The organism is Geodermatophilus sp. CPCC 205506 (assembly GCF_051383635.1).
Classification (GTDB): Bacteria; Actinomycetota; Actinomycetes; order Mycobacteriales; family Geodermatophilaceae; genus Geodermatophilus.
The window spans coordinates 1-57,671 of record NZ_JALPKP010000011.1 but is presented as its reverse complement, the minus strand read 5'-3'; the positions used below and the strand labels follow the sequence as shown (position 1 = coordinate 57,671).

The window sequence follows — 57,671 nt, the reverse complement described above, 5'->3', positions numbered from 1 at the left end:
GGGTTGATCTCCTCGTACAGCGAGGACGAGTCGTCCAGGTAGATGGCCGCCTCGCTGTCGGAGGAGAACTCCTGACCCTGCGCGTTGAACAGCGTGGCGTTGCCGCCGAGGAAGCTCTGCGCCTCGTCGCCGATGTTGGTGATGGTCAGATCCACGATGCAGAACTGGCCCTGAGCCGTCGTGTTGAGGAACTCGTTGCCGATCTCGGTGCTGCTGCAGTCGACGCCGTTGACGACGAAGTTGAAGTCACCGTCGGCAGCCGGCTGGCCGATGCCGGGCGCGGCCGGCTCGGCAGGCGCGGCGGGCGCCGCGGGAGCCTCCGCGGGGGCCTCGGCAGCAGCTCCGGTGTCGGCACCGGCAGCGGCGTCAGTGGAGGCGGATTCATCGGTCGCCGAGTCGCCGCCGCCCGACTGGGTGGCGATGACGATGACGACGATGACGGCGAGGACGAGGAACCAGGCCTTCTTGTAGAAGGGCTTCTTGGCCGGAGCCGGCGGCTGAGGGGCGTAGCCCTCGGGCATCTGCGGCGGGCCGGCGGGCGCGTGGGTCTGGGACATGGATTCCCCCGGGTGGGCGGTGGTGACCGAGGCACCGGTACCGCGGCTGCGGTCCGGCATCCGTGGTGCTCCTCGGATTGGCGTCAGGACGGTGACACGGCGACGTAGCGAAACTCGGGAGGCCGAATCCGACGACACCTCGCCACACGCCTCTCGCCACAGGGGTTGCCCCCGGCCCCACCAGGCCTCGCACCCACTCAGTCAAACCACGAGACCCATGGGTTCCGTCTTCGGCGCGAAGGTCCTCCCGCACGTCGTCAACGAGTTCCGGAGTCCTCGAGAGCGACCCAGCGCTGAGCCCTTCCGGGTGATCGGTCTGCCGTCGGGGCTCGGTGATGTCCTCGTGACGCGCCGGTGACGCGGACGCCCGATCCTGCGACCACGCCAGCTGACCAGTCATGTGTGAGGCCGCGCGACGTCTCCACGATGGTCACGATTCGGCAGCTGGTACCGACCTGCGCCTCAGGGACGTGTGCATGGACCCCCGCTTGCTGGCCGCGATCATCGCCGGCGTCACCAGCGTCCTGGTCACGGTGATCACCGTGTTCGTGACCTTGCGGCAGGGCACTCAGGGCCGCCGGATCCAGAAGCAGATCGCCGACCGGCAGGTCCACGCCCAGGAGAGCATCGCCGAACAGCAGGTCCAGGTGCAGAAGGGCATCGCGGAAGCGGAGACGCGGGCACAGCGCGACCTCGAGCAGTTCAAACAAGACCTCAAGGCCGCTGCCGAGACGAGCGAGCGGCTCCGCACGGTCGAGGAGGAGCGCGACCGGTACTGGGCCTCCCTGCTGGACGCGGCAGACGACCTGTATGACCGCATCCGGAACATCCGCCAACGCGGGTTCCTCTTCTACTTCTCCGGCTCCGAGCCGCGACGGAAGGTCGCCCAGCAGAGCACCTTCTACCGCTTCGCGCGCTATTGGGGCGCCGTGGAGAACGTCAACGAGGCCCAGGCGCGACTTGGCCTGGAGCGCGACAATCCTCGAGCCCTGGCCGTCGCGGCGGAGATCGGGCAGACGTTCACCACCGACAGCCTCGGCCACCAGTTCATGGTCTGGCGCGAGGAGCAACGAGCGATCGGCGAACTGATGCGCCGCGGCGTGGGCGAGGCGTCTCTCGACCCGCTTCTCGGCTTTGCCTCGTTCGTCCGGCGGTACGACGAGGACTTCGAGGTCTGGTTCGCGTCGATGAGCGCCGACCTCGATGCCCCACAGGCGGCGGGGAATCAGCGTCTCGCAGCCCTCCAGACGCTCCTGGCCGAACTCGTGCGGGAACTGCGCCGGGATCTCGACGCCGCTGACGAAGCGCAGCAGCCCGTCGCCTCCGCGGCTGACATGCCGTGATCGCCGATGCGCGCGACGGTCGACGCCACAGTCCGGCTTCCGCTACAGCCGACTCGTGCACCGTTCCCCTGTCGTCCGCGGAGAGCCACGAGCGCTTCAGGAGGCCGAAGTGATCGTCCAGTGGTGCATCAAAGGCCTGTCCCTGCCGGACGATGCCAGCGCCAAGCGCATCCTGGATGACCAGAACGGGATCGTCTGCAACTGGTGGCGCAACTCCCTCGAGATCGACCCCCAGGAAACCCAGCAGAGGCTGTCAGAGGCGACGCTCGATGCCCACGTCAATCACTTCACGACCATCGATCCCAGCACGGGAAAGCCCTACTCCTTCGGGACCCCGTTCATCTCGTTGTCGGCCGGCACCGTCGAGCGCGACACGGCCGCGCGCACCAACTGGGTACACCGGGCATGGCGGACGGGACTCTGGTTCGGCACGATGTTCGGCGCCCGCGACACGGCCTACCTGTACACCTGCTGGTGCGTGGTCGCACCGCGGCCCTCGGTTCCGCTCGAGGGGGTGGCGGAAGAGATCAGGGACCTGAACGTCTACCGCCACTACTCGCCGTTCCAGACCGAGGGTGAGATCACGGCGAAGATCGTCGTCCCCGACAACCAGATCGCCGGGTGCGAGAAGTGGCAGTGGAACCAGGCCGCCCGTCGAATGGACCGCTGCTGGAGCCAGCCCAATCCACGCTTCGTCCCGCCGGAGCGACTCACCAACGTCCGGGAGCTGCTCTGATGTCCCGCGCCCATCTGCAGATGCTGGAGCTGGACCCCCAGCAGGTCAACGTGACGGTGGCCTTCCTCGAGGCCTGTGCGAACACCAGCCTCGCGGAAGCGTCCGGGCACGACGACCGGCGCGGCCTGCCGACCTCCCGGGAGGGGACCGACCGGGAGTGGGTGCTGAGGATGGACGCCGCCTCCGCGTTGCGCGACGCGGCGCAATGGGCCGCGTTCCTGGACCCGCAGACGGCCCGCCGGCTGCTCATCGCGTCCGCGCGGCAGTTCCAGGAGCTGGACCACGGCTTCGGCATGTTCCTCATGGCGGTCGCCGGTGCATGGCGCATCGATCCCCCGCTGGGTGACATCAGCAGCACGCTCGCCCAGGTCGAGGCGGCGCAGGGTCCCGACGTCGGGAGCGACGTCCCGGCGCCGCTCCGACACCCACAGCAACAGGCCTATGTCCTCCTCGCCGCCGCCGGCACACCGGGTGTGGCCAGGGCCGACGTCGCAGCCCTCGGCCGGCTGGCCGAGACCTCGCGGCACCGGCTCGGCGTCGTACCCGTGGGAGCCCTGGGCACGCCGCTCCGGCGCTTCTGGGACGTCGCGCTCCACCTGCTCGTCGGCGACCCCGTGACCGGGCCTCCGGTGGTCTTCCAGCACCTGGAGTCGATGAGCCGGACCTACGCAGAATCGATCGATCTCGCGATGACCAACCACTACCTCTGGAGGCACGGCGCTGCCCCGGTCGACACCGCGGATCTCGACATCATGGGGATGACGGTGCTCTCGGTGGCGCGGTTCGGCATGGCGCCTGTGGCTGACGCCCTGGGCTCAATGAAGGAACGCCTGACGCCGATCGCCCGGATCCCCATGGAGCTCGGGATGGAGTTGGCCGAGGCTCCTCCGGCATAGGTGTTGTTGCCCGGTACGTCGGAGAGCGTCTGCACCGACGACGGTCCTCAGAGGTGCGCCGTCAGCGCCCCATAGATCTTGTCGACGTGGTATTCGTCGCTGGCCGCAGAGTGACCGCCGGTGGCGCCGGCCAGGCGGTCCAGAAGGGCCACATCGGCGCCCTGCCCGTAGCCGATGGCGAAGAACAGACAGCCACAACCGCGCAGTCGCTCCTCCAGAGCCGGCAAGGAGATCGTGGAGTTGTTCTCCTCGCCGTCCGTCAGCAGCACGATGGCCTTCAGGTGGGCCGGGTCGCCCGATTGCAGCAGAGTCAGCGCGCGGTCCACGCCGTCCAGGAGCGCCGTCTGCCCACCGCCCTGCAGGCGGCGCAACCGGTCGACGACGTCGGACCGCACCGGGTGCAGTGACGACAGGGGCACGAGCACCTGCGCGGAGTCGGCGAACGCCACCAGGGAGATGTGCGGATCGGCGCCCTCGAGCCGGTCGAGGAAGCCCTCCGCCCCGCGCTCGGCGGCCGCCAGCTTGCTGCCTGACATGCTCCCCGAGACGTCGATGACCAGGCAGACCTCCGCCGCCCTCTTCGTCTCCGACCAGCGGTTCCGGAGCACCCGCACCAGACGGGGAGGCATCTGCGCAGCGGGCGGCGTCGCCGCACCGATGACGCCGACCCGCTCCGTCACGGACGTGGGCTGAGCCTCCATCAGCTGTGCGGTGTCGGTGGCCGTGCCCAGCTCCGCGCCGAGCGGACGCCAGCCCTCGCCCCGCAGGACCCCCGCCATCTCGGGCGAACGCAGAGCCTCGACCAGGGCTCCGGACGACTCGCGTTCGAGGGAGGTCGCGGTCGGCTCGACGAGGCAGATCTCCTGATCCACCCAGGAGCTGTCCCCCTCGGGATGCACCAGAACGGCATGCAGGCCGGGATGCCGCGCGAGCGCCGCGAGGGCGCTGCGCTCCTGGACCAGCACGACGTCGGCCCGCCAGTCCCCTCCGGCCGCCGCCCGGTCGATGACCGTCGCATCGTCAGGCCCGTACTCGACGATGCGCTCCTGCACACCCGCCATCAGCCGGTCCAGGGCGGGACCGGCGTCGTCGAGGGATGTCGCTCCCAGCTCCTTCAGCCCTGCGTTGTACGCGGCCGTCACCACGGCAAGGCCGTCACCGGAGCGTGCGTGGGCGTGCATGAACCGGAGCGGTCGAGTCGGGTCGAACAGGTCGGCCCAACCGAGACCACGGTCGACAGCCCCCACGCCGGCGGCGACCGCCGGTGACATGAGGAACACGATGGGGCTGCTCGCGAAGGACGACGGGGTGATGACAGGTAGGTCGGTTCCGTCCGACCAGGGCCGGTCGCGCCACTGCCGCTCGAGCTCCGGGAAGAAGAAGGCCGACCCGGGGGAGAAGCACCGGAAGTCACGGGCGACCACCCACTGGAGGACCTCCTCCTCCGGGTAGTAGTGGAAGACGAAGTCCCCTTCTGCGTCCTCAGCGAGGCCGAGACTCCGGGTTGCGCGCACCCGGCGTGCGGCTGCGGTCAGTACGACGGCCTTGTCCGGCGTCGCTGCTACATGCACTGGACGGTCCATGGCTCGCTGCTCTCGGTTCAGGGCAGACGCCCGGTCGGGTACCGGTGATGCTCACGGCGGCCCGTCACGACGACGTCACCTCGTCCGGAGCGCGGCACTACGCGCGGACGACGGTCGCCATCTCGACCAGCCGGCGGGGTGCGTTGACCTGACGCAGTTGCTCCGGCGTCCGGACGGCGGCGTCGAGCAGCACGCCCGGCGACGTGGCTGTCGGCGGGGCGACGAGGGGCCCGTCAGCGTCGCCGTCGTCGTGGTCAACCGGTGACGACTGCGCCGCCGCCGTTGGGGACCAACTCGATCCAGGTCGTCCCGGGGGCAAATGTCACCGGGTCGCCGTCCGCTCCGGTCAGGCTCACCCGGTCACCGGTCCCCGGCTTGGACCAGGTGGCCTCGACCGCGTGCCCACCCGAGGCGACAAGGGCTCGGCCGGTGCCGGTCAGGATGGTCTCCGGGACGGGGTTGCCTGCCGGATCACGGGCCTGGGTCGCGACGACGTCGACGCGCAGCACGACGACGTTGGCCGCGCCCATCCGCCGGCCGTCCGCCTCGACGGCCGGAGCACTCCCCTCGCTGCGCAGCCACCGGCCGTCCGCCGCGCTCCACGCCCACCGGGGGTGGCTGACGCCGGACAATGTGAGATCCAGACTCGTCGCCGGCTCCCCCGTGGCAACGGCCGTGGATGGGCCGGCGGCGGCGTGCTCGAACTGGACGCCGGGTGCGGCGCGATGGGCGGCGTCGGCCTGGTCGACGAGCGTCTGCGGCACCGCGTAGACGTTGTGCGGCGCCGAGCGGGTCGACGTCCGGGAGAAGCCGTCGGCGCCGGTGTCCTGGCTGAGCACCTGCAGTCCCGCGTCCCGGGCCGCGGTGATGTAGGACGGCACGCCCCCGGAGAACGCGAGCAACCCGCCGAGCGGCGCGGCGATCGCGGGGTCCATCGGCCGGATCGAGCGCACCGGGCCGACCTCGGGCGGGAGGGTGGAGTGGTAGACGGCGACGAACCGGGTGATCCCGCCCTCGACCACCTGCTCCCACACCACGTCCGCGCCGTCCAGCCCGGTCTGCGGCCGGGCGGCAACGGAGTTCTCGATCTTCACCGCGAGCGCCGGCCGGTCGGGGACCGCATCGGCCGGGACGCCGGTCAGCGGCCAGGCGGGCCCGGACGGCGCTGCGGTGGCCGGGCCGAAGAACGGCAGCGCATACAGGTGCCGCTCCGCTGCCTGCCACGCGACCACGCCGGCCGTCACCAGCACGACCAGCAGGGCCGCTCGGAGAGCGCGCCTGGGCCTGGCTCGGCGGCGCCCCTTCGCCGACTTCCGCTTCCTGGGCTGGGACCTGTTCCTGGCTGCGGAGCCGTTCCTGGGAGCGGGCCGGCGCCGGGGCTTGGTGGATCTGGGCAGGTCACGGCTCCTCGGCTCGCGGCGGGCGTTGCCCCTTCTCTATCGGCAGGGCACCTGTCGGCTCCAGCGGGGTCGATCGGGAGCCGCAGTGACCCGAATCAGCGTGCACCGACGGCCGCAGTCGGGAGGCCGATCGTGGACGAGTCGCCGTGGTGCACCCAGCGTTCGCAGCTCGTCGGCGAGCAGGACATTCGCTCAGGAAGTCTGCGCATCCATCCAGATCGCGATGTCTGCGACCCGGGTGAGCGGCATGGGTTCTCCCCGGACACGATGCCGTTGGGCCAGTTCGGTCATCCATCGCTGGTTCGCGATCAGCTCCGCACGCATCCTCAGCCGAATGTCTCGGGGCGACCGCGTCGCGAAGAAAGCGCAGACGTAGCTGTCGATCAACGGCACCGTGGGGGCCAACCGGTGCAGGACCTTGGACACGGCAACCGGCCCCCAGGTGCGCCGATCGCGTCGCGGCGACCTCGGCACGGCCAGGGCGAGGGAGTTGGCCTCGCGTAAGGCGGGCATGGCCGCCTGCTCCTCGGTGCAGTCCTCCAGGGCGGGCAGCGCTCGAGCCTCCGTGAGCGCCTCGTCCAGTGCCTGCCGCAGCTGGACGTGAGGGGTCTCGCCCACGACGAACAGTGGCGTCACGTCGCGCCAATCGAACCGGAGGCTCAGCAGGTTCACCATCAACACGTCTGCCGGGGTCACCGGCCCGCCGCGCACGTCACTCTGGTCATAGGTGTGGAAGGCGTAGTGAGCAGTCGGAGACGTGTAGCGGATCAAGTGCTGCGCGGCCCGGTCCCGCAGTTCGAGAAGAGATCTCGGCGACCGCCTGGGTCGTCGCGAGGCCGTCACACGTACCCGACCTGCAGCCGCGTGACCGCCGCTCCACCCCTGGCCCCCGGAGCGTCGGCACGTGGCAACGACTGGAGCCCGCCAGGGACGCCCACGACCGCACCATCCGTCACGGCACCATCCTGACCACTGCTCCTGCTGGCCGATCCCCCGGCCGGTCGACATCGTGCCGCGCGGCTCACGCCGGGACGACGCTTGCCATCTCGACCAGCCGGCAGAGGGCGTTGACCTGACGGAGCTGCTCCGGCGTCCGCACCGCGGCGTCGAGCAGTTCCTCGCTCATCACCACGACGGCCAGCGCCTTGGCGCGTGACACCGCCACGTTCAGCCGGTGCAGGTCGTAGAGGAACGAGACCCCGCGCGGGGCGTCCTCCGCGCTGGTCGACGTCATCGAGTAGACGACGACCGGCGCCTCCTGCCCCTGGAACTTGTCCACCGTGCCGACCCGAGCGCCGTCGGGCAGCAGTCCGCGGATCCGCGCCACCTGGTTGTTGTACGGCGCCACCACGAGCACGTCGTCCGGACCGATCGGTCGCTCCACCAGCTCGTGGTCGACCCAGCCCACGCCCTGCAGCGACCGCCACAGGTCCGCGACGGCCGCCGCCTCGTCGTCCGAGGCGGCCGCCGCCGGCTTGGTGTGCTCGACGAACCGCACGGCCAGCCCGCTGGTCCAGCCCCGCACCGCGATCCGCTCGCGGTCGGCGGCCGACTCCAGCCGCCCCTCGTACGCCAGGTCGGACACGAACGCGGTCAGCGCCGGGTGCATCCGGTAGGTCCGGTCGAGGAAGACGCCGCGGTCCTCGGGCACGGTCGGGTGCCCCTCCAGCAGGTGCTCGAGCGCGGAGAGCCCCGACTCCCCCGGGTGCACGGCCTGGGTCGGCTGCGCCAGCTGCTGCGGATCGCCCAGCAGCACGAGCGACTTCGCCGACCGTGCCACGGCGACCGCGTTGGCCAGTGAGAACTGCCCCGCCTCGTCGATCACCAGCACGTCGACCGCCTCGGCCAGGTCCGGCCGGCACCAGAACCACGCCGTCCCGCCGACCAGGTTCGCCGAGCCGTCGAGCAGCCGCGAAGCCACCTCGGCGGAGTCCTTCGACCACTCCACGCCGGGTGCGCCGCAGGCCTGGTGCTCGTCGCACTTCTGCAGTGCCGGCCGGTCGACCGCGCTCAGCACGTTGCCGATGACCGCGTGGGACTGCGCCGTGACGCCGACCCTCTTGCCGGCGTCCAGCAGCGCGCGGATCAGGTGTGAGGCCGCCCGCGTCTTGCCACTGCCGGGCGGCCCCTGCACGGCGAGCACCTCGCCGTCCAGCGCCAGGCCGAGCCGGACGACGGCGTCCCCGGCCTGCTCCCCCGGCAGCCGCCGGGTGTCGGAAGGGACGACGCGGTCGAGCAACGCCTGAGCGAGGCCGGGCTTGCCCGCGAGGACATCCTTCGCGGTGGCGGCGATCGATTCCCGCTGGGGCTTGTCGTCGAGTGGCCCCTCCGGACCCAGCCCGCGGACGGCGCCCGGCGGCTTGGTGCTCTTGATGACGACCCGCCCGCCGACGGCGTCGAGCTCGCGCACCTCGCCGATCCGCGCGCGGGTGTCGACGTCGAAGGCCGGCTTGCCGACCGAGAGCGTGGCGTCCTGCGGCGGGAAGCTGAACTCGTAGAGCTTGCTGCGCTTCTCGGTGCCGACCTCGACCGCGCCGGACAGGCCGCCGAGCGCCGTCCGGTCCTCGACGAGCTGCTCGTCCTCCAGCTCGCCGCGGCTGAAGAACTCCCACCAGCCGGGCCGGGCCTCGCGGCGGTGCCACTGAGCCAGGTCGCCGAGCAGCCCGTGGCCGCGGTCCTGCAGCTGCTCGACCAGCGCCAGCTCCGCGACCTCGGCGTCCGACCGGGGCGCCGGCGCGGACACCACGGGCACCCCCGGCCGCGGCTGCGGGCCGTGCTCCGCCTCCAGCTCGGCCCGCTGGGTCTCCAGCCAGTCGTGCAGCTCGCGGGTGGAGTCGACGTCGTCCTTGTTGTAGTCCTCGATCGACTGCAGGCGGATGGGGTCGCCGTCGATCAGCCACTTCTCGTACTCGACGACGCTGGACATCGCGTCGGCGACGTCGCCGGTGTGCTCGCGCCCGTAGAAGGCCTCGACCTTCTTGATCGAGTAGGACTCCTTGCTGATCCGCATCGACTGGCGGACGACGGGATAGAGGTCGACGAACCGCTCGGCGCGCAGCAGCTGGTCGAGCTCGGCCTCGCGGACGCCGTACCGCCCGGTGAGCCGCTTGAGCGCGCTGACCTCGTAGGCGGCGTAGTGGTAGACGTGCATGCCGGGGTCGGCGCGCCAGGCGTCGACGATGCGGTCGACGAGGTCCTCGACCAGGCGGCGTTCCGCGGCGGCGTCGTGCGCCCACAGGGCGGTGAAACGGCCTTCGCGGTCGCCGAGGCCGGCCAGGTACTCCAGGCCCTGGCCGTCGCCGGACAGCGGGTCGCCCTCGAAGTCGAGGTAGAGGTCGCCGGCGCTGGGGGCCGGCAGGCGGAGCAGTCCCTGGGCGGGCTGCGGAGTGAGCAGCGTCCGGGTGGGGACGCCGGCAGCGCGCCCGCTCAGCTGCTCGCGGGCCTGCTCGCGCAGCCGCTCGCGGGAGCCGCGGCCGATGCCGGTGGCCTTGAGCGTGTCGTCTTCCGCCTCGGCCAGCTGTTGGAGGGTCGTGACGCCGACCTCGAGGAGTGCGGCGCGCTGGTCGCGACGCATGCCGGCGACCAGGCTGAGGTCGTCGTTCTCCCGCAGCTCGGTGGAGCAGCGCGGCGCCCAGGTGCACTGGTCGCAGTGGCCGATCGGGACGGGGGCGGTGGCCGTCGGTGTCTCGATGAAGCCCTCGAGCCGGGCGCGGGCGCGGCGGGCGTAGGCGGCGACGTCGACCAGACGCCACGGGCGGGTCTCGCCGTCGCCTGTGACGACGCTGATCCGCTCGGGCGCGCGGCCCTGCAGCGTGGCGAGCCGGTCGGCGTAGGTGGCCATCTGCAGCAGCGCCGGCACCTTGATGCGGCGGGCGAGCTTGGCGTCGGCGACCTCGTAGGACCACTCCCCCAGGTCCGACGGCTCCGGCGTCTTCAGCAGGAAGTCGGCCTGGCCGCCCCAGGTGCCGTCGAACAGCGTGGCCTGGTGGATGACGTCGGCGCCGGCGCGCATGGCTTCGACGGTGCCCGCCTCCCCGCTTCGCCTGTGGAGCCGGACGACGTCGAGCCCCTGCTCCTCCAGCGACTCCAGGAAGCGGAGCTCGTGGGCGATGCCGAGGTCAGCAACGAGGACCGTCTGGTCGCTGGCGCCTTCGGCGGGCGGGTCCAGCCGGCGGTCGGCCACCTGCAGGTTCAGGGCGGTGAGGTGGTGGCACTCCTGGTGGCGGGTCAGGTCACTGGGGCTGAGGACCAGTCGCCCGTCGAGGCGGTACACGGCTCAGCCCTCCGTCGGGCGGACGGCGGCGGGCAGGGATGAGTGCGGCAACGTTCCCCCGTGTGCGTGATGCAGAGCCACAGGAGGCTGTCACGGACGACGCCGTCCCGGAAACCTCCCGCGCCGTGTCCTGCGACGCTGCGACGCGCCGCTCGGGGACAGTGAGCACCCGTGTCACTCACTGCCCCTGACGCTCAGCAGGCCCTTGAGCGGTTGTCCTCGCTTCGCCAACACCAGCAGGACGGCCGCCGGTCTCCGCACAAACCGCTGCTGGCCCTGCTGGCTTTGGGGCGCCTGGCCGCAACCGGGACGAGCAGTCTGCCGTGGTCAGATGCCGAGGAGAAGCTGGCTGACCTGATCGAACAGTTCGGGCCGACGTCGAAGACGGGCCGGGCGCAGAGTGCTGCGTATCCGTTCACCCGACTGCGCTCCGACGGCGTGTGGACGTTGGACCGTGATGTCCCGATGGACAACGTCGGCCCGCTACGCGAGGGCGTGACCGGCCGGCTCGAAGCGTCACTGGAAGCGGCGTTACGCGACCGCCCAGCCCTGCTCGACGAGGCGGCTCGGGGGTTGGTCGAAAGCCACTTCCCGAGCACCGTCGCGCCCGACGTCCTCGTGGCCGTAGGCCTGGACCCGGACCTGCTGACCGGCGGTGTTGCGAAGGACGACGGCGCAGGCCGGGAGGAGCGGCGGCGCAGTCGCGTCTGGCCCGCAGCCGTTCTCGAGGCCTGGGACCGCCAGTGCGCGTTCTGCGGGTTCGACGGCCAGGCCGGCGGTGTGCCCGTCGGGTTGGAGGCCGCGCACATCCGCTGGGTCAACCTCGGTGGCCCCGATGAACTCGACAACGGTTTGGCCCTCTGCTCTTTGCACCACAAGCTGTTCGACCGCGGGGTGCTCGGCCTCGACGACGACTTGACGCTCGTGGTCTCCCGCCGGTTCTCCGCGCGCACGCCACACGGGCGAGCTGTCTACGACCTGCACGGCCACCGGCTGCGACCGCGGCCAGGGACGCCTCTGCCAGCACAACAGCACCTCCTGTGGCACAGGGAGCAGGTCTTCCACGGGACTCCGCTGGCCGCTTGAGTGGCGCCGCTATGAGACGGAGTCGTCCGGTTACGGTCCGTCCATGGGCGATGCGCCGATTGGCCTGTACGAGCACCTGGTCACTGAACGACTGACCGGCGAACTGGCCGCGACGGAACCGGACCTTATCCAGTTGGGTTCCCTCGACCCTGCTGACGCCCACGAGGCCCTGACCCGCCACATCACCGAACTGGCCAGCCGGGCGCTGCGGGCCGCTGGTGGCAGTGACTCGGCGGCGATCAATCGCCAGGTTGACCTCGCCAATCAGATCGTCGCGGCCATCGGAGACCTGGCACCCGACACTGCTGCCAAGGACGACATCGTCGCTGACCCAGCCCGCACCCTCCTGGCGATCGCCTCGCCGAGCACCGTCCCCGGCGCCGTGTCGTTCCTCCAGCGCCCGGCGGTTCCACTCTCGACCAGCGCCCTGCTCGTGAACGGCCGCGGCCAGCCGCGGATCGGCTACGAGGTGACTCGGGAACTGGCGTCGGCCGACCGGGTCGACCTGCTGTGCGCCTTCATCAAGTGGCACGGATTGCGCGTCCTCGAAGACGCGCTCAAGGATCTCCGCGGGCGTGGCGTCCGGCTGCGGGTCATCACCACCACGTACATGGGCGCGACGGACCAGCGCGCCCTCGACCGGCTCGTCGAGCTCGGTGCCGAGGTCAAGGTCTCCTACGAGACCCGGACAACCCGGCTGCACGCCAAGGCGTGGCTGTTCCATCGAGACACCAACATGTCGACGGCCTACGTCGGCAGTTCGAACCTCTCGCGGACGGCGCTCATCGACGGCCTCGAGTGGAACGTGCGGCTATCCAACGTCGAGCAGTCGCATCTGCTGACCACGTTCGCCGAGACGTTCGACAGCTACTGGGCGGACCCGTCGTTCGAGTCGTACGACCCGGAGCGGGACGGCGACCGGCTGCGCCTGGCCATTGCTGCGGAGCGCGGCGGACCGACTGACCTGCCCATCCAGATCGCGACGCTCGACGTTCGCCCCTTCGGCTACCAGCAGGAGATCCTCGACGCGCTCGATGCCGAGCGCGAGGTCCATAACCGCTGGCGCAACCTCGTGGTGATGGCGACCGGAACCGGGAAGACAGTCGTCTCCGCTCTCGACTACCGGCGGCTGCGTGGGGCGGGGGCTGCCGAGCGGGTGCTGTTCATCGCTCACCGCGAAGAGCTGCTGGTGCAGAGCCTGTCGACGTTCCGCCATGTCCTTCGGCAAGGCGACTTCGGAGAACTCTTCGTCGGCGGACAGCGGCCTCGAGAGTGGCGCCATGTCTTCGGGTCGGTGCAGTCGCTGACCCAGCTCGACTTGGCCGAGCTCGACCCGTCTCACTTCGACATGGTCATCGTCGACGAGTTCCACCACGCCGAGGCGGCCACCTACCGCCGGCTTCTGGAGCACCTGCAGCCCAAGGTCCTCCTGGGACTGACGGCCACGCCTGAACGCACCGACGGCGCCGACGTCCGGCGCTGGTTCAACGGCCGGACGGCGGTGGAGCTGCGACTGTGGGAAGCGCTGGAGCAGGGCCTGCTCGCGCCATTCCAGTACTTCGGCATCCACGACGACGTGGCGCTCGACCAGCTGCGGTGGCGGCGCGGTCGGGGGTATGACGTTGGGGAGCTGACCAACGTCTACACCGGCAACGACAAGCGCGTCCGGCTGGTCCTGCAGGCAGTCCACGACAAGGTGGCGGACCCGCGGCAGATGCGGGCGCTGGGCTTCTGCGTGAGCATCCAGCACGCGCAGTACATGGCCGAGAGGTTCACAGCGGCGGGGATCCCCAGCATGGCGGTCACCTCGACGACGTCGCGCGAGGAGCGGGCGGCCGCACTGACCGCCCTCCGCGACCGTACGGTGAATGTCCTCTTCGCGGTCGACCTGTTCAACGAGGGGCTCGACGTCCCGGCGGTCGACACCGTGCTCTTCCTGCGCCCGACGGAGAGCGCGACCGTCTTCCTGCAGCAGCTGGGCCGCGGACTGCGGCTTTCTGAGGACAAGGCTTGCCTGACCGTCCTCGACTTCATCGGCGTGCAGCACAAGGAGTTCCGCTTCGACCTGCGCTTCCGCGCGCTGACCGGCACGTCGCGACGGGGTCTGCAGCGGGTGGTCGAACAAGGCTTCCCCACCCTGCCGGCTGGTTGCCACATCGAGCTGGACCGCGTCGCGCAGCAGATCGTCCTCGACAACATCAAGCAGTCGCTCAACGTCTCGTGGAAGGGGCTGGTCGACGAAGCCGCGGGCGCGCGGACGCCCGCGCTCGCCGACTTCCTGGAGGAGACCGGGGTCGAGCTCGAGGACCTCTACCGCGGCAACGGGCGGAGCTGGCTGGACCTGAAGCGTGCCGCTGGTTGGGACGGCTCGGCTCCAGGTCCGGAGGACGCGACACTGCGCGGAGCCTTCGGCCGCATGTTGCACATGGACGACCTGGAACGGCTGGGCGTCATTCGTGAGCTGCTCACCACGGCGTCCGCCGGCTCGACGCTCCTCGACTCAGAGCGCACGCGGCGGCTGGCAGCGATGCTGCACTTCTCGCTCTGGGGCTCACGGGCACCGTTCAGCAGCGTGGAGACCAGCCTCCAGCGGCTGGTGGCCAACCCTGGCCGCGCTGACGAACTCCGCGAACTGAGCGCTGCCCTTCGCGATCGCATCCACCGGGTGACGCCGGCGCTTGAGGTCGCCGGGACCCGGCCGCTGCACGTCCATGCCCGTTACAGCCGTGATGAGGCGCTGGCCGCGTTCGGAATGACGGACCTCAACGGCACGTGGGGGTCGGGTGTGCGCTGGGTGCCCGGCGACCAGGCGGACGTCTTCTTCGTAACGCTGGTGAAGACGGAGACGCACTTCTCTCCCACCACGATGTACGCCGACCACGCCATCTCCCCGACGCGGTTCCAGTGGGAGTCGCAGAACGCGACTGCCGAGCGCTCAGCCACGGGCCAGCGGTACATCCACCACCGGCAGATGGGCACGTCCGTGCACCTGTTCGTCCGCGAGACGAAGACGGCGGACGGAACGCTCGGCACGCCGCCGTACCTGTACGCGGGACCGATGTCCTACCTCTCCCACGCTGGCGAGCGGCCGATGCGCATCCTCTGGCAACTGGAGCACGCGCTACCTGCCGACGTTTTCCACGCTGCCAAGGTGGCTTGACCCGGTCGACGGCCAGGTGCTGATCCGCGAGTGGGTCGGCGGCACTCCCTGGTGCCCGGGGCGACCAGGAGCGGATCGGCACGAAATCGTGGGCGCGGACGACCTCGCCGGCCTGGGGCGAACTCGGCGTCGTCCACGTCTGACAGTCGGCCCCGCTCTCACACGAACAGGCCGCGGACGTCCTCGGCGGTCAGCCCGCCGGACAAGGCGCCGCCGTCGTCGTCCATCACGCGGGCGAACAGGTCCCGCTTGCGCTCCTGGAGCGCCATGACCTTCTCCTCGATGGTCCCTGCGGCCACCAGCCGGTACACCATCACCGTCTTGTCCTGGCCGATGCGGTGCGTGCGGTCGACCGCCTGTGCCTCCACTGCCGGGTTCCACCACGGGTCGAGCACGAACACGTAGTCGGCCTCGGTCAGGTTCAGCCCGAACCCGCCGGCCTTGAGGCTGATCAGGAAGACCGGGGCGCGGCCGGAACGGAACCCGTCGATCACCCCCGACCGGTCGCGCGTGCTCCCGTCGAGGTAGGCGTACGGGAGCCCCGCCAAGTCGAGTCGCGCGCGCACTGTGCCCAGGAAACCGGTGAACGAGCTGAACACCAGCGCCCGGTGGCCCTCGGCGACCACCTCCTGCAGGTGCTCGAGGAACGCATCCGCCTTCGACGACCGAATCCCGGCGTAGGCCTCGTCGACCAGCGACGCGTCGAGGGCCAGCTGCCGCAGCAGCGTCAGCGACCGGAAGATGGCGAACCGGTTGCGCTGCAGGTCGTCGACGAGGCCGAGCACCTTGCGGCGCTCCCGCTGCAGGTGCGTGTCGTACACCTTGCGGTGCTTCGGGTTGAGCACCACCTCGAGCACCTGCTCCTGCTTGGGCGGCAGCTCGGCGGCGACCTGCTCCTTGGTCCGGCGGCGCATCAACGGCCGGATCCGGCGGCGCAGCGCATCCAGCGCCTGCGGATCGCTCCCCCGCTCGATCGGCGTCCGGTAGTGCTCGGTGAACCGCTGCGGACTCGGGAAGAGCCCGGGCGCCACGATCGACAGCATCGACCACAGGTCCATCAGGTTGTTCTCGACCGGCGTGCCGGTGATCGCCAGCTTGAAGCGGGCCGGCAGCCGCCGCGCGGCGGCGTACGTCTTCGCCTGGTGGTTCTTCACGAACTGCGCCTCGTCGAGCACCAGCCCGCTCCACGGCAGCTCGCGGTAGTCCGCCTCGCCGAGGCGCAGCAGCGTGTAGGAGGTGACGACCAAGTCGGCGCCGTCGACCATCTCGGCGAGTGACATGCCGAGCTTGCGACCGGTGGCCTCGATGGTGCGGACGACGAGGCCGGGCGCGAACCGGGCCGCCTCGCGGGCCCAGTTCGACACCACGCTGGTCGGCGCCACCACGAGCACCGGCGCGGTCAGCTCTCCGGCCTCCTGAGCCCGGCACACCAGCGCCAGGGCCTGCACGGTCTTGCCCAGCCCCATGTCGTCGGCGAGCACGCCACCGAGCCCGGCATCCCATAACACCGACAGCCACTGGTAGCCCTGCAGCTGGTACGGCCGGAGCTGCGCGGCGAGCCCCGCGGGCGGCGCCGGCGGGGCGGCGTCGTCGACCTCGAGCAGCGCCCGGACGTCCCGCGCCCACCGCTCGCTCTGCTCGGCCACCACACCGAGCTCCACGAGTTCGTCCCACAGTCCGGCCTGGTACCGGCTGATCCGCAGGCCCGGCCGCTCGGCGTCCTGCAGTGCCCGCGCCTCGCCGATGAGCGAACGCAGGCGGTCGAACTCCGGACGGCGGATGTCGAACCACGTCCCGCTGGGCAGCACCAGGTGCGAGTCGCCGTCGGCCAGCGCGGTGAACAGCAGCGCGAACGGGATGTCCTCGCCGTCCACCGTGACCGTGACGCCGAGGTCGAACCAGTCCGCGTCCGGACCGTCCGTGGCCGACACGTGCACGACCGGGGCCGCCTCGGTGTGCCGGTAGCCGGCGGGCTGCCCGGTCACCTCCACCAGCACGCCGGCGTCCGCCAGCCGCGGCAGCACCTCGGTCATGAGGACGACGGTGTCCATGCCGGCCAGCTCCGCGGTCGGCGCCAGTAGCCGCTCCGGGCCCTCCTGCCAGAGCCCGGGCAACCGGTCCGTCGGCAGCGGCAGGCTCCGCACCAGCCGCTCTTCGGCGGCGACGTCGCGCCCCGGGTCCGGGTCGGCACCTTCCAGTGGCAGCCTCCGCACCTCCTCGCCGGTGCGGTACTGCACCGACCAGGTCAGCCGCACCCGGTGGTTCCCGGTGTGGTCGACGTGGAGGCACAGCTGCGGAGGCAGGACCTCCGGCAGCTCCACCGACCCGTCGGACGAGCGGACCGGCAGCGCGCGGTGCAGCGCGGGGTAGAACCCGGTCAGGAAGCGCGCGCGGTCGGTTGTGGGCACCCGCAGCGAACCGGCGGCGAGCAGCTTCGCCGCGCGCCGCGGAACCGGCTGCACGGGCACGAGCAGCAGACCCCTCTCCGGTACGAGGTCCGGGGGCAGTTCCGGATCGCCGGGGAGCAGCACGACGCCGTGCGGCGGGTTGCCGAGCAGCCGCACCGCCTGCGCGGGACGGCAGACGCCGGAGCCCAGGTCGACCACCGGCTCGATGCGCAGGTCGGCGTCCCCGCGCAGGTCGACGGCGAGCGACGCCGGCGTCCCGGCCACCCGGACGGGACCGCCGCGAGCGGTCACGAGGGTCACCCCCTCGTCCACCACCTGCTGCAGGGCCGGCCACAGCGCGGGGCCGAACTCCTCGAGCCGCACCGGCTCGTCCCCGTAGCCGTAGCCGTAGTACCCAGGTCTGTCGTCGTCGGCCGCCCGGTGGGCCCGGTACAGCGCGCGCAGCGCGGCGGCGTGCGCAGGATCGCGCTGCGCGTAGTAGTCGTACTGCAGGGCTCGCCAGGACACCCCCGTGCGGATCCAGCGCCCCTTGGCGCCCGGTACGACCGGGCGCAGGCGGACGGACGTGCGGGAGACGGCGGTCGGCGCTGCCTCCACCTCGAGCTGCAGGCCGAGCGGGGTGCCCGCCCGCTGCCCGGACGGCGCGGGAGGCTGCACCAGCTCGGCGAGCGCCGTCTCCCAGTCCGGGCCGCGTCGGGCTTCTGCCACCGGCGCGCTGTCCAGCCAGTCCCGGCCGGCGATGAGCACGGCGGCGACGTGCTTGCAGTCCGTGCCGACCGGGCAGCTGCACTCGCCCCACCAGCGGGCACCCACAGCGTGGAAGGCGACGACGGTCTCGTACCAGCGTCCCCCGCTGCCGACCACCGTGGCGTCGAACTCGCCGAGCTCGCCGGAGTAGGAGAGCTCGGCGACCCGGCCCTCGCTCGCGTAGACCGCGCCGCGCTGGAACGCACCGGAGCTCACCGAACGGCGGATGACGGAGTCGGTGAGCCTCGGCCGCAGCTCCTCCAGCACGCGCCGAGGCTATCCACGGCCAGGGCTCCGGGGACCCTTTGTCCACAGCCGTCCGGGCGCCGTTCGCGTATCGCGTCGGCGGGCCGCAGTAGCGTCCGCCGTCGATGCCGAAGAGCAAGAAGCGAGCGAAGTCCCGCCGTCCGCAGCAGCGACAGACGCCGCCCGAGACTGACCTGATGGCCGCCCTGCGCGACGGCGTCGACTCCTCCACTCCCGGTCCGCTGCTCGGCGCCGTCGGCCTGCTGTTGTCCGTGGCCGCCGGGGCCGACGACCCGGGCGCCACGCTCGACGACCTCGTCCGCACCTTCTCCGCTGCCGACCGGGTCGAGACGTCGGCCGCCCTGCTCGCGATCGCCACCCTCACCGTCGACGCCGAGCTGCGCCGGCGGGTGCGCCGCGAGATCGCCGACCGCGGGCACGTGCTCCCGCGCTGGCTCGCCGAGCTCGACCGCAGCGAACCGGTCGACCGGGCGGTCGAGGCCAGCACGGTGTTCCGGGACGCCGACGAGCTGCTCGTGGGCGTCACCGTGCCCGGCGGCCACCCCCTCACCGCCGTCGTCCGCATCGACAACGAGCTCGGCGCCGTCGCCATCGACGGGTTCGTCGTGGAGTCCCCGCTCGCGGCGGTGCTCGAGCCGCTGGTCGACGACGACGACCCGGACGTGCGCGTGCACGACATCCCTCCCGCGGACGCGCGAGCCCGCATCACCGCGGCCCTCGCCGACCTCGACCTCGGCCCCGGGCGGGTCGCGTCCGAGAGGTTGGCCGAGTCCCGCCCGCTGGTCGAGTGGATGCTGTCTTTCCTGCCCGAGGGCGGTCAGGGCTCCGTGCTGCGGGAGCTGTCGGACGACGAGCTGGACGAGGTAGCCGTCGGCTTCCTCGCCGGTCCCTGGGGATCCTCGTGGTCGGACGACGACCTGCGGCCGCTTGTCGACGAGGTGCTGGCCGCGGGCAGCGCCAACGGCATCGGGGACCCGCTCGTCTGGAGTCCGTGGAACGTCGGGCGGGTGCTCGGTCCGGAGCTCTGGCAGCTCGACCGCATGACGCCGCACCTCGACCGCGCGCCGGACCTGCTCCGCGACCTGATCCGCCACGGGCACGCGGCTCGCGGTCTCCGACCGGGACTCACGGACGACGCTCTGGCGGCGGTCGACGCGTCCGCCGACGCCTTCCTCACGGCCGTGCGGTCGGGATAGCTGCTCGCTGAGCTGCGGGAATTGTCAGTGCCCGTGGCTAGCGTGCAGCCATGGAGGACGGAGGGGTGCCGCGGCCGCCGGAGGACGGCGTACCGGTGCCCGTCCTGCCCGCGGAGGTGGTGTCGCCGCTGCTGGCCGAGCTGGAGCTGGTCTGCGACATCTGGTCGGCCGACGCTCACATGGCCCGCGAGCACGCCCGCCAGGCCGCGACCATCGCCGAGCTGGCCCGCCGGCGCTCCGCCTCGCGGGATGCCGCCTACGGCCCGCGGGGCGGGCCGGGGCCGGACTCCCGGGCGATGCGCCCGGCCGCGCTCGCCGACGTGTCCGACGACTTCGTGTCCGAGCTCGCGGTCATCCGGCACTGCTCCGAGGCCGAGGCCGGCCGGCTGGGTGCCGAGTCGCTGTTGCTCACCACCAAGCTCGCCCCGACCTGGTCGGAGCTCTACGCCGGACGGCTGACGGTCCGCAAGGCGCGGATCCTGCTCGACCTGCTCGGCGACGCCGACGAAGAGGTCGCCGCCGGAGTCCAGGCCCGTGTGCTGCCGGGTGCCGAGGCGTGCCCGCCGGGCCGGCTGGCCGACCGGGCCCGCTACCACCTGTACCGGCTGGACGCCGACGCCAAGGAGCGGCGCCGGCGGGAGGCCGAGCGCCGGGCCGACGTGCACGTCGAGCGCACCGCCGACGACCTGGGCCGGCTGGTCATCGAGGGCCCGCTGCCCGCCGTCCACGCCGCCCGCGACGCGGTCGACCAGTACGCGCGGTGGATGCGCGCCGACGGGGATGACCGGCCGATGGGCGTGCTGCGCTCCGCGGCCGCACTAGATCTGATCCTGCGCCCGTGGGACACCAGCCGCCCACCGGTGACCGCGCAGCTGCACATCCACGCCGCGCTCTCCTCGCTGCGGCCCGATGCGCCGGCCGGCGCGGCCCCGGCGGAGCTGGACGGACAGCTGATCTCCGCCGCCCAGTGCCGGGAACTCCTCGCCTCGCTGGACATGCTGAACCTCGGGTCGGCTCCGACGGGCGGGGCGGTCCACGTCGCGATCGACGACCCGGCCACCGGCGAGACGCTGGCCGTGGCCAGCCGCGCCGAGCTCCGCCGCGCCGCCGGACTGGGCCGCCGCATCCGCCGCCGGAGCCGCAGGGGGCACCCGGCCGAGGCCACCGGACTGAGCGGCGGCGCAGGGGACGACGGGCCCGGTTTGCGGCCTCCACCGCCGACCCGCGGCTACCGTCCCACCGCCGCGCAACGCCGCCTCGTCACCGCCCGCGACCGGCACTGCCGCATGCCCGGCTGCCGACGCAGGCCCGGCCGCCACGACCTCGACCACGGGCGGGCGTTCGCCGCCGGCGGGCCGACCGCCTGCTGGAACTTCTGCTGCCTCTGCCGGCGACACCACCGGATCAAGACGTTCGCCCGCGGCTGGTCGTTCACCCTGCTCCCCGACGGCCGGCTGATCGTCCGCACGCCGTCGGGCGTCTCCCGACACACCCGCCCGCCAGGCTGGTACCACGATCCCGAGCCCGATCCGCCCTGGCTGGACGACCTCGCGCCGCCCGATCCGCTGCGCATGTGAGGGGCTGGTCCGCGGTCCCCCGTCCGCCCGTCCGCCGGGGCGAGCACTCCCGTCGACGTGTCGGCACGCGCCTGTTCCGGCGTCCGAGCGCCACCCCGCCATGGTCGGGGCCGACGGCGGTGGCCGGACGAGCAGCCCGCCGGCGGGGTTACGGTCGTGCGGTGGGGTCCGCCGAGGACAGCACGCCGACACAGGGCCGCCTTGCCCGGACGGCCCGGCTCGCCGCGCTCCCGGCTGCCTATGCCGGACGCACCGCCTTCGGGATCGGGAAGCGGATCGGCGGCCGCCCCGCGGAGGCCGTTGCCGCGCAGGTGCAGCAGCGCACCGCCGAGCAGCTGTTCGCCACCCTCGGCCACCTCAAGGGCGGCGCCATGAAGGTCGGCCAGGCGCTCTCGGCGATGGAGTCCGCGCTGCCCGAGCAGCTGGCCGGCCCCTACCGCGAGACGCTGACCCGGCTGCAGGAGGCGGCGCCGGCCATGCCGACCGCGCGGGTCCACGAGCAGCTCGCGAGGTCCCTCAGCACGGACTGGCGGCAGGGGTTCCGCGACTTCGACGACCGACCCGTCGCGGCGGCCAGCATCGGGCAGGTGCATCGCGCCACCTGGGCCGACGGCACGCCGGTGGCCGTGAAGGTCCAGTACCCGGGCGCCGCCGAGGCTCTCGTCGCCGACCTCGGCACGCTGCAGGTGCTGTCACCGGTCATGAAGGCGGCCGCGCCGCACGTCGACGTCCGAGAGCTGTTCGCGGAGCTGCGGGAACGCCTCACCGAGGAGGCCGACTACTCGAGGGAAGCGGAGGCGCAGCAGGCCTTCGCCGACGCCTACCGCGGCGACCCGGACATCGCCGTCCCCGACGTACTCGACGTCCAGGGCCAGGTGCTGGTCACCGAGTGGGTCGGCGGCACTCCCCTGTCCCGGGTCATCGCCGACGGCACCCAGGACGACCGGGACCGCGCGGGTCAGCTCCTCGTGCGCCTCCTCGCCTCCGGCCCGGTCCGCGCCCACCGCGTGCACGGCGACCCGCACCCCGGCAACTTCCGCCTCCTCCCGGACAGGAGGCTCGCCGTCCTCGACTTCGGCTCCACCCAGGCCATGCCGCGCGGCTGGCCCGACCGGCTCGGTCCGCTGCTCGCCGCCGGCCGGGACGGCGACGCCGCGACACTCCACCGCATCGCCACGTCCGCGCACCTCGTCCAGCCCGACAAGGTCACCGACACGGCGCTGCTCGACCTGCTCGATCCCTACTTCGAGCCGCTGCGCGCCGCGGAATACCGGTTCACCCGCCGCTGGATGCAGGAGCAGACCCGCCGCGCCTCCGACCCCCTCAGCACAGCCGCCCGCACCCAGCGCCGGCTGACCATCCCGCCGCACTACCTGCTGCTGCAGCGGGTGGCCGCCGAGCTGGTCGGCGTCCTGTGCTCGCTCGGCGCCACCGTGGCCGTGGACGACGAGGTCCGTCGCTGGCTGCCCGGCTACGACGCCGCCGGCACGCCGGCTTGAGGAGCGGGACGTTCGGCACCGTTGTCCACCGCTGCCAGGGAGGACGCTCGGCCCGAGCGGCGATGCCGCAGGGGTGTCGTCGCCGGCACGAGAGGAGCCGGGAGATGTACGCCCGTTCCACCACCCTGATGACCAACCCCGGCTCGATGGACGAGGCCATCGCCTACATGGGCGACGAGGTCTGGCCGGCGATGCGTGACATGGACGGCTGCGTCGGCCTGTCGATGATGTGCGACCGCGAGAGCGGCCGCTACATCGCCACCTCGGCCTGGGAAGACCTGCAGGCCATGCGCGCGAGCGACGAGCACGTCCGCCCCATGCGAGAGCAGATGGTCGAGCGCTTCGGGATCGGCGCCGGGGAGCCGGAGGTCCAGGAGTGGGAGATCGCCGTCCTGCACCGCGAGCACCCCACCGGCGACGGCGCCTGTTGCCGGGTCACCTGGGTCCGCAGCGACCCCTGGAGGGTCGACCACGTGCTGGACACCTACCGCACCGGCCTCATGCCACGGCTCCAGGCGATGCCCGGCTTCTGCAGCCTCAGCCTGCTCGTCGACCGCGACAGCGGCCGCGGCGTCGGCACGGTCGTGTTCGAGAGCCGCTCGGCCATGGAGCAGACCCGCGACGAGGCCCGCAAGACGCGGCAGCAGGCCGTGGAGACGATGGGAGTCGACATCGTGGACGTCGCGGAGATGGAACTCGTCCTCGCCCACCTCCGGGTGCCCGAGACCGTCTGAACTCGCCGCACTCGGGCGCCTCGGGCGACCTGGTCGGACGGCACCCCGGTGGCCGTGACGGTCCAGTACCGGCTGAGGAGCGGCGCACGTCCAGAGGGGTCACTCGCCTCGGCCACCCGCGACTGTGGGTCACGGCGCAACCGGAGGCTGACGCACGGTCAGCGGCGCGGTTGACGGGGCCGTTCGGCCGCGAGGAACCTCCGGCTCACCGCGTCCGCGCACGCGGCGCACCGGGCACCTCGAGGTCGTCGAATGCTGAGTCCCGACGATGGACGTCGTGCCAGTCCCCCGCCCGCGTGTCCGCTCGGAGGCAACGATGTCCGCAGGTACGCCCCGCCCTGTCGCGGCTCTGGCCCGCACCGCCCTCGTGCTGTGCGTCGTCGTCGCGACGGCGACGCTCGCCGCACCGTCCGCTCTCGCCGCACCGCCCATCCCCGTACGTCCCGCTCCCGCCCAGGTCGACCCCGTCGAGGTGACTCTCGACTCGGCCGAGATCGGCAGCGAACCCGGGACCGTGGTGCTCAGGGGCACGGTGACCTGCAACGTGCCGGTCGACGCGGTGGTCTTCGGTGACGTCGCGCAGGTACAGGGCCTGGACATCGCGCGCGACTTCTTCGGCGTCCCCGCGCCGTGCTCCAGCACGCCGACGGCCTGGACGGCGACCTCCTTCGGGGCGCTGCGGGTGTTCCTGCCGCTACCGACGTACATCGAGGTCAACGCCCAGTACTGCGTCGGGGAGCTCTGCTACACCGCCACGGTCACCGAGACGGTCACGCCCACGCCCACGGACGCCGGCACGAGCGCCTGACGGCGGACCTCGGTCTTTCCAGCGACACGGCGCGGGGACGGGTCAGACGCTCTCGTTCATGTCGACCGCCGCCTGGAGCACCGCCGCACCCTGCTCGATGTCGATCACGGGGTACACGGTGAACTCCAGGAAGGACGCGAAGATCGCGCAGTCCTTGGCGACGGCGGCGGGATCGTCGGACTCGATGACGGCGAAGCCGCCGGCCGCATCGACGCGGCTGAGGAACTGGTGGACGGTCGTGCCGGGCGTCCACTTGCCGAACACCTCGAGCGAGCGCTTGGTCGACGCCAGGTTCTCCTGTGCGGACCCTCCGCTGCGGGCCTTCCACGTCAGCACGTACTTCATGTCGAGCCTCCCTCGGTGGACCGGGCTCCTGCTCGTCCACCCGCGGCCGGCGCGGGTCCCGGCTGGCCGCGGGCGACGCGAGGAGCACCGGGGAGGGTCCTGCCGTCCGCCCGGCACCGACAGGGACGCCCGACCCTGGCCCGAGGTCGGCCCCGGCGATCCTCCGCGTCCGTCGACCACCGGCTACCGAGGGTGCACGGGGCGATCGACGGCGGCACAGCCGGGCCGGCGCCCCGGGTCCGCCGGCCGGGAAACGCACGCGTCGCAGCGTTGTCCGCCGTCCCCCGACCGAGGAGGCTCGACCGTGCGGCGATGCCGCAGGGGTGTCGCCGCCGGCAGGAGAGGAGGGCGCCATGTACGCCCGTTCCACCACCATCCGCGGCAACCCCGGCTCCCTGGACGACGCCATCGCCTACATGCGCGACGAGGTCTGGCCGGCGATGCGTGACATGGACGGCTGCGTCGGCCTGTCGATGATGTGCAACCGCGAATCCGGCCAGTGCATCGCGACGTCGGCCTGGGACGACCGGCAGGCCATGGAGGCCAGCGCCGAGCGCGTCCACCCGATGCGCCGGCAGCTGATGGACCGCTTCGGAGCAGGCGACGAGCTCGAGGTGCAGGAGTGGGAGATCGCCGTCCTCCACCGCGAGCACCCCGCCGGCGGTGGCGCGTGCGCGCGGGTCACCTGGGTCCGCGCCGATCCCGGCAAGGTCGACCAGATGCTCGACACGTACCGGACCCGCCTGATGCCGCGGATCCAGGACATGGACGGCTTCTGCAGCCTCAGCATGCTGGTCGACCGGGACAGCGGCCGCGGCGTCGGCACCGCCGTCTTCGAGAGCCGCGCCGCAGTCGAGCAGAGCCGCGAGCACGCGCGCTCCGTGCGCGAGGAGGCAGTCAACGTCGCGGGCGTCGACATCCTCGACGTCGCCGAGATGGACGTCGTCCTCGCCCACCTCCGGGTGCCCGAGACCGTCTGACCGGGTGCCCGCCCGGCCCTGACCGACCTCAGTCCCGAGCGGACCGGCGCATCGACCACATCTGCGCCGGCCGCTCGAACTGGGTCGCGATCTCCCAGCTCACCGGCGTCGCCGTCTCCTTGCGGAAGTTGCCCACCGCCACCCGCGCCAGCTCCGGGTCGGCAGCGACGCGGGCGGCCAGTTCCAGCGCGCGGTCCTCGACACGGGCGTCGTCCACCGCCTCCCACGCCAGCCCCAGCGAGACGGCCCGCGCACCGTCGATCTCCTCGCCGAACAGCACCATCGCCGCCGCGGCCTCGCGGCCGATCAGCCGGGACAGGATCACGAAGTGCCCGCCGCCCGGGTGCATCCCCCGCTTGAGGAACCCGCACAGCAGCCGGGCATCGGAGGCCACGATCCGCAGGTCGGTCGCCAGCAGCATGTTCATCCCGGCGCCCACCGCCGACCCCCGTACCGCAGCGATGGTCGGCACGCGGACCTGCCCCAGCCGGTAGAAGGAGTCGTAGATCGCCGACATCCCCTCGTAGGCGGACGGCTCGGCAGGGTCGCGACCGGCGTCCGTCAGCGTCTGGATGTCGCCGCCCGCGCAGAACGACTTCCCCACCGCCCGCACGACCAGCGCCCCGACCTCCGGCCGCGCGTCCACCTCGTCGAACAGTCCGCTCAGCTCGCGAGCCATCGCAGGCGTCAGCGCGTTCCGGCGGTCGGGCGCGTTCAGCGTCACCACCGCCACCGCGCCGTCGACCTCGAGCAGCACCTCGCCGGAGCCGGAGCTGGAGTCAGCAGTCACACGCCCACCCTCTCGAAACGCCACCGGCCCCTCCGCCGGCTGACACCACAGGCATCAGACCACGGAGGGGCCGGGAGGGCGGAACAGCGTCAGACGGCCACCCGGTCCGACGGCCGCCGGCGGACGGAGCGCACCGTCCGGACGGCGGCGTTGCGGGCCAGGTTGAGGATCGGTCCGGTGTCCCACTGCTGGCGCGCCGTCTCGGCAGCGGGAGCCGCAGAGGCAGACGCGGCGGTGGGCGCGGCCGTGGCCGCCATCGCCTGCCGGGCCGCGGCGACGGCCGCCCGCTGCCGGGACATGATCTGCTCCTTCTGCCGGTCGATCCGCTCGCGCTCCGCCATCACCAGCAGCTCCTCGCGAGCGGCCGCCACCGCCAGCCGCGACTCCTTCTGCATCTCCTCGACCTCGACGTCACCCGAGTCACGCAGCGCGGCGAGCTTGTCGTAGGCCGACGGCGGGCCGAAGTTGAGCAGCAGCTTCATCAGCACCGGCAGGATCTCCACGCACATGAACAGCAGCGACAGCATGAACTGCGCCGCGGCCAGGGTGGCGTTCCTGTCACCCAGCCGGTCCAGGGCCTCCAGCCGCATGAGGATGCCGCCGGCGCCCTCGTTGGTCGCGTCGAACGCGGCCTGCAGGGTGTTCTGGTCCTCGGTCAGCCGGGCCAGCTCGGCCCGGTCCCCGTCCAGCGAGGATGCGGCCAGCTGAGCACTGCGCGCCTGCGCGGAGCCGGCCGCCGCCACCGCGGCGTCCAGCTCCGAGCGCGCCGAGGCGACCACCGCCACCTGCGCGTCGGCGGCCGCGCGCGCCTGCTGGTAGGCAGTGCCGGTCCCGGCGTCGCCGGTGCCGCAGGTGCCGTCCAGCTCGCACTGCGCCTTGGCCTCGAGCTCCCGCTGGGTGCCCAGCGCCGCGTCGTAGGCGGCCTGCCGGTCGGTCACCGAGGCCTGCACCGCGACGAGCTCCGGGTCGCTCTGCCCCCCGGTGGCCACGATCGACTCCTGGGTGGCGATCCGCTCCCGCAGCGCCGGCAGCCCGATGAACCGCGCGTCCGACTCCAGCTCGGTCCGGTGCGCGTCGGCCGCCTCGGCCTGCATCGACACGATCTCCGTGTCGATCTCCTTGTGGAACACCTGCAGCGTCAGCGGCGTCGCGACGACGACGCCGAGCACCAGCGCCAGCCCCACCCGGGGGACGGCGAGCGCCAGGTTCCGCTTCAGCGACGCGTCGTGCGCCATCCCGACCAGCAGCATCCGGTCAAGGTTGACGACGACGGCGCCCCAGCCCAGGCCGATGACCAGCGCGAACGGCCACCAGACGCCCAGCGCCATGTGCACCGCGAACGCCGCCGACACGACGGCGAGGCCGCCCGTGCTCAGCAGGACGCCGCCGAGCGCGACGAACCGAGGCCGCGCACCGGGCGCCGCCTCGATCACGTCGGGACGCGCGCCACCGAGCGCTGCCAGACCGTTCCCGATCCGTCCCTGTCGAGCCATGGGCAAGCCACTCCCCGGGCGACGGGGGTCGTGGGCAACCGCCGCCTCATCTGCCCTATCGGCAGCCCCGGACCGGAAGCGGCAGGTTGCGCCCGTCACCCTGCTGAATGGGCCCGGGCGCCGCTCTCAGTGCCCGACGGCCTGCTCGACGGCGCCGGCCAGCAGTCGCTGGCCCTCCTCCGTCGGGTGGACGTCGGCCGGCGGCACCAGCCCCGCGGCGATCGAGCTGCCGCCGGCCGCCAGTGCACGGGGCGCGAAGGCCGCGAAGCCGTCCGCGACGACGGCCCCGTTCTCGGCGGCCGCCGCGGCCAGTGCGGCATTGAGCAGCTGCGTGGCCGCCGGGTCGGTGTAGTCGAGCGCGTAGTAGGTGACGACGGCGAGCCGCCCGGAGTAGCAGGCCTCCTCCCGCAGCGTGGCGAGGATGCGGTCCACGTTCTGCCCGACCCGCGCGGCCAGCGCCCGGAATCCCTCGGGCCTGCTGCAGGCGCCGGTCCGCACGCACAGGAACCCGTCGTTGGCGCCGAGCTGCAGGGTCACCAGCCGGACCCTCGGCTCCTGCTGGAGCACCTCGACCGCATGGTCGAGCTGGGAGCCCTCGTAGTCGACGTGCAGGGGGAAGAAGTCGCGGTGACCGACGTCGGACCCGAGGCTGTTCTGACATCCGTTGCTCTGGGCCGTGGCGTCGATGAAGCTCTCGGTCGTCTCCCCCGGGCAGCTGGCGTTGAGCACCCGGAGGCCCAGGTCGTCGGCGACCAGCTCGGGATAGCCGACGAAGTTCGCCGGGTCCGCGTACACCTCCGGTGGCTGCGACCCGCGGAAGCCGAAGGGCACCGAGTCCCCCAGTGCCAGGTAGGTCCGGCCGTGCCCGTTCGTGTCGTGCTCGGCGGGCGCGCGGCCCGGCTCGGCCAGCGCCGGGGAACCGGCGGCGACCAGTCCGACGGTGGCCAGCAGGACGACGAGGAGGTGGCGGGCGCGCGACACCGGACGTGCGGGCATGGGAGCTCCCTCGGGGCTCGGGCTCCGGACACGGGCCGCGGCCGGAGGAGGTCGATGGTGAGCCAGCGCGCACTCGACGCGCCAGGACCTCCGCGTCGCGGCCGGGCCTCGGCTTGCCGGGTGCGGCCGGTGCGCGCCACGCTTCGGCTCCCCACCCCGGGAGCCGGAATGCCCGCCGCCCGCCGCACCGCCGCGGCGCTGGCGGTCGTCCTGGCCACGGCCGGCTGCACCGGCGACGAGCGGCCCGACGACGGAGAGCCGGCGCCCCAGCAGACCGCCACCGAGGTGCTCGGCACGGTCGACCTGGACGCCGCCGTCGGTGGCAACGTGGTCCTGTTCGACCTCGCGGCCGGCCCCGACGGGACGCCGGTCGCCCTCCTCGGCGCCGACGGGAACCCGCAGAGCTGGCTGGTCCGGCTGACCCGGGGCGACGCCGGACCGGCCGCGACCGACGTGCGCTCCATCCCGCCCGTCGACGCGCACGCGCGGCTCGCCGTCACCGACGACGGAACGGTCCTCGTCGCGGGCGCCGAGCTCCTCCGACTGCCGCCCGGCGCCGCGCAGCCGACCGCCACCCCGTGGGACCTCGGCGGCATCCCGACGGCCGTCGTCCTCGCCTCCGACGGCCGCACGCTCTACGCCGCGCGGGACACCCGAGTCGCCGCCGTCGACGTCGCCACGGGCGCGGCGCGCGGCACCGGGACGACGAGCGCGCCGGTCACGCACCTCGCCGTCACCCCCGACGACGGCCTCGCCGCCCTGGTCGCCGCCGAACGCCCGGCGGGCGGCACCGGCGCCGTCCTCGTGTTCCTCGACCGGGACCTGCGAGCTGCCGGCGACCCGGTCGAGCTCGTCCCCGAGCGCGGCAGCACGCCGACCGCCCTGCAGGTGACAGCGGACGGCACCGCCGTCGCCACCGTGCACCTCGGCGAGGCCCGCAGCAGCGGGCGGCTGGTCACCGTGGTGGACGGCGCAGTGGAGACCACGGCCGACGTCGACGGCGCCGGCGACTCCGCCCTCGACCTCGCCGTGGACCCGACCGGCCGCCTCGGGCACGTGCCGCTCGCCGACCTGGAGTTCCCCGCCGAACTGGTCACGGTCGACCTGATCACCGGCGAGCAGGTCGGCGCGGTCAAGCTCTGCGCCGGCGCCGGCGTCTTCGGGGCGGTCGCGCCCCTCGGCGACGGCGGGAGCGTCGTCGTCACCGGGGCGTGCATCGACGGTGACGGCCCTCAGTCGACCGCCTTCGTCGTCGGCTGAGCCGCCTCACTTCATGCTGTTGATGACGCTCTCGAAGGCCTTGTCCATGTCGTAGAGCGGCTCGAGCGTGATGTGGACGACGTGCCCGTAGGTCTGCAGGTGGTACGTCTGGTACCGCGCCAGGGCATCCGGGTCGTCCACCTCGATGAGGATGTAGCCGCCCCAGCTGGTGCCCCACGTCTTGTGGTGGATCACCCCGCTGTCGACCCCGCCCCAGTTGCCCGACTTGGCGAAGGTCCGGAACCCCTCCGTCCACGCCGCGTCCACCTCGGCCTTCGCCACGCCGTCGCGGGTGACGAAGCGGTGGAGGTACATCTGCCCCATGGGGAGCCTCCTGTGTCCCGGGAGGGCCACCTCGCCGTGACCCTCGGAGATGGGTTGACGGTCGTGCTGGGCGTCCGCGGGTGGAAGACGTCCCTGCTCGGTCCGGCTCGTGTCACGGCACCGACGGCGGACCACACCTCCCGGCCAGGTCGGGGCGGTGACGGTGGGCGCTTGCAGGTTCCCGCCGGGGCGGCGGGTGCTCAAGACGGTCGGTCGCGGAACGGCGGGCTCCCGGCGATCCTCCGTGCTGCGCCACCGGCGGCTACCGACCGTGCGGCAGCCGCCCGGGGCGTCAGGCCGGCGGGCGCCAGGAGGGGTCGCGGCCGGTGAGGCCCAGGAGGCGGTGCAGCGGCGGGGCGTCGTCGGGCACGGGCACCGGCGGGCCGAACAGCCCGGGTACGGCCGGCTCGGCGGCGACCTGGCTCGCGAAGCCCAGGCACGCCTCCACCGAGGCGGGGTCGGCCGAGTACTCCTGGCCGGTCGCGACGGCGAGGTCCCAGCCGTGCACCGTCATCTCGTCCAGCGCGACGACGGCGATCGCCGGTGCCGGCATCTCCACGCCGCCGGCCGCGGTGTCCCCCTCCCACGCCTCCGGCTTCCGCCACGCGGCCACCAGGGCGTCGAGCTGGGCGGGGATGACGACGCGCCAGTCCGGGGTCAGGGCATCGGCCGAGGCGACCGGGGCGCCGGGCACCGGGTCCTTCTCCGCCGACTTCCGGAAGGCGTGGGTGAGGCCGACGACGTGGTCGAGCAGCGTGGCCACCGTCATGTCCGGGCAGGGCGTCGGAGCGGTCAGCTGGTCGTCGCGCACGCCAGCGACGACGCCCTTGAGCACCTGTGCCTGCGGGCCGAGGTCGAGCTGCATCGTCTGCATGCCGTACAGACCGCCGGCCGCTCGGAAAGTCACCGCGCAACCGGCGAGTGGTTGCCCCTCCGACCGGCGACCGACAAGGTGAGCGCCATCAGACTGCCCCGACCGGGAGGAGCGGCGCTTGTACGCGCGATCCACCAGCATCCGCGGCAACCCCGCGAACATCGACGCCGGCGTCACGTACCTGCGCGACGAGGTGCTGCCGACCGTCCAGCAGACCGAGGGCTGCGTCGGCCTGTCCATGCTCACCGACCGCGAGAGCGGCCGCTGCATCGTCGCGACCGCGTGGGCCGACGAGCAGGCGATGCTCAGCACCGCCGAGGACGTCCAACCGGTCCGCGACCGCCTCGTCCAGACCCTCGGCGGCACCGACGCCGAGGTCCGGCAGTGGGAGATCGCCGTCCTCCACCGGGACCGGCACGCCGGGGACGGCGCCGCCGCGCAGGTCACCTGGGCCCGCATCAGGCCCGACCACGTGGACGAACTGCTCGACACCTACCAGTTCAACCTCATGCCCCGGCTCCAGGAGCTGCCCGGCTTCTGCAGCGTCAGCATGCTTGTCGACCGGCGCACCAGCCGGACGGTCAGCGTCACCAGCTTCCAGACCCACGAGGCGCTCGCACTGGTGCGCCGGCACGCACGGTCGCTGCGCGAGCAGTTCGCCCGCGCGATGGGCGCCCACATCGTGGACATCGCCGAGATGGACCTGGCGCTGGCCCACCTGCACGTGCCCGAGACCGTCTGACCCAGCCGGAGCGGGAGCGGCCGACCGGGGATGTGCGGGAGCTCGTGCTCTGCCCACGGTGGTGGGCAGAGCACGAGCGTCCGCAGGGGGTGCAGGTACCCGCCGCCCGGCGGAAGGCCGGTTCCCTCGCTCGCCGCGGACCTGCTTGGGTCGGCGGCGGCCGGTACGGACCCCGGCACGGAGGCGGAGACATGGTGCACAGGATGGTCGTCCAGTACGGGCAGCCCACGGACGCGGCGGTGTTCGAGGAGCGCTACCAGGAGCACGTCCGGCTGATCAACGAGGTGCCCGGCGTGCTCCGCTACACGCTCGGTCGGCCCACCTCGCGCGACGGCGAGCCGCCGGCCACCTACCTCGTCGCCGAGCTCGACTTCGCGTCCGCGGAGGCGATGGCCGCGGCCATGCGCACCCCCGAGTGGGCGGCCGCCGGGGAGGGTGTCCCGGTCCTCGCGACCGGCGGCGTCTCGGTCACCTTCTTCGACGTGGAGGACGTCGGCCCGCGCGGGGACTGACCGCGCCGCACCTCGTTCGGGGTCCGGCCGAACGCCGCACGGAAGCCGCGGCCGAACGTCGCCTGGTCGCGGAACCCCCAGGCATGCGCCACGCCCGCCACCGTCACCGCCGTCCCCCGCCGGGTCAGCTCCCGGTGCGCGGCCTCCAGCCGGCGCCGGCGCACGTACCCGGCCGGAGTCGTCCCGTGCGCGGCGGACAGCGCGTACAGGGAGCGCACCGAGAGGTAGGCCCCGGCGGCCACGGCCGCCGGGGTCAGCGCCGGGTCGCGCAGGTGCGCATCGACGTAGCCGGTCACCCGGGCCCACGCGGGGTCCTCGGGCGGGGTGGTCAGCGCGCCGGCCAGCAGGTCGACGACGGCGTCGGCGAGCGGCCGGCCGAGCCGCCCGTCCACCGCGGCGGCCGAGCCGAGTGCCGTCCCCAGCAGCGCGGCCAGCAGCCCGGCGGACGCCGGGTCCAGCAGCCCGCCCGGCACAGAAGGCAGGCGGGACGACGGCACGAGCAGCGTCCACTTGTGCAGGCGGCCGGGGACCCGGAAGCGCACCGCCTCGTCGGCCCGCCACAGCAGCGCCGACCCGGGGCCGGCGACCACCCGCTCGCCGCCGACCTCGACCAGTTCCAGCCCCTCCCGGACGAACAGCACGCCGACGACGTCCTCACCGGTCGCCGCCCACTGCGCCCGCCCCCGGGAACCCGAGCACGGGCCGCACCGGCAGTCGACCAGCGTCAGGTCACCGATCCGGTAGCGGCTGAGACCGACTTGCCCCGGCAGCTCCGGCCCGGGGGTCAGCGCCCACGGCAGGTGGGTGGCGCTGACGACCTCGCGGAAGGCCTCGGCCCGGTCGGCCGGCGCCGCGTCGTCCGGGCTCCACCGCTCCACCAGCAGCGTCATCGGGGACCTCCCGCCGCGCAGCCAACCCCGGCGCCCCGGCGTCGGCAAGGCCTGCAGGGATCGTCGGAGAGATCGCACGGATCGTCACGACGCCGGTCGCCCGCCCGGCCAGGGTCGGCGGCATGCGAGAGGACATCGAGTTCAGGACCGAGGACGGCGTCACCCTGCGCGGCTGGCACTACTCCCCCGACGACGGCCCCACCGACACACGACGGCCGCTGGTCGTCATGTCCCACGGCTTCTCCGCCACCAAGGAGATGCACCTGGACGACTTCGCCGAGCACTTCGCCGACGGCGGGCTCGGGGTGCTGGTCTACGACAACCGCAACGTCGGCGCGAGCGACGGCGCGCCCCGCGGCGAGTTGGACCCGTGGCAGCAGATCCGCGACTACCGGACGGCGATCACCTGGGCGCAGACCCAGCCGTGGGCCGACCCCGACCGGATCGGGATCTGGGGGTCCAGCTACAGCGGCGGGCACGTGCTCGTCGTCGGCGCGCTCGACCGCCGGGTGACGTGCGTCGTCTCCCAGGTGCCCCTGGTCAGCGGGTTGGCCAACGCCCGAAGGCTGATCCGTGCCGACGCCTTCGCCGGGCTGCGGGAGGCGTTCGACGCCGACCGCGCCGCCCGCTACGCAGGCGCAGACCCCGGGATGATCCCGGTGGCGTGGGAGAAGGAGCCCGACGAGCCGTGCGCGCTGCCCACCGCGGACAGCCACGACTTCTTCCTCGGGCCGATCCTCGAGCGCGCCACCACCTGGCAGAACGAGGTCACCCTGCGGTCGGTGGAGATGTTCACCGAGTACGAGCCCGGCGCCTACATCGGCCAGATCGCGCCGACCCCGCTGATGATGGTGGTCGCCGCGCAGGACCACCTCACCGTCGCCGACCTGACGCTGGAGTACTACGAGCGGGCCCGGCACCCGAAGGAGCTGCTCGTGCTGCCGGTCGGGCACTTCGACGCCTATGTCGGCGACGCGTTCGCCGAGTCGGCCCCAGCCCAGCTGCGCTGGTTCCAGCGGTACCTCACCTGAGCCGGGGACCTGCGTCCCTGGCGGCGCGCCCTCCCGGCTCGGCACCGTGGCCGCATCGCCCACCGCCGGCCGGGAGGACCGCACCGTGTACCTCACCCAGGGACTGCACCGCGCCGTGCAGCAGCGCCCCGACGGGCTCGCCACCGTCTGCGCCGGGCGCACGCGCACCCACGGCGAGTCGGTCGACCGGATCGCCCGGCTGGCCGGCGCCCTGCGCTCGCTCGGGGTGGCCGACGGCGACCGCGCGGCGATCCTCGCCCTCAACTCCGACCGCTACCACGAGTACCTCGCCGGCGTGCTGTGGGGCGGGGGCGTCCTGGTGCCCGTCAACTTCCGCTGGAGCGTCCCGGAGATCGCCGAGTCCCTGACGGAGGTGGGCGCCGAGGTGCTCGCCGTCGACGACGTCTTCGCCCCGATGGTGCCGGCGCTGCGGCAGGCCGTGCCGGGCCTGCGGCACGTCGTCCACGCCGGGGACGGGCCGACCCCGGAGGGTGCCCTCGCGTTCGAGGAGCTCGTCACCGGGACCGAGCCCGTGGACGACGTGCGCCGCGGCGGGGACGACCTGGCCGGCGTCTTCTACACCGGCGGCACCACCGGGCGGTCGAAGGGCGTCATGCTCAGCCACCGCAACCTGCTGACCGCGATCATGGGCGGTCTCGCCGTGGCGGAACCCCAGCCGGACAGCACGTACCTGCACGCCGCGCCGATGTTCCACCTGGCCGACTTCTCCATGTGGGTCAGCGAGGTCGTCGCCGGCGGGACCCACGTCATGATCCCGGCCTTCGACCCGCTCGCGGTGCTGGCCGCCGTCCAGGAGCACCGGGTGACCGACCTGCTGCTGGTGCCGACCATGCTCCAGCTGGTCGTCGACTCACCGCGGATCGACGACTTCGACCTGACCAGCGTCCGCCAGGTGCTCTACGGCGCCTCCCCGATGTCCGACGCACTGCTCGGCCGGGTGATGAAGGCGCTGCCCAACGCCCGGTTCCTGCAGGCCTACGGGATGACCGAGCTCGCCCCCTCCGCCACCCTCCTGACCGCCGCCGACCACGACGACCCCACGCGCCGGCGCTCGGTCGGCCGCGCCGCGTACCACACCGAGGTCCGCGTCGTCGGTCCCGACGACGTCGAGGTGTCCCGCGGGTCGGTGGGCGAGATCGTCGTCCGCGGCGGCAACGTGATGCTCGGCTACTGGAACCGGCCGGAGGCCACGGCCGAGGCGCTGCGCGGCGGCTGGATGCACACCGGTGACGCCGGCTGGATGGACGACGACGGCTACGTGTACCTCACCGACCGGATCAAGGACATGATCATCACCGGCGGCGAGAACGTGTACTCGGTCGAGGTGGAGAGCGCTCTCGCGCAGCACCCCTCAGTGGCGACGTGCGCGGTGATCGGCGTCCCGGACCAGATCTGGGGCGAGCGGGTGCACGCCGTCGTCGTCCCGGTGCCCGGCGCCACTCCGACGCTGACCGAGCTGCACGACTTCTGCGCCGGGCAGATCGCCGGCTACAAGATCCCCAAGTCGATGGAGCTGGTCGAGACGCTGCCGCTGTCGGCCGCCGGGAAGGTGCTCAAGCGCGAGCTCCGCAAGCCGTACTGGGAGGGGCACGAGCGCGCCGTGCACTGAGCCCTCCGACGTCAGCGGATGCTGTCCCAGATCGCCCGCTGCTCGCCGCGGGGGTCGTCGACGAGGCGCACCTGCTCGCCGAAGTCCTGCACGGCGCGCCGGTCGAGGTCGTAGGGCGCCCAGCCCGGGTCGCCGTCGCGGACGAAGCGCACCCACGCGCGGTGCATCTCGTCGGCGAGCGCCTGCGGCGCGCCGGACCCCATGAGCGCGCCGTGCGCCTCCAGCGCCAGGGTGTCGAAGGTGAAGCCGAGCTCCAGGGCGTGGCAGGCGCCGAGCCGCCCGCCGAACTGCGGGGACGGCCAGGAGAACTCGTACACCCACGCGCGCCCGCCGCCGGCCTGGGCCTCGGCCAGCCGGATCGCCGGGATGCGGAAGAACCAGTCGGTCGCGATGTCGGCCATCAGCTCACCCGGCGTCGCGCCCGGACGGCCTGCGCGGTAGACCTCGAGGGTCTTCTCGGACGGCGCCGAGTAGCCGGCGACGACCATCTGCAGCAACGGGTCGGTCACCATGTCGATCAGCCCGTTGGGGACCATGAACAGCCGGTTCTCGTCCCGGTTGGCCCCGACGAGCACGGCCACGTCACGGGCCGATCCCGCCGCGATCCGCCGGATCGGCAGGTCGGGCAGCACGTCGCCGTCGACGACCGGCTCGTAGACCATGAGGTTCGTCGTCACCTCGCCCCACCGGTGCGGGTCGGGCGCGGTGGCCGCGTCCATCCCGAGCGCCTGCTGCGCGGCGATGAGGTCCGCCAGGGGGACGCCGGCCAGCGCGGACCGCTCCGGCGCGACGTTGAGCCGCTCGGCGAGGTAGCCGCCGATCCGCGTCGCGGTGGCCTCGGTCAGGGCGTGGTGGCCGGCACCGCTCTGCAGCACCGCCTGGGCGAACAGCCCCTGCGCCGACGGCATCGCGAGCAGGCACCCGACGCTCATCCCGCCCGCCGACTCGCCGCCCACGGTGACCCGCGCCGGGTCCCCGCCGAACGCGGCGATGTTGTCCTGCACCCAGCGCAGCGCGGCGACCTGGTCGAGCAGGCCGCGGTTGGCCGGTCCGCCGTCGGCGAAGTGCAGGAAGCCGTCGACCCCGAGGCGGTAGTTGATCGTCACGGCGACGACGCCGTCACGGGCGAACGTCGCGCCGTCGTAGACCGGCACCGCGCCCGAGCCGTTGACGAACGCCCCGCCGTGGATCCACACGAAGACCGGCAGCCCGGACGCCCCGGGGTCCGGCGTCCACACGTTCAGGTTCAGGCAGTCCTCACCGGGGATGACCGGCTCGGGCAGGAGGACGTCGTAGGGCGGGGTGTACGGCGGCTTGGGCACCGTCGGCCCGTACTCCGTGGCCGCGCGGACGCCGTCCCACGGCTCGGGCGGCGCGGGGGCGGCGAACCGGCGCTCCCCGAACGGCGGTGCCGCATACGGGATCCCGAGGAAGGCGTGCACGCCGTCGCGGGAGAGCCCGCGCACCGTGCCACTGGTCGTCCGGACGGTCTGCTCCGCGGTCATGCCGCAAGCTACCGCCGCTCGGGTCTCCCGGTCGACGTCGTGTCCTCGCGGAGGCTCGTGCTCGGCCCACCGGAGTGGGCAGAGCACGAGCTCCCCGGAGGGAGGTGTGTCAGGCCGGCAACCGGACCAGCCCGGCACCGACCGCGAACGCCGCGGCGGCGGCGCGGTTGCCGGCGCCTAGCTTGGCGAGCAGGTGCTCGACGTGGGTGGCGACCGTCCGCTCGGTGACTCCGAGCGACCGGGCCACCATCCGGTTTGTCTCGCCCTCCGCCAGCCCGCACAGCACCTCGAGCTCGCGCAGCGACAGCCCCGCGGGCGCCTCGCCCGGACGGTGCTCGACGACCACCCACCGTCCCGCCGGCCGCGCCTCGACGGCGGTCAGCTCCGCGCCGCGCAGCACCAGGAGGTGCCTGCCCAGGCGCGACGGCCAGGCAGACGGGTGCAGCAGCGCGGCCAGCGGTCCCGCCACCAGTGACGGGTGCGCGCACGGCGTCAGGGCCAGCAGCCGCCCGTCGGCCGGGGCCCAGGCCAGGACGCCGCCGTCCCCCGGCACCACCGGGACCTGCCCGCCGAGCGGGTCGACCAGGCTGGCCAGGTCGGCGCGCAGCAGCCGCAGCCAGCCCACCGCCTCGTCGTCCACGCCCTCCGAGGCGGTGCTGGCGTGCAGCGACCCCACGTACCGACCGCCGGCCGACAGGCAGAGGCTCACGCCGTCCACGTACCGCAGCGGCGTGATGACCCGTTCGAACATCGGGCCGCGGCGGTCGGCGGGGGCGATGTCACAGACCCGCAGCGGCCGGCCGGACGCGCGGACGGCGGGGAACAGCGGGTCCTCGTGGAAGGCGCTCTCCATCGCGGCCAGCGCGTCGGCGACGTAGCCGGAGCTGGCCAGCGTCTCGTGCCGGGACCGCACGGGGTCCCAGCGTTCGACCGCGGCGGCGCAGGTCGACAGCGACTGCAGCGCGGCCAGCACCGCCTCGGCCCGAGTGACGTCCGGCAGCGGCTCGCCCGCAGCCGCCGCCTCGGCGGCCTCGCGGACGGCGAGCGCGGCAGCCAGCCGGCCGGTGGTCCGCCCGGAGCGCATGCGCGGCAGGGTCGCACGGTCGCGCGGAGACGGGAAGGGCGCGGCGGTCCGTAGTTCTCCCGATGCGGCGACCCCGGCCACGGCGGGAGCCTCTGTCCCAGGCGCGGGCAGCGAGCCCGCCGACCACGCGAGGAGCGCGCCGTGCAGGTCTCCGAGTACGCCGAGTACGACGCCACCGGGCTGGCCGAGCTGGTCCGGACCGGGCAGGTCACCCCCGCCGAGGTGCACGCCGCCGGGCGGCAGGCGGTCGAGTCGGTCAACGGGCAGCTGAACGCGCTCGTCGGCGAGCTGTTCGAGAAGCCGCTGGAGGCCGACCAGACCGGCCCGTTCGGCGGCGTGCCGTTCGCGATCAAGGACCTCGTGCTGCACGCCGAGGGCATCCCCCAGCGGGCCGGCTGCCGGATGCTCGGCCCCGGCGTCCCGTTTCCGTACGACACCGCGCTGATGCGCCGCTTCCGCGCCGCCGGGCTGGCCGCTCTGGGCGTCACCGCGACGCCGGAGTTCGGCTTCAACGCCAGCACCGAGTCGGTCGCCAACGGTCCGACCCGCAACCCGTGGGACACCTCACGCTCCCCCGGCGGCTCCAGCGGAGGGTCGGCCGCCCTGGTCGCCGCCCGCGCGCTCCCGGTGGCGCACGCCAACGACGGCGGCGGCTCCATCCGCATCCCGGCCGCCGCCTCCGGGCTGGTCGGTCTCAAGCCCAGCCGCGGCCGGGTCACCGTCGCCCCCGACTACTCCGACCCGCTGCTGGGCCTCGGCATCGAGTTCGCGGTCACACGCACCGTGCGCGACGCGGCCGCTCTGCTCGACGCCGTCGCCGGCTCCGAGCCCGGTGACCGGTACCTGCTGCCCGACCCGGCGACCACGTTCCTCGCCGCGGCCCGCCCGCCGGCCGCGCGGCTGCGCATCGCGCTCAGCACGACCGCGCCGAACGGCGCGCCGCTCGACGCGGCCTGCATCGACGCGGCGCGGGCAGCCGCCGAGGCGCTGCAGCGGGCCGGGCACACGGTCGAGGAGGCCGCGCCGGAGTTCGACGTCGCCGCCTTCGACGACGCCAACCTCAAGGCCTGGTGCAGCTTCCTCGCCGACGGCGCCTACGGAGCGGCCGCGGCGCTGGGCACCGAGCTGTCGACCGAGGTCCTGGAGCACACCACGCTGGCCTGCGCCGAGTACGGCGCCACCCTCACCGCGCTGGACATGTACGCCGTCGACCGGGTGTTCAACGCGACGACCCGCACGCTCGCCCAGTTCCTCACCGGGTACGACGCCTGGCTGACACCGACGACCGCCGCGCCCAACACCGCGATCGGCCACCTGAACGCGAACGACGAGTCGCTGGACGCCCGGGGCTGGTACGACCGGATCTTCACCTTCGCGCCGTTCACCGCGTGGTCGAACGTCACCGGGACGCCGGCGATCTCCGTCCCGGGGACGCCCTCACCCGAGGGCTGGCCGGTCGGGGTGCAGTTGGTCGGCCGCTACGCCGGTGAGGAGACGCTGCTCGGCCTCGCAGCACAGCTCGAGGAGGCGCTGCCATGGACGGACCGCCGTCCCGCCGTCGTCGCCCGCTGACACCCCGTTGATCATGGGGTTGTTGCCGGCCGCCACGGCGCGTCTGCGCGAGTCGCCGGCAACAACCCCATGATCACCTGGTCGCGGCGCCCAGCAGGGTGCGGGTCATCGCGTTGCGGGTGTCGAGCAGCTCGTCCAGCGCGGAGGTCAGGTCGCCGGCCGAGACGGAGAGCTCGCCGTCCGCCGTCCGCTCCGCCGCGAACAGCGCCGCCCGCCGGATCAGCTCCTTGAGGAACGACGCGGTGACGCCGTCGGTCCGGTCGAGGACGTCCTCGAGCCCGGAGACGTCCACCTCCAGGCGCCCGCGGTAGAGGTCGAACAGCGCCCGCCGGGCGTCCCGGTCGGGCAGCGTCAGCTCGACCGCCTGGTCCACCCGCCCCGGCCGCGCGGCCAGCGCCGGCTCGAGCAGGTCGGCGCGGTTGGTGGTCAGCAGGAACACCACGTCGGCGTCCTCGGCCAGCCCGTCCATCTCGTTGAGCAGCTGGAACAGCAGCGGGTGGTGGCCGGGGTGCATGCCGCGGTCCTCGGCGATGAGGTCGACGTCCTCCACCACGATCAGCGCCGGCTGCAGCGTCCGGGCCACCGAGCAGGCCTCGGCGATCAGGTGCAGCGCGCCGCCGGTCAGCTCGACGACGGTGGTGCCGGGCAGCCGCCCGATCAGGTACCGCACCGTGTGCGTCTTGCCGACCCCGGGCGGGCCGTAGAGCAGCAGCCCGCGCTTGAGGTGCTGCCCGGCGGCCAGCAGCCGGACCCGGTGCCGCGCGACGTCGACGACCTGCCGCTCCACCTCGCCGAGGGTCGACGCGGGCAGCACCAGCTGGCCGGCCGCGAGGTGCGGGCGGCGGTGGAACTGCAGCAGCGTCTGCCCGTGGCCGAACACCTCGGCGCCGAAGGACAGCACCTGCCCGCGGAAGACGTTCTCCCGCTCGGCCGCCGCCCGGATGTCCCGGACCGCGGCACGGGCCGCCGCGGCCGACGTCGACAGCGCCTGCACCGACACCCGGTCGAGCCCGGTCTCGGGCTCGGCGGCCCGCACCAGCAGCGCCGTCCGGACGCCGTCGCCGTCCTCCACCAGGTGCACCGCGCAGCGCAGGCACGCCCGCGTCTCGCCGTCCGGACCGCACGGCAGGTTCACCGTCGCCGCGTTGCCCGGCCGCGGGCCGTACGGGTCGGCCGGCTGCCCGGCCATCGCCACCAGCTCGGCCAGCCCGAACGGGCGGTGCCGGAAGTTGACGACGCCGACCAGCTCGCTGGTCCGCGCGGCCAGCCACGCGTCCAGCCCGGCCTGCACGTTGACGTGCTCGTAGGCCGGCCAGGTCTCCTCGACGACGTCCTCGCCGATGCCCCCCTCACCCAGGTGGCCGGCCAGCAGCCCGGCCAGCGAGACCTGGTCGTCGGCGCGCGCCGCCCGCGTCACCGCCCGCACCCCGCGGCGGGCGAGCTTGCCCAGGTCGTCCAGCCCGAGCGGGCGGTCGTCGACCGGCGGCGGGCCCTCCGGCACCAGCCCCGGTCCGTACCGAGCGAATCCCCGTGTCACCGCTGCAGCGTGGCAGCACACCGAGGCCGCCGACCAGCGGTTTCGGGACGCACCCGGACCGCCGTGCTCCGCCACGCAACACGACCGGAACACCGGTGACCTCCAACCGGAACACAACCGGAGCTAGGGTCCCCGGGATGAGCGGTGCAGAGCTGACGCTCGGTGCTGAGGAGGAGCTGCACCTCATCGACGTCGAGCGGTGGGAGCTGTCCGCCCGCGCGCCGCAGCTGCTGAGCCGGCTGCCCAGCAGCTCCTACGCGGCGGAGATCCAGCGCACCACGGTCGAGACCAACACGGCCGTCGTCCGCTCCCTCACCGACCTGCGGGAGGAGCTGCTCCGGCTGCGCAAGGAGCTGGTCGCCGTCGCCGGCCGCGAGGGGCTCGGCGTGGCCGCCGTCGGGACGGCACCCCGCTCCACGTTCACCGACTTCGAGCTCACCTCGACCGGCCGCTACGGCCGCATGCACGAGCAGTACCGGCTGCTGGTGGACGAGCAGCTGATCTGCGGCACCCAGGTGCACGTCGGCGTCTCCGACCGCGACCTCGCCGTGGAGATCGCCCAGCGGGTCGCCCGCGACCTGCCCGTCCTGCTCGCGCTCAGCGCCAGCTCCCCGTACTGGAACGGCCAGGACACCGGGTACAGCAGCATCCGGACGACGATCTGGCAGCGCTGGCCGACCGCCGGGTCGACCGGCCCGCTGTCGTCGGCCGCCGACTACGACGCCCTGGTCGCCGACCTCATCGGCTCGGGCGTCATCGCCGACGCCAAGATGGCCTACTTCGACGTCCGGCCCAGCTCGCACGCCCCGACCCTGGAGCTGCGGGTCTGCGACGCCTGCCCGCTGGTCGACGACGCCGTCCTCATCGCCGGGCTGTTCCGGGCCATGGTCCGGGCCGCCGAGCTGGACATCCAGGCCGGCCGCCCGCACGTGCCCGCGCCGGCCCCGCTGCACCGGGCCGCGATGTGGCAGGCGGCGCGCGGCGGGCTGTCCCGCGAGCTGCTCGACGACGCCCTGCACCCCCGCCCGCGGCAGGCCGCCGACGTCGTCCGCGGCCTGCTCCGCCGGCTGCGACCGCAGCTGGAGGAGCTCGCCGACTGGGACGCGGTCTCCGAGCTGGCCGAGACCACGCTCGCCCGCGGCAACTCCGCCGACCGGCAGCGGGCCGCGTTCGCCGAGTCCGGCGACCTCACCGACGTCATGCGGCTGGTCGTCGAGGAGAGCCACGGCCCGGCCGGCGGCCCGGGAGCGGCCGGGCCGGCGCTGCGGCGCTACCGCTCGCGCGCCGGCGACGAGGCGATCGGCGCCGGCGCGGTGCCCCGGCCGTCCTACCGCGAGGTCCTCGACGTCGTCACCGCCCTGCCCCCGGAGGAGATCGCGCGGCGCGCGGCCGCCCGCGACGCCTGGCTGGCCGAGCACGGCGTCACCTTCCGCGTGAACGGCACGGACCGGCTGTTCGCCGTCGACCTGGTGCCCCGCGTCGTCCAGCCGCACGAGTGGCAGGAGCTGGGCGCCGGCCTCGTGCAGCGCGCCCGCGCCCTCGAGCTGTTCCTCCGCGACGTCTACGGCGAGCAGCAGGTCCTCGCCGACGGGGTCGTTCCGCGGGACGTCGTGCTGAATTCCCCGGGCTGGCGGCCGGAGGCGTGCCGACTGCCCCGCGATGCCGTCCGGGCGCCGGTGATGGGGTTCGACATCGTCCGCACCGAGTACGGCGGCTGGCGGGTGCTCGAGGACAACGTGCGCGCCCCCAGCGGCACGGCCTACGCCATCGCCGCCCGCGGGGTGCTCGACGCGGTCATGCCCGAGCTCCCCCGGCCCGCCGGGCTGGCCAACCCGGCCGCGGCCTTCGAGCTGCTGCGCGCCACCCTGCTCCGGCACGCCGACCCCGGGACGTCGGCGGCCCTGCTCACCAGCGGGCCGGAGAGCTCGGCCTGGTACGAGCACCGCCGGCTCGCCGCCGGCGCCGGGCTGCTGCTGGTCACCGCCGACGACCTCGACGTCGCCGGCGGCCGGGTCGTGCACCGCGACGGCCGGCACCAGATCGGCGCGCTGTACCTGCGGCTGGACGGCGAGCTGGCAGACCTGACCGACGGCGACGGGCGGCCGGTCGGCGCGGAGGTGCTCGACGTCGCGGCGGCGGGGGCGGTCGTGCTCGCCAACGCCCCGGGCAACGGCGTGGCCGACGACAAGGCGATGTACTGCTGGGTGCCGGAGCTGATCGGCTACTACCTCGGCGAGCGCCCCCTGCTGGAGTCGGTGCCGACCTACCGGCCCAGCGACGAGGTCGAGCGGCGCGCCGTCCTCGAGCGGGTCGGCGAGCTGGTCACCAAGCCGGTCGACGGCTTCGGCGGGAACGGCGTGCTGATCGGGCCGGCGGCGAGCGCCGCGGAGGTGGCCCGGCGGCGCGCCGAGATCGCCACGCGGCCCGGCTCGTGGGTGGCCCAGGAGGTCGTCCCGCTGTCCTCGGCACCGGCCCTGGACGACGACGGCCTGCACCCGCGGCACATCGACCTGCGCGCCTTCGTCCACCTGACCGGCACCCGCCCGGAGGACTGCCGCTTCGCCGACCTCGGGCTCACCCGGGTCGCCGCGCCCGGCAGCATGGTCGTGAACAGCTCGCGCGGCGGCGGCGCCAAGGACACCTGGATCGTCGTCGCACCCGAGGAGAGGGGGACCCGCTGATGTGCGGACTCGCCGGTGAGCTGCGCCTCGACGGAGGGCGGGCCGACGTCGCCGTCCTCGACCGGATGACCGGGTGCCTCACGCACCGCGGGCCGGACGGCGACGGGATCTGGGCCCGCGGGCCGGTCGCCCTCGGGCACCGCCGGCTGTCGATCATCGACCTCTCCGAGCACGGCGCCCAGCCGATGGTCGACCCGCACCTCGGGCTCACCGTCGTCTTCAACGGGATCATCTACAACTACCGGCAGCTGCGCGCCGAGCTGCAGCGGGCCGGGCACCGCTTCTTCTCCACGTCCGACACCGAGGTCGTGCTCAAGGCGTACGCCGAGTGGGGCACGTCGTGCGTCGACCACTTCCTCGGCATGTTCGCGTTCGCCGTCGTCGAGCACGCGTCGGGCCGGGTGGTGCTCGGCCGTGACCGGCTGGGCATCAAGCCGCTCTACGTCGACGCCCGCCCCGACCGGATCCGGTTCGCCTCCACCGTGCAGGCGCTGGTGGCCGGTGGCGGCGTGGACACCTCCATCGACCGCACCGCGCTGGCGCACTACATGACCTTCCACTCCGTCGTCCCGGCGCCGCGGACGATCCTGACCGGCGTCCGCAAGCTGCCGCCGGCGACGGTGCGCGTGATCGAGCCCGACGGCACCAGCCGCGACACCGTCTACTGGCGGCCGGAGTTCACCCGCGACGAGTCCCGCCGCGACTGGACCCCGCGTGACTGGGAGGAGGCGTTGCTGGCCAGCCTGCGCACCGCCGTCGAGCGCCGGATGGTCTCCGACGTGCCGGTCGGCGTGCTGCTCTCCGGCGGCATCGACTCCAGCCTCGTCGTCGCGCTCCTGGCCGAGATGGGCCAGACCGGGCTGGCCACCTTCAGCATCGGCTTCGAGTCCGCCGGCGGGGAGTCCGGCGACGAGTTCGAGTACTCGACGCTGGTCGCGGAGCGGTTCGGCACCGACCACCACCGCATCGCCATCGACAACTCCCGGCTGCTGCCGGGCCTCGACGCCACCGTCGCCGCCATGAGCGAGCCGATGGTCAGCCACGACTGCGTCGCCTTCTACCTGCTCTCCCAGGACGTGTCGCAGCACGTCAAGGTCGTGCAGTCGGGGCAGGGCGCCGACGAGGTGCTCGGCGGCTACGACTGGTACCCGCCGCTGGCCGGCGTCCCCCGGGAGGACGCCGTCGAGGCCTACTCCCGCGTCTTCTTCGACCGCCGGTGGTCGGCGCTGGGCGAGGTGCTCGAGCCCGAGTGGATGGTCGACGAGGACGCGCCCACCGCGTTCATCGCCGAGCAGTTCGGCCGGCCGGGTGCCGAGACCGCGGTGGACGCCGCGCTGCGCAACGACACCACGGTCATGCTGGTCGACGACCCGGTGAAGCGGGTGGACAACATGACGATGGCGTGGGGCCTGGAGGCGCGGGTGCCCTTCCTCGACCACGAACTGGTCGAGCTGGCCGGCCGCATCCCGCCGGAGCTCAAGCTCGCCGACGGCGGCAAGGGCGTGCTCAAGCGCGCCGCCCGGGGCGTCGTTCCCGATGCGGTCATCGACCGGACCAAGGGATACTTCCCGGTGCCGGCGATCCGGCAGCTCGACGGCCCCTACCTGGAGCGGGTGCGCGACGCGCTCACCGACCCCGCGGCCAAGCGGCGTGGCCTGTTCCGGCCGGACGCCGTCGAGCGCATGCTGCGCGAGCCGAACGTCGCCCGGACGACGCTCGGCTCCAACGCGCTGTGGCAGCTGGCGCTGCTGGAGATGTGGCTGCAGGAGATGGAGGACCGAACGCGGTGACCACCGAGGCGAGCGTGTCCGCTCCCCACGTCGAGGAGGCCGTCACGCTCGCCGACCAGCTGGTCGACGCCTGGGGCAGCTGGGGCCCCAACATGACGCCGGACGCGCGCTGCGTCGCCTTTCTCAGCGACCGCACCGGCACCCCGCAGGTGTGGATCCAGGACGTCGAGCTGGACGGCTCCATCCCGCCGGCCCGCCTCATCCGCCTCTCCGACGATCCGGTCGTCAAGGTCCGGTGGGCCGCCGACAGCGGATGGCTGACCTGCGAGGTCGCCACCGACGGCGGCGTGCGGACCGCGGTGTGGGTGGTCCGGCCCGACGGCACCGACGCCCGGCGGGTCGCCGGCGACGCCGAGACGCACGCCGAGCTGGGCCCGTGGACCCGCAGCGGCCACCGCTTCGTCGTCACCTTCCCCGGGACCGGTCCCGGCGTGCCCACCCGCTGCTTCCTCGCCGACCCGGCGACCGGCCGGATGGACCCGCTGGCCGAGGGCGAGCTGATCCACGTGCTCGACGTGTCGCTGGAGGAGCGGTTCATCGTGATCCGCGACGGCGAGCGCGGGCAGCAGTACGTCGTCGTCGTCGACCGGCTCACCGACGAGGACTTCAGCGCCCTCCCCCACGGCGCGACCGGCTCCACCGAGCAGGCGCTCATCCGGCCCGCTCCGGAGGACCACTCCGGCCCGGTCTACGTCTACCTCGCCTCCGACGTCGGGCTGCCCCGCCGCCAGCTCATCGGGCTGCCGTTCGGCCCGAACGGCTGGCGCGGGGAGGCCCGCTGCCTCGCCGCCCGGGACGACGCCGAGCTGGAGGCCATCGACGCCGACGACGCCGGCCGGCTGCTGCTGCTCGTGTGGAACGTCGCCGGCCGCAGCGAGCTCGAGCTGATGGACACCGCCACCGGCGGGCGCACCCCGATCACCGGCCTCCCCGGCCTGGTCGCCGCCGACCCGGTGCTCAGCCGCGACGGCTCCAGCGTGGTGCTCGGCGTCCAGGGACCCACCCGGCCCCGCGAGCTGTGGCACCTGGACACCACCACGCACGCCTGGACCCGGGTCACCTCCGCCCCGCCCCTGCCCAAGCGGCGGCTCGTCGTCCCCACGCTGGAGACGTTCGCCGGCCAGGACGGGCTGCCGCTGACCGGCTGGCTGTACCGGGCCCCGAGCCACCTCAAGGAGCTCGGTCCGGCGGCGCTGTGGCTGCACGGCGGACCGGAGGCGCAGGAGCGGCCGACGTTCCACCCGGAGCACCAGGCGCTGGCCGCCGCCGGGATCACGGTGTTCGCCCCCAACATCCGCGGGTCGTCGGGCTTCGGGCGCGAGTTCGTGCACGCCGACGACCTGCACGGGCGGTACGAGGCGTTCGCCGACGTCCTCGCCGCCGCGCAGCACCTGGTGGACGCCGGCATCGCCGACCCCGGGCGGATCGCGGTGACCGGCCGGTCCTACGGCGGCTACCTGACGCTGGCGTCCCTGGCCTTCTCCCCCGGCGTGTTCACCGCCGGCGTCGACATCTGCGGCATGTCCGACCTGGTCACCTTCTACCGGGACAGCGAGCCGTGGATCGCGGCGGCGGCGGTCTCGAAGTACGGGCACCCCGAGCGCGACCGCGCCCTGCTCGAGGACATCTCGCCGCTGGCGTCGGCGCACCTCATCGACGCGCCGCTGCTCGTCGTCCACGGCGAGCACGACACCAACGTGCCGCTGGGCGAGGCGCACCAGATCGTGGCCGCGCTGCGCGCGCTGGACCGGCCGGTGGAGTACCTCGAGCTGGCCGGCGAGGGGCACGACTACCGCCGCGCGGACTCCCGCAAGCGGCTGGTCCGGACGATGGTCGGCTTCCTGGAGAGCGCGCTCGACCACGCCGTGTCGCCCGCCGTCGAGCGGCTGCCCGCCGACGAGACCCCGGTCGGCGTGCTGGAGTGAGCGACCCCTTCGACCTCGAGCGGTTCGTCCGCGCGCAGGACGGCGGCGTGTACGACGCCGCGCTGCGCGAGCTGCGGGCCGGCTCGAAACGCGGCCACTGGATGTGGTTCGTCTTCCCGCAGGTCGCGGGGCTCGGCCGCAGCTCCACCGCCCGGCACTACGCGGTCTCCGGGCTGCCCGAGGCGCAGGCCTACCTCGACCACCCGGTGCTCGGCCCGCGGCTGGTCGAGTGCGCGCAGGCGCTGCTGGACCTGGGCACGACCGACGCCGTCAGCGTGCTCGGGTCGATCGACGCGGTGAAGCTGCGCTCGTCGATGACGCTGTTCGAGCGGGCCGAGCCCGAGGCCGCGGTGTTCGGTGACGTGCTCGACCGCTTCTTCGGTGGCGAGCGGGACGACGCGACGCTCGCGCGCGTGTGAACGCGCGGGTCGGCACCGAGTCGATCAAGCTGGACCCGTGAACGACGAGAACAGCGGCTCGGGCTACGTCACCGGCGGCGAGTACACGCGGGACTCGACCTACATCCCCGACCGGATCACCGCCGACGGCACCAGCGGGTGGCCGGCCGAGGCCGGCCGCTACCGGCTGGTGGCCGCGCGGGCCTGCCCGTGGGCCAACCGCTCGATCATCGTGCGCCGGCTGCTCGGCCTGGAGACGGCGATCTCGATGGGCCTGTGCGGGCCCACGCACGACGAGCGCAGCTGGACCTTCGACCTCGACCCGGGCGGCCGCGACCCGGTGCTGGGCTACGAGCGGCTGGAGCAGGCGTTCCTCGCCCGCTTCCCCGACTACGACCGCGGCATCACCGTGCCGGCGATCGTCGACGTCCCCAGCGGCGCCGTGGTCACCAACGACTTCGCGCAGATCACCCTGGACCTCTCCACCGAGTGGACGGCGTTCCACCGCGACGGCGCCCCCGACCTCTACCCGGAGAAGCTCCGGGACGAGATGGACGAGGTCATGCAGCGGGTCTACACCGAGGTCAACAACGGAGTGTACCGGTGCGGCTTCGCCGGGGACCAGCGGGCCTACGACCGCGGCTTCGAGCGGCTGTTCACCGCGCTCGACTGGCTGTCGGAGCGGCTGGCCGGCCAGCGGTACCTGATGGGCGGGACGATCACCGAGGCCGACGTCCGCCTGTTCACCACGCTGGCCCGCTTCGACGCCGTCTACCACGGCCACTTCAAGGCCAACCGGCACAAGCTGACCGAGCTGCCGGTGCTGTGGGCCTACGCGCGCGACCTGTACCAGACCCCCGGGTTCGGCGACACGATCGACTTCCCGCAGATCAAGGAGCACTACTACGTCGTCCACGTGGACATCAACCCGACCCGGATCATCCCGCAGGGCCCGGACACGTCGGTCTGGCTGACCCCGCACGGGCGCGAGTCCCTGGGCGGCTCCCCCTTCGGGGACGGGACGCCGCCGGGGCCGGTCGCCGACGGCGAGGCGGTCCCGGCCGACCACGGGCCCGGGGGCATCGGCCACCGCTGACGCGGGTCAGCCGCAGCGCCCGTCCAGGTCGACGCCGAGCACCAGCGGGTCGTGGTCGCTGGAGCGGTAGGGGTCGGGTGCATAGAGCGCTGGGTCGCCGTCGTACTGGTAGGCCGAGGACTCGACCGCGTTGACGTTCCAGTGCGCCAGCCCGGTGACCCGCGCGGCCAGTGCGGCCGTGGCGAGCGCGTGGTCCAGCGAGCCGGACCGGTCGTCGAACACGAAGCTGTACCGGCCGGGGTCGAACTGCTCGCCGAGGTCGGTGAGGCCGGCCCCGCGGAGCACCTCGACCGGGTCCTCGCGGGTGTAGGCGTTGAGGTCGCCCATCGCGACGACGTCCGGGTCGGTGGCGGCCAGGCGCTCGACGAAGGCGGCCAGCGAGCGGGCCTGCCGGACCCGGTCGCCGTTCCAGGCGCCCTGGCCGTCCCCGGCGTCGACGTTGTCGCCGGTGGCGCCGTCGGCGGAGCCCTTGGACTTGAAGTGGTTGGCGACGACGGTGAGCGTCCCGCCCCGCCCGCTGAAGGTCTGCGCGACCGGTTCGCGGGCGTTGGCCCACACCGCCTCGTCGACCAGCCCGGCCGGCGCCCCGACCGGCTCGACGACGTCGGCGCGGTAGACGATCGCGTTGCGGATGGCGTCCCGGTCGACGGCGTACAGCTCCGCCGGCATCGGCACGTGGGCCCAGGCCTCGCCGGTGCGCGCGGTCAGCCGGCCGACCAGGTCGGCCAGCGCGCGGTCGGCGTCGCCGGGGCTGAAGCCGGTGGCGTCGGTGTCCTCGATCTCCAGCAGGGTGACGACGTCGGCGCCGAGGCCGTCGATCGCCGCGACGATCTTGGCCGCCTGCTCCGCGAACTCCGCGTCGGTGGTCGCCCCGCGGGCGTCGGGTCCGGTGCGGGTGAGGAAGTAGTTGAGCACGTTGAAGGTGCCCAGCCGCAGGTCGCCGCCGACGTCGTCCGGCTCGGGCGGGCGGGTGTCCTGCGGGGCGAACACGCCGTCGGCGGTGCCGTCGGCCGGCTGCAGCCGCCACTGCGAGAAGCCCCAGCCGAGCACCACCGGCTCGGTGAACTCGACCACGTCGCCGACCCGCACCGGCGTCCCCGGTGAGAGGTACGGCCGGGTGGTGACGTCGACCCGCGCGCCGGCGCCGTCGTCGAGCACGATCCGCCGTCGCGCGTTCTCCGCGGCGACCGCCTGCGCCTCGGGGCCCGGCCGGGCCAGCTCGGTGGGCTGCACGAGGACGCCGCCCTCGGACAGGGTCAGCTCGCCGAAGCTGGTCAGGTCGAAGACCTCGCTGACGGTGAGGACGTCGGCCGGCTCGACCAGCATCCCCTCGAGCCGCTCGCGCGCGGCGTCGTCGGCCGGCAGGTCGAGCGGCGCGGCGTCCGGGAGGTCCGCGCCCTGCGCGCAGACGACGACGCCGGTGCGCGCGCCGACCTGCGTCTGGCCGTTGAACTCCTGCGCCCGACCGGTCACCGCGACGGTGTCGCCGAGGTCGACCGCGACCGGGCTGAACACGAAGACGCCGTCGGAGGTGGTGGCGTCGCCGTCGGGGTCCTGGATGTGGAACCCGGACAGGCCGGGGAGGTCGCCGACGACGACGCCGCGGACGGTGACCTGCTGCCCGGCCAGCGGGGTGGCGTCCCCGCTCCCCTGGACCTGGCCGATCTCGTGCGTGGGCGCGGCGCACTCGGCGGCCGCGTGCGCGGAGGCCGGCAGTCCGGTGACGGCGAGTGCCGCGGCGGTGGCAGCGGTGAGGGGGGTGCGTCGGAGCACGGGGAGGTCCTCCCGACGGCGGGAGCAGTGCCGGTGCTCCTGACGGTAGGTGAGCCGGCGGTGACCTGCCGCTCGGGGTAGCACGTCCCCGGCGTGTCCGCCGGCGGGCCTGTGGAAGGGGTTCGGGCCTGTGGACGGCAGCTCCTCGCGCCGTGTCGGCGGCCAGGGTGGAGGACATGACGACTCCCGCGCTCGCCCAGGTCCCGGTCCGCTCCGCCGCCGAACTCACCCGCCGCTGGGTCGAGGTCCTCGACCCGCCGGTCTTCGCCGCCCGCAGCCTCTGGCTGCTGTGGCTGGGTGAGGACTCCCGCATGCTGCCAGTGGTGGTGCCGGTCGACGACGTGCCACCGGTGCCCGACCTGCCCACCCTGCACGGCCTGCGGGACCTGCACGGCACCGTGACCGAGCACTGCGCGGGGCCGGCGCACCTGGCGATGGCGCTCTGCCGGCCCGGACACGGAGCGGTCACGGCCCGCGACGACGAGTGGGCCGAGGGCCTGGAGGCCGTCCTCGACGGGATCGACGGGACGTGGAGCCTGCACCTGGCCGCCGGCGGCCGGGTCGTCCCGCTCGTCGACGCGCCGGGGGCGACCTGGCGGCGCTGACGGGGGACCCTGGACGGGTGGCGCTCGATGTCGTCCTCGTCCTGCCGAGCGCGGGGCCGGAACCGATCCCGCTGGCGATCGCCGTGGCCGCGGTGCTGGGATACGCCCGCGGGCGACGGCCGCTGCGCTTCCGGTCGCCGAGCGTGCCGGAGGGCCGGTGGGTGCAGGTCGCCGCCTTCGGGTTCGAGCGCTTCGACCACCAGCCGGTCCCCGAGGGTCCGCTCGGGGACCCCGACGTGCAGGTGGCCGAGGGGCTGCACGGCCGGCTCTCCCCCGACGGCTGGGCCACCGTGCGCGCCGCCTTCGACGACGCCCGGGACCTCGCCGACGGCGCGACCGCCCGAGTCGGCAGCGGTGCGCTGTGGGACCTGCCCGCCGAGGAGTTCTCGGTCCTCGGCGAGCCCGGGACGGTGGGTGCCGCGCTGCGGGAGCTGGCGCGGCTGGGCCGGGTCCGGGAGTCGAGCTACGTGCTGGCCGCGCTGCACCACCGGAGCCCGTGCCTGTTCCCGCTGCTCGACGGCACGACGCTGCGGCAGCTGTGGCCGCACGTCGAGGAGGGCGACAGCGGCGTCGCGGCGGTCGTGCACCGGGAGCTCGTGGCCAACGCCGACGCCTTCGCCGCACTGGAGGCGGCGGTCACCCCACTGCTCGACGGCGTCGCGCTGAGCCGGCTGCGGCTGCACGACGTCCTGGTGTGGCTCAGCGGCAGCCTGCGACTGCGCCACGCGGTCGACCTCGGGCGTGACGGGCCGGTGACGCCGTCACCAGCACGCTGACTCTCCGCCCGTCGCGCGCGGTCGGCGGCCGACGTGGAGGTGGACGTGGACGTCCTGACGAGCACGGGCCGGCAGCCGGCCACGGTGGCGGGCGGCCCGCCGCGCTCCTGGCCGGGAGCGGCCCGGCCCCTGGGCGCGACGCCGGACCGCGACGGCACGAACTTCGCCGTGTTCAGCGAGGTCGCCGAGCAGGTGCAGCTGTGCCTGCTCGACCCGGACGGCACCGAGGAGCGGGTTCCGCTCACCGAGGTCGACGCCGACATCTGGCACGCGTACCTGCCGGGCATCCGCCCCGGCCAGCGCTACGGGTACCGCGTCTCCGGGCCCTTCGACCCCGCCCGGGGGCTGCGCTGCAACCCGGCCAAGCTGCTCGTCGACCCCTACGCGAAGGCGATCACCGGCGGCGTGCGCTGGAACCCGGCGCTGACCGGGCACCGGCCGGGCGAGCCCGACGTGCGCAGCGACGACGACAGCGCCCCCTTCGTCCCCCGCGGCCTCGTCGTCGACCCGGCGTTCGCGTGGGGGGACGACGCCCCGCTCCGGACGCCGTACGCCGACACCGTCCTGTACGAGGTGCACGTCAAGGGCTTCACCCGGCGGCACCCGGACGTGCCTGAGGAGCTGCGCGGCACCTACGCGGGGCTCGCGCACCCCGCCGCCGTCGAGCACCTGACCTCGCTGGGGGTGACCGCGGTCGAACTGCTGCCGGTGCACCAGTTCGTGCACGACGGCTTCCTCGTCGACCGGGGGCTGCGCCAGTACTGGGGCTACAACACCCTCGGCTACCTCGCCCCGCACGGGGAGTACGCCGCGGCCGGTGACACCGGCGGCCAGGTGGCCGAGTTCAAGCAGATGGTGGCCGCGCTGCACGCGGCCGGGCTCGAGGTGATCCTCGACGTCGTCTACAACCACACCGCCGAGGGCAACGAGAACGGCCCCACGCTGTCCCTGCGCGGCTTCGACAACGCCGCCTACTACCGGCTGCACCAGGGGCGGCACTACTACGACACGACCGGCACGGGGAACTCGCTGAACGTCACCCACTCGGCTCCCCTGCAGCTGGTCATGGACTCGCTGCGCTACTGGGTCCTGGAGATGCACGTCGACGGGTTCCGGTTCGACCTGGCGACCACCCTGGCCCGGGAGGCCGGCCAGGAGCCGACCGCGGCGGCGGTCTTCTTCGACCTCGTGCAGCAGGACCCTGTCCTCGGCCAGGTGAAGCTGATCGCCGAGCCGTGGGACATGAGCGGGTACCAGGTGGGTGCCTTCCCGGACCTGTGGAGCGAGTGGAACGACCGCTACCGCAACACCGTGCGCGACCTGTGGCGCGGCCGGACCGCCGGGCTCGGGGACCTGGCGTACCGCCTCTCCGGCTCCTCCGACCTGTTCCAGGCCGGCCGCCGGCGGCCCACGGCGTCGGTGAACTTCGTGACCGCGCACGACGGCTTCACCCTGCACGACCTGGTGAGCTACGGCCGCAAGCACAACCAGGACAACCCGGCCGACGACGGGACCGACGACAACCGGTCGGAGAACCACGGCGTCGAGGGCCCGACCGACGACCCCGGCGTGCTGGCGGTGCGGGCGCGGCAGGCCCGCAACCGGCTGGCCACGCTGGTGCTCTCCCAGGGCGTGCCGATGCTCCTCGGCGGCGACGAGATCGGCCGCACGCAGCGGGGCAACAACAACGCCTACTGCCAGGACAACGAGATCTCCTGGTTCGACTGGGCCGCCGCCGACGAGGACCTGCTGGCCTTCACCCGACGGCTGCTCGCGCTGCGCCGCGAGCACCCCGCCCTGCGCCGCCGCCGGTTCTTCCAGGGCCGCCCCGTCCTCGACAGCGACGACGCCGACCTGGCCTGGTTCCGTCCCGACGGCAGCCCGATGCGCGACCAGGACTGGGCGACCCCCTGGTCCCGGGCACTCGCTTTCTCCCTCGCCGGGGACGGCATCAGCGAGCCCGGGCCGCGCGGGGAGCGGGTCCTCGACGACGACCTGCTGATCCTGCTGAACGCCGGCGCGGAGCCGGTGGAGTTCACCCTGCCCGGCACCGGGACGTCGACGCCGTGGTCGCTGCAGCTGGACACCGGGACGCCGCGCGGGGAGGCGGCCGGGACGGTGTCGTCGACGACCCTCTCCGTCGGCGCGGGCCGGCTGCTGTTCCTCACCCGGGCGGTCTCCTGACGGCCCCCGTCCCCTGGCTGGGTCCCCTGACCGCGCGTCCCTGCGCGCTCAGACGATGCGGACACGCAGCCGCCGGAAGCCGCGGCCCTTGTTCTCCATCTTGGTGACCTCCACCCGACCGACCATCGCGGTGGAGGCGACGTGGGTGCCGCCGTCGGCCTGGGTGTCGAGGCCGACGATGTCGACGATCCGCACCACCTCGATGTCGGGCGGGAGGAGGTTGGTGGCGGTCCGGATGATGTCGGGGATCGCGAACGCCTCCTCCCGCGGCAGGGTCGTGACCTCGATGCGGCGGTCGGCGGCGATCTCGGCGTTGACCGCCTCGGCCACCCGCTCCTTGAAGTCGGCCGGGACCTCTGCCAGGTCGAAGTCCATGCGCGCCGTGAGCGGCTCCATGTTGCCGCCGGTCACGAGTGCGCCGAAGTCCCGGAACACGACGCCGGTGAGCACGTGCAGGCCGGAGTGGGTGCGCATCAGCTGGGTGCGCCGCTCGTCGTCCAGGGCTCCGCGCACCGCCGTCCCCGGCGGCGGCACCGGGTCGCCCTCCACCGGGATCAGGTACAGCTCGTCGCCCTTGCGGGTGCCGGCGATGCGGGTCCGGACGCCGCCCCACAGCAGCACGCCCTCGTCCGGCGGCTGGCCGCCGCCTCCGGGGTAGAAGGCGCTGCGGTCGAGCACGATGCCCTGCTCCGGGTCGGCGGCGACCACCGTCGCGTCCCACTCGCGGACGGTCGCGTCCTCCAGGTCGAGGCGGTGGGTGTGCCCGTGTCGGTCGGTCGCGCTGGTCACCCCGCCATGCTGCTGCACTCTCCGGACGACGGCGAGTGGCCCGGTGTCGACACAGCGACACAGCGCCCGGTCGACACGTCGACACCGGGCGCCGCCGCCGGTCGCCCGGCACGACCTCGGCGCCGTCCTCACCGCCCCGTCGCCGACCACCGCGTGCAGCACGAGGGCGGCGACGGGGAGGTGAGGACGGCGGCCCACCAGGCGACGGGTCCGTCGCGGGGTGGCCGCGGTTCTCCGGGGCGTTGCCTCGCGGTGACCGGGCGAGGACGCTGTTCGGCGCGGCGATGCCGCACGGGCACCGCCGCCTCCACCGGGAGCACCTCGAGAGAGGAGTCGTGGCATGTACGCCCGTTCGACCACCATCCGCGGCAACCCGCAGTCCATGGAGGAGGGCATCGCCTACGTCCGCGACGAGGTGATGCCGATGGTCCAGCAGATGGAGGGCTGCGTCGGCCTGTCCATGCTCGCCGACCGCGAGGCCGGCCACTGCATCGTCACGACGTCCTGGCGCGATGCGGAGGCGATGCACGCCAGCGCCGAAGGGGTGCGCTCGTCGCGGGAGAGGGCGGCGCAGATCTTCGGCGGCGCGCCGGAGGTGCGCGAGTGGGAGATCGCCATCATGCACCGGGCGCACGAGACCCACGAGGGCGCCTGCAGCCGGCTCACCTGGTCCCGCACCGAGCCCGACCAGATCGACCGCGCCATCGACGCCGTCAAGGCGAACCTGGTCCCGCGCATCGAGGAGTACCCCGGCTTCTGCAGCGTCAGCCTCCTCGTGAGCCGGGCGGAGGGCATGGCGGTCGCCGCCGTCACGTTCGAGGACCGCGCGGCCATGGAGCGGACCCGCGAGCAGGGCCGCGCCATGCGCGACGAGTTCGCGTCGCAGATGCACATGGCGATCACCGACGTCGCCGAGTTCGAGCTGGTCCTCGCCCACCTGCGGGTACCGGAGACCGTCTGACGTCGTCCGGCCGGTGTCCGTGCCGGGTGGTGCGGACACCGGCCGCAGCGCCGCGCCCGGCCGCCGCGCACGACCCGTTGTCACCCCCTGCCGCGGCGAGGACCCTCGGCTGCGCGGCGACGCCGCAGGGGCGCGCCGCCTCCCGAGAGGAGTGGTGGCATGTACGCCCGAACGACCACCGTCCGCGGCAACCCCGGGGCCATCGACGAGGCGACCGCCTACATGCGCGACGAGGCGATGCCCAAGGTCCAGCAGATGGAGGGCTGCGTCGGTCTCTCCATGCTCGCCGACCGCGACACCGGCCGCTGCATCGTCACGAGCGCCTGGCAGACGGAGGAGATGATGCGCGCCACGATGGACCGCGTGGGCCCGTTGCGGGACGAGGTCAGCCGGATCCTCGGCGGACGGCCCGAGGTGCAGACGTGGGAGATCGCCGTCCTGCACCGCGTGCACGAGGCACCGGAGGGGGCCTGCACCCGGGTCACCTGGAGCCGCACCGAGCCGGCGAACGTGGAGCGGGTCCTCGACGCCTACAAGATGAGCCTGCTGCCGCGGCTGGAGGAGATGGACGGCTTCTGCAGCGCCAGCCTGATGATGGACCGGCGGGAGGGCAACGGCGCCGGCGCGGTCACCTACGCCGACCGGGCCACGCTGGAGCGGTCCCGGACCAACGCCACGGCCGTCCGCGAGGAGTTCGCCGCCGCGATGGGCAGCACGATCCTCGAGGTCGGGGAGTTCGAGCTGGTCCTGGCCCACCTCCGGGTACCCGAGACCGTCTGAACACGTCGCCGTCCGGGGCAGAAATGGCCATTTCTGCCCTTCGGCCGGCTCTCAGACGACGCGGGTGAGGGCGGGCCA

General features: G+C 73.6%; 44 protein-coding genes and 1 pseudogene (1 of these 45 running past the window's edge). 27 read left to right on the top strand and 18 right to left on the bottom strand.

Annotation, left to right across the window (positions count from 1 at the left end):
- A protein-coding gene (locus MY520_RS08465) for a DUF4352 domain-containing protein (protein WP_436691645.1) crosses the window boundary here: on the bottom strand, positions 1–617 show its 5' portion. It extends 115 nt beyond the left edge of the window; only the first 617 of its 732 coding nucleotides appear in the window; it begins with the start codon at positions 615–617; the stop codon falls past the left edge of the window.
- 416 nt (positions 618–1,033) lie between these two features.
- Between MY520_RS08465 and MY520_RS08460 the strand changes: the two genes are divergently transcribed.
- The 3 genes from MY520_RS08460 to MY520_RS08450 all read left to right on the top strand — a co-directional run bounded on the left by MY520_RS08460 (position 1,034) and on the right by MY520_RS08450 (position 3,532).
- Positions 1,034–1,900: a hypothetical protein gene (locus MY520_RS08460; RefSeq protein WP_436691644.1), complete on the top strand. Its 867-nt coding sequence runs from the start codon at positions 1,034–1,036 to the stop codon at positions 1,898–1,900.
- A 109-nt stretch (positions 1,901–2,009) separates the two neighbouring features.
- Positions 2,010–2,636, top strand: coding sequence for a hypothetical protein (locus tag MY520_RS08455; RefSeq protein ID WP_436691643.1), 627 nt, complete (start codon positions 2,010–2,012; stop codon positions 2,634–2,636).
- The gene (locus tag MY520_RS08450; RefSeq protein ID WP_436691642.1) at positions 2,636–3,532 is read left to right on the top strand and encodes a hypothetical protein; all 897 of its coding nucleotides are present in this window, start codon (positions 2,636–2,638) and stop codon (positions 3,530–3,532) included. Before MY520_RS08455 ends, MY520_RS08450 begins: the two co-directional genes overlap by 1 nt.
- A gap of 47 nt (positions 3,533–3,579) precedes the next feature.
- Here MY520_RS08450 and MY520_RS08445 read toward each other — a convergent pair whose 3' ends face one another.
- The 4 genes from MY520_RS08445 to MY520_RS08430 form a co-directional block, all read right to left on the bottom strand.
- Positions 3,580–5,115 carry a VWA domain-containing protein gene (locus tag MY520_RS08445; RefSeq protein ID WP_436691641.1) on the bottom strand — a complete coding sequence of 512 codons (1,536 nt, stop codon included), beginning with the start codon at positions 5,113–5,115 and terminating at the stop codon, positions 3,580–3,582.
- A 254-nt stretch (positions 5,116–5,369) separates the two neighbouring features.
- Positions 5,370–6,365, bottom strand: coding sequence for a DUF3048 domain-containing protein (locus MY520_RS08440; RefSeq protein WP_436691640.1), 996 nt, complete (start codon positions 6,363–6,365; stop codon positions 5,370–5,372).
- Positions 6,366–6,707: 342 nt separating this feature from the next.
- On the bottom strand, positions 6,708–7,286 hold the full coding sequence (locus MY520_RS08435) for a DUF6308 family protein (RefSeq protein WP_436691639.1): 579 nt from the start codon (positions 7,284–7,286) through the stop codon (positions 6,708–6,710).
- A 250-nt stretch (positions 7,287–7,536) separates the two neighbouring features.
- Complete coding sequence (locus tag MY520_RS08430) at positions 7,537–10,788, bottom strand: TM0106 family RecB-like putative nuclease (RefSeq protein ID WP_436691638.1); 3,252 nt, start codon at positions 10,786–10,788, stop codon at positions 7,537–7,539.
- 171 nt (positions 10,789–10,959) lie between these two features.
- Here MY520_RS08430 and MY520_RS08425 point away from each other — a divergent pair, with 171 nt between their 5' ends.
- Both MY520_RS08425 and MY520_RS08420 read left to right on the top strand, forming a co-directional pair.
- Entirely contained in the window at positions 10,960–11,874 is a 915-nt protein-coding gene (locus MY520_RS08425) for a phosphorothioated DNA-binding restriction endonuclease (protein ID WP_436691637.1), read from the top strand.
- A gap of 43 nt (positions 11,875–11,917) precedes the next feature.
- Complete coding sequence (locus tag MY520_RS08420) at positions 11,918–15,034, top strand: DUF3427 domain-containing protein (RefSeq protein WP_436691636.1); 3,117 nt, start codon at positions 11,918–11,920, stop codon at positions 15,032–15,034.
- 158 nt (positions 15,035–15,192) lie between these two features.
- Here the strand turns inward: MY520_RS08420 and MY520_RS08415 are convergent, their stop codons facing one another.
- Positions 15,193–18,456: an SNF2-related protein gene (locus MY520_RS08415; protein ID WP_436691635.1), complete on the bottom strand. Its 3,264-nt coding sequence runs from the start codon at positions 18,454–18,456 to the stop codon at positions 15,193–15,195.
- Positions 18,457–18,632: 176 nt separating this feature from the next.
- Here MY520_RS08415 and MY520_RS08410 point away from each other — a divergent pair, with 176 nt between their 5' ends.
- The 5 genes from MY520_RS08410 (at position 18,633) to MY520_RS08390 (ending at position 24,270) form a co-directional block, all read left to right on the top strand.
- A complete protein-coding gene (locus tag MY520_RS08410; RefSeq protein WP_436691634.1) occupies positions 18,633–19,652 on the top strand; it encodes a hypothetical protein in 1,020 nt (339 codons plus the stop codon).
- 50 nt (positions 19,653–19,702) lie between these two features.
- Complete coding sequence (locus MY520_RS08405) at positions 19,703–21,229, top strand: HNH endonuclease signature motif containing protein (RefSeq protein ID WP_436691633.1); 1,527 nt, start codon at positions 19,703–19,705, stop codon at positions 21,227–21,229.
- A gap of 161 nt (positions 21,230–21,390) precedes the next feature.
- Positions 21,391–22,728: an ABC1 kinase family protein gene (locus tag MY520_RS08400; protein ID WP_436691632.1), complete on the top strand. Its 1,338-nt coding sequence runs from the start codon at positions 21,391–21,393 to the stop codon at positions 22,726–22,728.
- 104 nt (positions 22,729–22,832) lie between these two features.
- Positions 22,833–23,462 (top strand): antibiotic biosynthesis monooxygenase, encoded by a 630-nt coding sequence (locus tag MY520_RS08395; RefSeq protein WP_436691631.1) that lies wholly within the window; start codon positions 22,833–22,835, stop codon positions 23,460–23,462.
- Between the two features lie 316 nt (positions 23,463–23,778).
- The gene (locus MY520_RS08390) at positions 23,779–24,270 is read left to right on the top strand and encodes a hypothetical protein (RefSeq protein ID WP_436691630.1); all 492 of its coding nucleotides are present in this window, start codon (positions 23,779–23,781) and stop codon (positions 24,268–24,270) included.
- Positions 24,271–24,312: 42 nt separating this feature from the next.
- On the opposite strand, the gene MY520_RS08385 is transcribed toward MY520_RS08390, so the two are convergent.
- Positions 24,313–24,615, bottom strand: coding sequence for a DUF3303 domain-containing protein (locus MY520_RS08385; protein WP_436691629.1), 303 nt, complete (start codon positions 24,613–24,615; stop codon positions 24,313–24,315).
- Positions 24,616–24,968: 353 nt separating this feature from the next.
- On the opposite strand from MY520_RS08385, the gene MY520_RS08380 reads away from it, so the two are divergent.
- Positions 24,969–25,595, top strand: a complete 627-nt coding sequence (locus tag MY520_RS08380) for an antibiotic biosynthesis monooxygenase (protein ID WP_436691628.1) — start codon at positions 24,969–24,971, stop codon at positions 25,593–25,595.
- Between the two features lie 28 nt (positions 25,596–25,623).
- Here MY520_RS08380 and MY520_RS08375 read toward each other — a convergent pair whose 3' ends face one another.
- The 3 genes from MY520_RS08375 to MY520_RS08365 all read right to left on the bottom strand — a co-directional run bounded on the left by MY520_RS08375 (position 25,624) and on the right by MY520_RS08365 (position 28,874).
- Complete coding sequence (locus MY520_RS08375) at positions 25,624–26,385, bottom strand: enoyl-CoA hydratase/isomerase family protein (RefSeq protein ID WP_436691627.1); 762 nt, start codon at positions 26,383–26,385, stop codon at positions 25,624–25,626.
- An 89-nt stretch (positions 26,386–26,474) separates the two neighbouring features.
- On the bottom strand, positions 26,475–27,878 hold the full coding sequence (locus tag MY520_RS08370) for a DUF4407 domain-containing protein (RefSeq protein WP_436691626.1): 1,404 nt from the start codon (positions 27,876–27,878) through the stop codon (positions 26,475–26,477).
- A gap of 126 nt (positions 27,879–28,004) precedes the next feature.
- Positions 28,005–28,874: an SGNH/GDSL hydrolase family protein gene (locus tag MY520_RS08365; protein ID WP_436691625.1), complete on the bottom strand. Its 870-nt coding sequence runs from the start codon at positions 28,872–28,874 to the stop codon at positions 28,005–28,007.
- Positions 28,875–29,042: 168 nt separating this feature from the next.
- On the opposite strand from MY520_RS08365, the gene MY520_RS08360 reads away from it, so the two are divergent.
- Positions 29,043–30,134: a hypothetical protein gene (locus tag MY520_RS08360; protein WP_436691624.1), complete on the top strand. Its 1,092-nt coding sequence runs from the start codon at positions 29,043–29,045 to the stop codon at positions 30,132–30,134.
- A 6-nt stretch (positions 30,135–30,140) separates the two neighbouring features.
- Here the strand turns inward: MY520_RS08360 and MY520_RS08355 are convergent, their stop codons facing one another.
- Both MY520_RS08355 and MY520_RS08350 read right to left on the bottom strand, forming a co-directional pair.
- Complete coding sequence (locus MY520_RS08355) at positions 30,141–30,458, bottom strand: hypothetical protein (protein ID WP_436691623.1); 318 nt, start codon at positions 30,456–30,458, stop codon at positions 30,141–30,143.
- Positions 30,459–30,750: 292 nt separating this feature from the next.
- A complete protein-coding gene (locus tag MY520_RS08350; RefSeq protein WP_436691622.1) occupies positions 30,751–31,365 on the bottom strand; it encodes a TIGR03086 family metal-binding protein in 615 nt (204 codons plus the stop codon).
- A gap of 85 nt (positions 31,366–31,450) precedes the next feature.
- On the opposite strand from MY520_RS08350, the gene MY520_RS08345 reads away from it, so the two are divergent.
- Both MY520_RS08345 and MY520_RS08340 read left to right on the top strand, forming a co-directional pair.
- Complete coding sequence (locus MY520_RS08345; protein ID WP_436691621.1) at positions 31,451–32,074, top strand: hypothetical protein; 624 nt, start codon at positions 31,451–31,453, stop codon at positions 32,072–32,074.
- 191 nt (positions 32,075–32,265) lie between these two features.
- Positions 32,266–32,586, top strand: a complete 321-nt coding sequence (locus MY520_RS08340; RefSeq protein ID WP_436691620.1) for an EthD family reductase — start codon at positions 32,266–32,268, stop codon at positions 32,584–32,586.
- A gap of 14 nt (positions 32,587–32,600) precedes the next feature.
- On the opposite strand, the pseudogene MY520_RS08335 reads toward MY520_RS08340, so the two are convergent.
- Positions 32,601–33,476, bottom strand: a pseudogene (locus tag MY520_RS08335) (AraC family transcriptional regulator); the annotation flags it as partial.
- Between the two features lie 122 nt (positions 33,477–33,598).
- Here MY520_RS08335 and MY520_RS08330 point away from each other — a divergent pair.
- Together MY520_RS08330 and MY520_RS08325 are read left to right on the top strand one after the other, a co-directional pair.
- A complete protein-coding gene (locus tag MY520_RS08330; protein WP_436691619.1) occupies positions 33,599–34,507 on the top strand; it encodes an alpha/beta hydrolase in 909 nt (302 codons plus the stop codon).
- A 46-nt stretch (positions 34,508–34,553) separates the two neighbouring features.
- Positions 34,554–36,137, top strand: a complete 1,584-nt coding sequence (locus MY520_RS08325) for an acyl-CoA synthetase (RefSeq protein WP_436691618.1) — start codon at positions 34,554–34,556, stop codon at positions 36,135–36,137.
- A gap of 11 nt (positions 36,138–36,148) precedes the next feature.
- On the opposite strand, the gene MY520_RS08320 is transcribed toward MY520_RS08325, so the two are convergent.
- The gene (locus MY520_RS08320; protein WP_436691617.1) at positions 36,149–37,642 is read right to left on the bottom strand and encodes a carboxylesterase/lipase family protein; all 1,494 of its coding nucleotides are present in this window, start codon (positions 37,640–37,642) and stop codon (positions 36,149–36,151) included.
- A gap of 109 nt (positions 37,643–37,751) precedes the next feature.
- Complete coding sequence (locus tag MY520_RS08315; RefSeq protein ID WP_436691616.1) at positions 37,752–38,726, bottom strand: helix-turn-helix transcriptional regulator; 975 nt, start codon at positions 38,724–38,726, stop codon at positions 37,752–37,754.
- Positions 38,727–38,867: 141 nt separating this feature from the next.
- Here MY520_RS08315 and MY520_RS08310 point away from each other — a divergent pair, with 141 nt between their 5' ends.
- Positions 38,868–40,298 (top strand): amidase, encoded by a 1,431-nt coding sequence (locus MY520_RS08310; protein ID WP_436691615.1) that lies wholly within the window; start codon positions 38,868–38,870, stop codon positions 40,296–40,298.
- A 73-nt stretch (positions 40,299–40,371) separates the two neighbouring features.
- Here the strand turns inward: MY520_RS08310 and MY520_RS08305 are convergent, their stop codons facing one another.
- Entirely contained in the window at positions 40,372–41,835 is a 1,464-nt protein-coding gene (locus tag MY520_RS08305) for an AAA family ATPase (protein ID WP_436691614.1), read from the bottom strand.
- Positions 41,836–41,972: 137 nt separating this feature from the next.
- Here MY520_RS08305 and MY520_RS08300 point away from each other — a divergent pair, with 137 nt between their 5' ends.
- Genes MY520_RS08300 through MY520_RS08280 form a run of 5 tightly spaced genes read left to right on the top strand, consistent with a single transcriptional unit; the run spans position 41,973 to position 49,725 of the window.
- On the top strand, positions 41,973–44,516 hold the full coding sequence (locus tag MY520_RS08300; RefSeq protein WP_436691613.1) for a glutamate--cysteine ligase: 2,544 nt from the start codon (positions 41,973–41,975) through the stop codon (positions 44,514–44,516).
- On the top strand, positions 44,516–46,306 hold the full coding sequence (locus tag MY520_RS08295; RefSeq protein ID WP_436691612.1) for an N-acetylglutaminylglutamine amidotransferase: 1,791 nt from the start codon (positions 44,516–44,518) through the stop codon (positions 46,304–46,306). Before MY520_RS08300 ends, MY520_RS08295 begins: the two co-directional genes overlap by 1 nt.
- Positions 46,303–48,231 (top strand): prolyl oligopeptidase family serine peptidase, encoded by a 1,929-nt coding sequence (locus MY520_RS08290; protein ID WP_436691611.1) that lies wholly within the window; start codon positions 46,303–46,305, stop codon positions 48,229–48,231. Before MY520_RS08295 ends, MY520_RS08290 begins: the two co-directional genes overlap by 4 nt.
- Complete coding sequence (locus tag MY520_RS08285; RefSeq protein ID WP_436691610.1) at positions 48,228–48,650, top strand: DUF1810 domain-containing protein; 423 nt, start codon at positions 48,228–48,230, stop codon at positions 48,648–48,650. The genes MY520_RS08290 and MY520_RS08285 overlap by 4 nt, the downstream gene beginning before the upstream one ends.
- 37 nt (positions 48,651–48,687) lie before the next feature.
- A complete protein-coding gene (locus tag MY520_RS08280) occupies positions 48,688–49,725 on the top strand; it encodes a glutathione S-transferase family protein (RefSeq protein ID WP_436691609.1) in 1,038 nt (345 codons plus the stop codon).
- A 6-nt stretch (positions 49,726–49,731) separates the two neighbouring features.
- On the opposite strand, the gene MY520_RS08275 is transcribed toward MY520_RS08280, so the two are convergent.
- Positions 49,732–51,498 (bottom strand): ExeM/NucH family extracellular endonuclease, encoded by a 1,767-nt coding sequence (locus MY520_RS08275; RefSeq protein WP_436691608.1) that lies wholly within the window; start codon positions 51,496–51,498, stop codon positions 49,732–49,734.
- Positions 51,499–51,674: 176 nt separating this feature from the next.
- Here MY520_RS08275 and MY520_RS08270 point away from each other — a divergent pair, with 176 nt between their 5' ends.
- Genes MY520_RS08270 through glgX form a run of 3 tightly spaced genes read left to right on the top strand, consistent with a single transcriptional unit; the run spans position 51,675 to position 55,063 of the window.
- On the top strand, positions 51,675–52,103 hold the full coding sequence (locus MY520_RS08270; RefSeq protein WP_436691607.1) for a hypothetical protein: 429 nt from the start codon (positions 51,675–51,677) through the stop codon (positions 52,101–52,103).
- A 17-nt stretch (positions 52,104–52,120) separates the two neighbouring features.
- Positions 52,121–52,879, top strand: a complete 759-nt coding sequence (locus MY520_RS08265; RefSeq protein WP_436691606.1) for a hypothetical protein — start codon at positions 52,121–52,123, stop codon at positions 52,877–52,879.
- A gap of 45 nt (positions 52,880–52,924) precedes the next feature.
- Positions 52,925–55,063: a glycogen debranching protein GlgX gene (gene glgX / locus MY520_RS08260; RefSeq protein ID WP_436691605.1), complete on the top strand. Its 2,139-nt coding sequence runs from the start codon at positions 52,925–52,927 to the stop codon at positions 55,061–55,063.
- 48 nt (positions 55,064–55,111) lie between these two features.
- On the opposite strand, the gene MY520_RS08255 is transcribed toward glgX, so the two are convergent.
- A complete protein-coding gene (locus tag MY520_RS08255; RefSeq protein WP_436691604.1) occupies positions 55,112–55,852 on the bottom strand; it encodes an alanyl-tRNA editing protein in 741 nt (246 codons plus the stop codon).
- Between the two features lie 340 nt (positions 55,853–56,192).
- Between MY520_RS08255 and MY520_RS08250 the strand changes: the two genes are divergently transcribed.
- Positions 56,193–56,813: an antibiotic biosynthesis monooxygenase gene (locus MY520_RS08250; protein WP_436691603.1), complete on the top strand. Its 621-nt coding sequence runs from the start codon at positions 56,193–56,195 to the stop codon at positions 56,811–56,813.
- Positions 56,814–56,972: 159 nt separating this feature from the next.
- A complete protein-coding gene (locus MY520_RS08245; RefSeq protein ID WP_436691602.1) occupies positions 56,973–57,593 on the top strand; it encodes a hypothetical protein in 621 nt (206 codons plus the stop codon).
- Positions 57,594–57,671: the final 78 nt, after the last annotated feature.

Bases quoted from the DNA above. Each gene is read 5' to 3' on its own strand.
- MY520_RS08460 (WP_436691644.1), top strand. From the start codon at position 1,034: ATGGACCCCCGCTTGCTGGCCGCGATCATCGCCGGCGTCACCAGCGTC.
- MY520_RS08450 (WP_436691642.1), top strand. From the start codon at position 2,636: ATGTCCCGCGCCCATCTGCAGATGCTGGAGCTGGACCCCCAGCAGGTC.
- MY520_RS08445 (WP_436691641.1), bottom strand. From the start codon at position 5,115: ATGGACCGTCCAGTGCATGTAGCAGCGACGCCGGACAAGGCCGTCGTA.
- MY520_RS08420 (WP_436691636.1), top strand. From the start codon at position 11,918: ATGGGCGATGCGCCGATTGGCCTGTACGAGCACCTGGTCACTGAACGA.
- MY520_RS08410 (WP_436691634.1), top strand. From the start codon at position 18,633: ATGGCCGCCCTGCGCGACGGCGTCGACTCCTCCACTCCCGGTCCGCTG.
- MY520_RS08405 (WP_436691633.1), top strand. From the start codon at position 19,703: ATGGAGGACGGAGGGGTGCCGCGGCCGCCGGAGGACGGCGTACCGGTG.
- MY520_RS08395 (WP_436691631.1), top strand. From the start codon at position 22,833: ATGTACGCCCGTTCCACCACCCTGATGACCAACCCCGGCTCGATGGAC.
- MY520_RS08390 (WP_436691630.1), top strand. From the start codon at position 23,779: ATGTCCGCAGGTACGCCCCGCCCTGTCGCGGCTCTGGCCCGCACCGCC.
- MY520_RS08385 (WP_436691629.1), bottom strand. From the start codon at position 24,615: ATGAAGTACGTGCTGACGTGGAAGGCCCGCAGCGGAGGGTCCGCACAG.
- MY520_RS08380 (WP_436691628.1), top strand. From the start codon at position 24,969: ATGTACGCCCGTTCCACCACCATCCGCGGCAACCCCGGCTCCCTGGAC.
- MY520_RS08370 (WP_436691626.1), bottom strand. From the start codon at position 27,878: ATGGCTCGACAGGGACGGATCGGGAACGGTCTGGCAGCGCTCGGTGGC.
- MY520_RS08365 (WP_436691625.1), bottom strand. From the start codon at position 28,874: ATGCCCGCACGTCCGGTGTCGCGCGCCCGCCACCTCCTCGTCGTCCTG.
- MY520_RS08360 (WP_436691624.1), top strand. From the start codon at position 29,043: ATGCCCGCCGCCCGCCGCACCGCCGCGGCGCTGGCGGTCGTCCTGGCC.
- MY520_RS08355 (WP_436691623.1), bottom strand. From the start codon at position 30,458: ATGGGGCAGATGTACCTCCACCGCTTCGTCACCCGCGACGGCGTGGCG.
- MY520_RS08340 (WP_436691620.1), top strand. From the start codon at position 32,266: ATGGTGCACAGGATGGTCGTCCAGTACGGGCAGCCCACGGACGCGGCG.
- MY520_RS08330 (WP_436691619.1), top strand. From the start codon at position 33,599: ATGCGAGAGGACATCGAGTTCAGGACCGAGGACGGCGTCACCCTGCGC.
- MY520_RS08320 (WP_436691617.1), bottom strand. From the start codon at position 37,642: ATGACCGCGGAGCAGACCGTCCGGACGACCAGTGGCACGGTGCGCGGG.
- MY520_RS08315 (WP_436691616.1), bottom strand. From the start codon at position 38,726: ATGCGCTCCGGGCGGACCACCGGCCGGCTGGCTGCCGCGCTCGCCGTC.
- MY520_RS08300 (WP_436691613.1), top strand. From the start codon at position 41,973: ATGAGCGGTGCAGAGCTGACGCTCGGTGCTGAGGAGGAGCTGCACCTC.
- MY520_RS08295 (WP_436691612.1), top strand. From the start codon at position 44,516: ATGTGCGGACTCGCCGGTGAGCTGCGCCTCGACGGAGGGCGGGCCGAC.
- MY520_RS08270 (WP_436691607.1), top strand. From the start codon at position 51,675: ATGACGACTCCCGCGCTCGCCCAGGTCCCGGTCCGCTCCGCCGCCGAA.
- MY520_RS08250 (WP_436691603.1), top strand. From the start codon at position 56,193: ATGTACGCCCGTTCGACCACCATCCGCGGCAACCCGCAGTCCATGGAG.
- MY520_RS08245 (WP_436691602.1), top strand. From the start codon at position 56,973: ATGTACGCCCGAACGACCACCGTCCGCGGCAACCCCGGGGCCATCGAC.